This window comes from Acidimicrobiales bacterium (genome assembly GCA_035630295.1).
Lineage (GTDB): Bacteria > Actinomycetota > Acidimicrobiia > Acidimicrobiales > Iamiaceae > Iamia.
The window spans coordinates 1-57,671 of sequence record DASQKY010000053.1 but is presented as its reverse complement, the minus strand read 5'-3'; the positions used below and the strand labels follow the sequence as shown (position 1 = coordinate 57,671).

Here is a 57,671-nt window from a genome sequence, read left to right as displayed (position 1 = left end):
TCGAACTCCGAAGGGGCCAGGCCGTGCTCGCCGATCTGGCCGGCCAGCAGGTCCCCCAGCCCGGTGGCCGCTTCGAACAGGAGGCCGACGGCGGTCAGGCGGGGGTCGTCGACCAGCGCCGGGGTGGCGTCGGCGTCGGGGGGGGCGGCGGGCGACATGGCGCCCACGGTACCGACGGGGTCGCGCCGGTGGGCGGCGGGTGGCGGGGGAATACCGGGGCAGGGGCGACGTTGTCCCTCACTGGTAGTTGCGCACGCAACAAACTCTGACCCTGACCCCGGAGGTCCCCCCATGTCCGACGCCCCGACCCTGCCCGCCCGCCAGTTCCACGGCCTGGCCATCCCCGAGCCCGGCCCCTATGTGGTCGACACCAGCCACTCCGAGCTCACCTTCTCGGTGCGCCACATGATGGTGTCCAAGGTGCGGGGCCGCTTCTCCGACGTCGAGGGGACCATCACCTTCGCCGAGGACCCGCTGGACAGCTCGGTGGAGATCACCATCGCGGTGGCCTCCATCGACACCGGCACCCCCGACCGTGACGCCCACCTGACCAGCCCCGACTTCTTCGACGCGGCCACCTTCCCGGCCCTCACCTTCCGCTCCACCGGGGTGCGCGACCTGAAGGAGGACAGCTTCACGCTGGAGGGCGACCTGACCGTCCGCGACGTGACCCGGCCGGTGAGCTTCACCGCCACCTACAACGGCATGGGCCGCAACCCGTGGGGCGCACCGGTGGTCGGCTTCGAGGGTCGCCTCGAGCTCGACCGCGAGGAGTTCGGCCTGACCTGGAACCAGGCCCTGGAGACCGGCGGCGTGCTGGTCGGCAAGGTGGCCACCATCGACATCGCCCTGGAGGCCACCCCCCGGGCCTGACCGGAGGGCCCCCCGGGGGCCGCGGTCGTCCCCAGGGCTGTGGACGAACGGTGGGGAAATCCCACGGGAATCCACAGCGTCTTCCCCTTCCGTTCCACAAGGTGACATCCCTAGGGTGCCCCCCGTGTCGACGGAGGTCGCAGCGCCTCCCGGAACGGGAGGGTGTGGGTGTCTCCGTCCCGCTGGAGACGACGTCCTTTGGGGGCGATCGCGAACCCGTTTGCGGGAGATTTCGCGAGCGCCCCCTGACCTGGGAGTTCGCGCCGCGGCCTCCGTTGACACAGCTGTAATTACCCTGGTGTAATGAGCGTCCCGCGTCCACATCTTGTGGTCCTGGCCCGGCTCGGTCCGCCCCAGGCACAACAGGTTGTGGTTCCCCCCAGGAGACGAACACATGGCTCTCGCCCCCGAGCAGACCGGCATCGGCATCCGCCGGCACTTCACCCGGCCCGACGTGCACCCCTACGACGAGCTGGCTTGGGATCGGCGCGACGCCCGGATCACCAACTGGGCCGACGGGTCGGTGGCCTTCGAGCAGCTGGGGGTGGAGTTCCCCACCGGCTGGTCGGTCAACGCCACCAACATCGTGGCCCAGAAGTACTTCCGGGGCACCCTGGGCACCCCGGAGCGGGAGAGCTCGCTGCGCCAGGTCATCGACCGGGTGGCCGACACCATCACGACCTGGGGGGTCGAGGGCGGCTACTTCACCGATGACGACGAGGCCGAGGCCTTCCGGGCCGAGCTGAAGCACCTGCTCGTCACCCAGAAGGCGGCGTTCAACTCGCCGGTGTGGTTCAACATCGGCGTGCCCGGCGTCCCGCAGCAGGCCAGCGCCTGCTTCATCCTCTCCGTGGACGACGCCATGGACTCCATCCTGAACTGGTACCGGGAGGAGGGCGTGATCTTCAAGGGCGGCTCGGGGGCCGGGGTCAACCTGTCCAGGATCCGCTCCTCGGTCGAGCACCTGAAGGGCGGGGGCACGGCCTCGGGCCCGGTCAGCTTCATGCGGGGGGCCGACGCCTCGGCCGGCACCATCAAGTCGGGTGGCAAGACCCGCCGGGCCGCCAAGATGGTCATCCTCGACGTCACCCACCCCGACGTGGAGGACTTCATCTGGGTCAAGGCCCGCGAGGAGAAGAAGATCCGGGTCCTCGAGGAGGCCGGCTTCGACATGAGCCTCGACGGCCGGGACATGGCCTCGGTCCAGTACCAGAACGCCAACAACTCGGTCCGGGTCACCGACGAGTTCATGCAGGCCGTGGTGGACGACGCCGACTGGCACCTGCGGGCCGTCACCTCCGGCGAGGTGGTCCGCACCGTCCGGGCCCGCGACCTCATGCGCCAGTTCGCCACCGCGGCCTGGGAGTGCGCCGATCCCGGCATGCAGTTCGACACCACCATCAACCGCTGGCACACCGCGGCGGCCACCGGCCGCATCAACGGCTCCAACCCGTGCAGCGAGTACATGCACATCGACAACTCGGCCTGCAACCTGGCCTCGGTCAACCTGCTGGCCTTCCTCGGGACCGACGGCGCCTTCGACGTGGACGGGTTCAAGCAGGCCTGCGCGGTCATGTTCACCGGCCAGGAGATCCTGGTGGGCCGGGCCGACTACCCGACCGACCCCATCGGCGAGAACAGCCGCAAGTTCCGGCAGCTGGGCCTGGGCTACGCCAACCTGGGCGCCCTGCTCATGGCCACCGGCGCCCCGTACGACTCCGAGGAGGGCCGGGCCTGGGCCGCGGCCATCACCGCTCTCATGACCGGCCACGCGTACGAGGTCTCGGCCCGCACCGCGGCCCGCATGGGCCCCTTCGCCGGCTACGAGGAGAACCGCGAGCACATGCTGCGGGTGCTGGACATGCACCGCACGGCCACCGCCGGCATCGACGAGGAGCTGGTGCCGTCCGAGCTGTTGGGCGCGGCCCAGCAGTCCTGGGACGAGGCCTGCGAGATGGCCGAGCAGTTCGGCGTCCGCAACTCCCAGGCCTCGGTGCTGGCCCCCACCGGGACCATCGGCCTGATGATGGACTGCGACACCACCGGCATCGAGCCCGACCTGGGGCTGGTCAAGACGAAGAAGCTGGTGGGCGGGGGCACCATGTCCATCGTCAACCAGACCGTGCCCCGCGCCCTGCGCAACCTGGGCTACGACGAGGGCGCCATCGCGGAGGTCGTGGCCTACGTCGACGAGAACAAGACCATCGTGGGCGCCCCCCACCTGGCCGCCGAGCACATGGCCGTCTTCGCCTGCTCCATGGGCGACAACGTGATCCACTACCTGGGCCACGTGAAGATGATGGCCGCGGTCCAGCCTTTCATCTCCGGGGCCATCTCCAAGACCGTCAACATGCCCACCGAGGCCTCGGTCGAGGACGTGGAGCAGCTCCACGTCGACGCCTGGCAGATGGGCGTCAAGGCCATCGCCATCTACCGCGACGGCTGCAAGGTGTCCCAGCCCCTGTCCATGACCAAGAAGGCGGGCGCCGAGGACACGCCCACCGCCGGCCAGGTGGTCGAGCGGGTCGTGGAGCGGGTGGTCGAGAAGGTCGTGACCGTCAAGGAGCCGGTGCGGCGCAAGCTGCCCCGCACCCGCACGTCCAAGACCTTCGAGTTCCGGGTGGCCGACTGCAAGGGCTTCGTCAGCGTCGGCGAGTACGAGGACGGCCGGCCCGGCGAGATCTTCATCCGCATCTCCAAGCAGGGCTCGACCCTGGCCGGGATCATGGACGCCTTCGCGGTGTCGATCAGCTACGGCCTCCAGTACGGCGTGCCCCTGCGGGCCTACGTGGAGACCTTCACCAACACCCGCTTCGAGCCGGCCGGCATGACCGACGACCCCGAGCTGCGCATCGCCTCGTCGCTGGTCGACTACATGTTCCGTCGCCTGGCCGTCCAGTACCTCACCTACGAGGAGCGGGCCGAGCTGGGCATCCTCACCGTGTCGGAGCGGACCCAGCCCACCCTCCCCGGGGTGGAGGAGACGGTCACCCAGACCCGCCAGGGCTCCGAGATCCCGGCCGACCCCAAGTCGGTCCCCTCGGCCTCCGAGCTGGCCCGGGAGATGGAGGAGCAGGACGAGGGCGGGCAGCGCAGCCTGCTGGAGCGGGCCGGCGTGCTCGACGATACCCCCGCCCCCCAGGTGCCCCAGGCCCGCCCCGAGGCTCGCCACTCCGACGCCCCGTACTGCATGCAGTGCGGTGTCCAGATGATGCGGGCCGGCTCCTGCCACGCCTGCCCCAGCTGCGGCAGCACCAGCGGCTGCAGCTGATGTGAACGGTCGACTGGCCGGCCCGCCGGGCCGATCGGCCGCCGACGTTCCCGGGCGTTGGCCAGGCCTCCCCGTCCAGATCCCGATCGATGTCCACCCGAGGACGGTGTGGCGCTCGGTCTGCGAGGGTGACGTGCTCCCCGTGACCGTCGCACGCGATGGCACCCCCTGGACGCGCTGAGCGCCGAGGCCCGGCGGCGTCGGAGCGGGGACCGCGTGTCGGCGATGGTCGGGGAGCAGCTGGCCGTCGGCGCAGGTGGGGCCTACGTCCCGGCGTCGATGTCGGCGATGATGGCCTCGGCCGCGGCCAGGTCGGCGCCCCGGACCAGCATGCGCTGATCGGAGCCGAGGAACGGGTACGCGTGGCTGACGTGGGGCTCGAGCTCCACCACCAGCCCCTCGGACCGGCAGGTCTCGACGATGAGCTGGGTGCGAGGCAGGTCCGAGCCGAGGGAGACGGGCACGATCTGGTCGGGCCCGACGGGGCTGTCGGCGCGGAGCCACGCCCCGAGTCGACGCAGCAGGCGGGCCATGCCAGGGAGCCTCGCACGTGGGGCCATGGCTGCGGGGGCCGGCCGCCTTCAGCTCTGCTTGCGAAGGCGGGTGATGGTGCCGGGGGTGTGGACGGTCAGGGTCTCCCCGTCCTCGCTCAGGGACATCTGGACGGTCGCCGGCAGGTCGATCGGAGGGTTGCACCGCCCAGCGACGTCGAAGGTGACATCGGCATCGTCGAAGTCCGAGTTGTGGTAGCGGCCCGAGCACTCCAGGCCCGTCGACCGTGACGTGAAGGTGCCCTCCATCGCCAGGCCGCTGGCGGTCGGCTCGAGCGCCACGGTCAGGGTCACGCCGGCGCCGGTGCCTTCCCATCGGCCCCGGTAGCGGCTGGTGGTGTCGCGGAGCTCGAAGAGGCTGCTGAGCAAGAAGATGAGGGGCACCACCAGCATGGCTGCCGACCACGCGTAGGCGACGGCGACGGCCAGCCGGCCCTTCGGTCGGGGTCGGCGCAGGCCGCCACCGACCCTGATCAACCGGAGGTGGGCCTGGATGGCGTACCCCAGCCCGATGGGGGCGCAGCAGAACGTGGCGGCCAGGAGGGAGCGCCACATCGACGACCTCACCTCGGGCCGGGGGCCGTCGTGCCAGGGGACGGGGCCGCCGTACGCCGGCACCGGGACCGGAGCCGGTCGGTGCACGGGAACGGGGACGGGAACCGGGAAGGTGCGGTCGTGGGTGGTCTGGCGGTGGGCGAAGGGCGCCCCGTACGGGTCCGGCTCGGTCGGCCTCGGCGGGGCCGGGTCGACAGCTCCCGGTGGCGGGGGGAGGGAGGCCAGGCGTTCCGACTCCTGCGCCGAGGACAGGACCGGCCCGGTGGGCGGAGGGGGGAAGGTCGGGGGCGGGGGAGGCGCGGGCGTCGCTGCCGCGGGAGGCGCCGGAGGGGCGGGGGGTGCGGGCGTGGCGTCCTCGACCGAGCCGGGGGGCTCGGTCGGTTCGACCACCGGGGGCGGGGCCACCGGTCCGGGCGCCGGTAGGCCCGGCCGGTAGGCGATGGTGGCTGGGGCCCCGCCCTCGGGTGCTTCCGCCGCCGCGCCGCCGGCCAGGGCGGCGGCGGCCTCCCGGAGCTCGGCCTGCAGCTCCTCGGCCGAGGCGGGCCGCCCCTCCGGCTCCCGGGCCATGGCCCGCTCGATGACCGACGCCAGCGGGCGCGGCACGTCGGGGGGGAGCGGCGGTGGCTGGGCCGACAGCACCCGGTGGATGACGGCCGCCGGGGATTCGTCGTCCTCCTCGGAGGCGTGGGCCGCTCGGCCCCGGGCCAACGTGTAGAGGGTGGCGCCGACGGCGTAGATGTCCGAGCCCGGGTCGGCCCTGGTGCCTTCCAGCAGCTCCGGAGCGGCGTAGAGCAACGTGCCGACGAACGACCCGCTGACCGAGCCGGTGCCGTCGGTCAGCGTGGCCACGCCGAAGTCGGCCAGCAGGGCCTCGCCCCGCCGTCCGACGAGGACGTTCTCGGGCTTGACGTCCCGGTGCACGATGCCGGCGTCGTGGGCGGCGGCCAGGGCGTCGGCCACCTGGAGGCCCACGGCCAGCACCGTGTCGGGAGGACAGGGGCCATCCTGGTCGACGCGGTCACCCCACGATCCTCCGGCGACGAGCTCCATGGCCAGGAAGGGGACCCCGGCCGGGGTGATGCCCCCATCGTGCAGGGCCACCACGTGGGGGTGCCAGGACAGGGTGCCGATGGTGCGGAGCTCGCTCCGGAAGCGCCGGGTCACGTCCGGGCTCAGCCCCGAGGTGGCCACCACCTTGAGCGCCACCCGCCGGTCGACGGACAGCTGCTGGGCCTCGTACACGGTGGCGAAGCCCCCCCGACCCAGCTCCCGGACGATCTCGTAGCCGGGGACCTCTGGGCGTCCCGCCTCGTCGCCGCTCACCGGGCGCTGCTCAGGATCGTGCGGGCCCGGGCCGTCTCGTCCCGGGCCAGGGCGGTGGCCAGGGACGAGCGGTTGGCGGCGCCGTCGGCCTCGGCACAGGCGGCCTGGGCCCGCTCTGCGCTGTCCCCTAGCTCCTGCAGCCAGGCCGCGGTGTCCCCCGCCCGGGCCGCCGCCACTTGAGCCTGAGCTTCGGCCTCGAGCTGGGCCCGGTGGGCGACGGCTAGGCCATCGGCCTGGTGGCGCGAGGCGGCGACGAACTGGCCGGCGAGGTCGTCATGGGGGTCGAGCCAGCGAGCGGAGACCTCCCGGGCGGCCGAGTCCCGCCAGACCGACGTCCCCTCGGATCGGAGGGCGCGCAGTCGCTCGGTCTGGCGGTCGGCGCTCCAGAGCTCGTCGTCCACGTCGGCCTCAGAGGTCGGGGGTGTCGTAGGCCCGGAGGGCGTCCATGCGGTCGCGCAGCTCGGAGCCCGCCCCCCGGAGGCGGTCGATGGCGCGACGCTGGGCCTCCCGCCCGCGGCGACCCTCGACCTCGGCGTCCTCGACGGCCTCGGTGGCGGCGGCGGCCTGGAGGGAGAGCGCAGCCACGGCCGCTCGCTCGCCCTCCAGTGCCTCCGAGGCGTGGCGGGCGCACCGGCTGGCCGACTCGGCCTCCTGGTGGGCGGTGTGGGCCCAGGAGGTGGCCTCCCCGGCCAGGACGACCGCCCGGCAGGCGGTGGCCACGCTGTCGCGGGCCACGTCGACGGCCCCGACCACCTCGGCGAGGACCCGTTCCAGGTGGGCCACCTGCTGCTGGGCTCGCTCCACCCGGGCCACGGCGCGGGCCAGCGCCCCGTGGGCCTGGGCCACCTCGTCCTCGGCCGTGGCCGCCCGGCGGGCGGGACCGGAGCAGTTGGGCAACTGCCCCTGGGGTCCCCGGGGGCCCCGCAGGCAGGCATTGAGCGCGGCCTGGGCCGCGGCCAGGTCGACCTGCGCTCGGCCCAGCCAGGCCTGGGCGGCACCATGCTCGACCCACGCCGCCTGCAGCTCCGCTCGGGCGTGGTTCAGCTGCTGCTCGACCTGCGCTCGTCGGGCCTCGGCCTCGCTCTCGGCCCGCTCGGCGTCGGCCAGGGCGGCAGCGGCCTCCACGGCCCCGCGGGCGGCGTGCTGGCTGGCGGTGGCCGCCCCCGCTTCGACCGAGGCGGCCGTGGCCACCCCTTGGCCCACGGCGTCGGCATCCTCCTCCAGGCGGTCCCCCCAGGATCGGGCTTGGGCGCGGGTGACGGCCACCCCCTCGGCGGTGTGGAGCTGGTCCCGCTCCGCGGCCGCCACCAGCTGGTGGGAGGTCCGGGCCCACTGCTGCATCTCCCCCTCCAGGCTCTCGAGGAAGCGCAGGACGTGGGCCGGGTCGAGCGCCACGGTCAGGCTCCCTGCAGGGCGGCGATGCGATCGCTCAGCACCAGGGTGATGGCGCGCACCGCCTCGTCGTAGGCCCCGAAGGCCTCGCGGCTGCGCCGTGACCGCTGGAGGAGCTCGTCGGCGGCCCGCCCGGCCACCGCCTCCCCCAGCATCGAGTAGGCCCGTTCCATCCCGTCCACCTGGCCGGCGAGCCGGAGGCGGTGGCGAGCGAGATCGTCGCGGAACTCGACCAGCACCCGCAGCAGGTGCTCCTCGTCAACGGCCATGGAGGTACCTGTGGAGGCGCCTGATGCGCTCGGTGATGAACCGCTCGAACGCCTCTGCGTCGTGGCGCAGGTAGTGGTCCACCGGGCCACGAGCCTCCTCGATGCGGGCGCCGAGGGTCCGGCGCACGGAGTCGTCCCACACCGTCACGGTCCCCTGGTAGCGGCGGTCGAGGTCGGCCAGGGCCCGCCGCAGCTCATCGTTGAAGTCCCGGAGCTCGTGGTCGAAGCGGCGCAGCGCCTCCAACTGGTCGTCCACGTCAGGCCGTCCCCCACCGGGCGAGCTGCTCGGTCACGGCGGTGACGTCGTCGACGATCGAGCCCGTCCCGTCGACGGCGAAGGCGGTGTAGGGCTTGAAGGGCATGGCCACGTTGGACTGCCGATCGAGGTACAGGGCGGTCACCGCCTGGCGGGCCCCGATCTCGCCGGCCGCCGAGGGCAGCTTGCTGGCTGCGCTGGACCGCAGCAGCTCGAAGGACTCGTCGTCGGACATCTGCAGGGCGACGCGATGGCGGAAGGCCTGGTTGAGGCCGGAGGTGCCGACCACCGCGGTCACCGCGCCCACGTAGGCGAAGCTGCACAGCGAGTGCACGCCCACCGGCGGGCCCTTGCCGAACACGAGCGAGAGCCGAGCCCCGAGCTCGCTCTCCGACGAGCCGTAGGCGTCCTCGACCTGGCGCAGGGCGTCGCAGCGGTCGAGGTCGTGGCCGACGAACACCAGGCTGGGGAGCTGGGCCACCTCGACCTCCGGCAACGCCCGCCGGCGCTCGACCTCGGCCGCCACCGACTCGACCAAGGCGGCCTGGGCCGCGGCGCTGTCTTCGATGGGGTCCCCGGGTGCCCCGCCCCCGGTGGGCCCCACCACCCGGGTCGGGTGACGGCCGTGGGCCAGGCGGGCCACCACATCGGTCAGCAGGGAGCTGTGGTCCGAGCCGGGGAAGCTCCGATCGAGCACGGCCAGCTCCAACCGCGAGGGGGGGTGGACCATGGCCATGACCGTGAGGGCGCCCAGCAGCATGCCGACGCGCTCCGGTTCGCTCGACCCCACCAGCAGCACGTTCTCGGCCGCGGCCCGGCGCAGCATGGCGCTGGTCTGCCCGTGGACGTCGAGGGCCCGGCCCAGGGCGGCCAGGACCGGTCGCTCGCCGGCCTGCCAGCGGTCGTGCCCGAGGCCCCCGGCCGAGCAGGGGCGCCGGGCCATGGTGGTGAGCTGCTCCTCGCTCGGCCACGTCGTCGCACCCTGGGCGCGCACCGCCATCGGGTGGTCACGCAGGCTCGGTGCCTGCCCACCGTGGAACACCACCGGCGGGCGGTACCGCCCGCCGTCCTCGGCCCGTTGGGCCAGGGTGGCGACCAGGGCGGTGACCTCGTCGTCGGTGATGAAGGCCACGCGCCCGGGGCGGTTGTGGCTGCCGCGGCCGCTCCGATCGTTGATCACCACCCGGCCACCGGTGGTGCAGGTGTCGATGACCAGCTTGCGCCCGGCGGCACCGCCGAAGAGGTCCACGGCCTCCAGCTCGGCCCGGTCGAGGGGCAGGGCCATGCGCAGGGCCACGTTGCCGTAGAACTTCCCCGGGTTGCGCAGGCCCGACGGCTGGAAGCTCTGCGACGCCACCAGGAGGTGGATGCCGTAGGCCCGGCCCTGGGCGGTGATGAGGCTGAGGAGGCGCATGCCCTCGTCCTCGCCGCCCTCCTGGAACACCTCCTGGAACTCGTCGATGGCGCACAGGATCCGGGGCAGGCGCCGCTCCGGACCTCCCCCGGCCCGGTAGTTGGCGAGGTCGTTGACGCCGGCGTCGGTGAAGAGCTTGGCCCGCCGGCCCATCTCCACCTCCAGCTCCGAGAGCACGCTGCGGGCCAGAGCCGGAGCGGTGTGGAGGGACACCACGCGGGCGTGGGGCAGGCCGCGGTAGGCCTCGAACTCCAGGCCGCTCTTGCCGTCGATGAGGTAGAAGCCCACCTCCTCGGGCGAGTAGCGGACGGCGAGGCCGCAGAGGAGGGCGTGGAGGAGGCGCGACTTGCCCTTGCCGGTCTGGCCGGCCACCACGCCGTGGCTGACTGCTTCGCCGTCGGCGTCCGTGCCGAAGGTGACGGAGATGGTGTCGTCGCCCGCGCCCCCCACGGCCAGGGGCGTGGTGATGCCACGGCTGGCGTCACCGGCCCAGATCTGGTCGGCCTGGACCCCGACCGCCTCGCCCCAGGTGACGGCCCGGGAGGCCGGCGCCGTCCGCTCGATCCCGTGGAGGTGCGCCTCGACCTCGGCGCCCACCGCGTCGAACCGGGTGGTGGTCTCGGCCGCCCCGGCGAGGGTGCCCTGCCGGGCCCCGACGTCGATGCGCGTCGAGGCGGTGAACGGGGCCCGGCGCACCGTGATGGGCAGCTCCTCGTCGAGGTGCCAGTGGACGATGACGTAGGTGCCCTTCTCGGGCCCGTCGTTGGCCGCCACGTCCAGGGCCTCGATCTCCCGCTCGCTGAGGCGGCTGGGGAACTCGCTGGCCACCACGAACTGCAGGCCGATGTCGAGCTGCTCCCGTTCGGGCAGGTCCTCGAAGGTGGGCCGGGTCGACGAGAGGTGCTCGGTGCCGATGCGCTCGATGCGGGCGGTGACCTCCTCCAGGGCGACCCGCACCTGGTCCCGGCTGCTGGCCGTCTTGGCCGTCAGGAGGGCCTTGGCCATGCGCACCAGGGGCCCGCCGCTGTGGGCCGGCTCGAGGAGCACGAAGGAGGCGCCTTCGCGAAAGGCGAGCGCCAGGCGGGCCACCAGGGACTGGAGCAGGGCCTCGGCCTGAGCCGCCTGCTCGGGGCCGCGGCTGGTGATGAGCAGGGAGCGGCCCGATCCCACCAGGCCCACGGTGTCGGCCACGTGGAGGTCATGGCCCGAGCGCCGGTCGAGGTGGGCGCCGACCCGGAGGCGGCCGCGGTCGCCTTCGCCCTGGGACCGGTCCCACCGGGACCAGGCCTCGTGGTCCCAGGCCAGGGCGTGGGGGGGCGAGAGCGCGCTCTCGAGGTGGGCCAGGTGCCGGTCCGCCTCCTCGACGGCGCTCCGGGCGGCACCGACCACCGCGGCCTGGGCCTCGGTGGCCACCGCCACCAGGCCCCCGAGGTGGCGGCGCTGCGCCACCAGGCGGTCCTCGATCGAGGCCAGGTCGGCGCGGAGGTGGTCGGCCTTGCCCATGGGCGGTGCTCCTAGGGGGTCGGGGCGGTGAGCGGCGCCGGTGGCGCCCCGCCGATCAGGCGAGGAGGGCGAGGAGGATGAGGAGGAGCAGGACCAGGGCGGCACCGGCCAGGATCAACTTGATCTGTAGCGCCAGTGCGGCCCGGCCGGCGTCGGCGAGGCGCGCCGCCACCGCATCCCGGTGGGAGGTGAGGGAGAGGAGGGTGCTCTCCCCGGATCGGAGTTCCTCGAGCGCCCGGTGCAGCTCGGTGGCGGGATCGGCCCCAGGCCGGCGGAGCGGGGCCGCGGCCGCGGCCCCGCTCCCGTGGGTGGCGGCGAAGCGGGCCAGCGGTTCGGCCACCGAGCTGGCCCAGTCGAGGACGGCCACCGCCGTGGCTCGGGCCACCAGGGTGCGACCGGTGGGGCTGCCGGGGTCCACGACGTCCTCAGCCGGGGGTGGCGGGTCTTGCGGGATGAGGGGGGAGCGGCCCGTTGAGGTGGCTGCGGTCGGGCGGGAGGCCTCCGTGGTGTCGGAGGGCGGGTGGCCGGAGAACGCCGCGGGCGGGTACCAGCGGCCGTCGGAGGCCTGCCACCACCCGGCGGAGGCGTCCGGGGGGTACCAGTTGCCATCCGAGGCCTGCCACCACCCGGCACCGGAGGACATGTAGCTCATGGACCCCTCCCATCGGCCACTGTGAGGGCCTTCCGTGCCTGGGCACCGACCCCTGCCCGGGACCCTAGCCGAGCCCCTGTCAACGTCACGACCGCTCTGCGTAGGCCGGTCGGCACATCTTCACGCGCGGTGCTCATGTCGGCCTGACCACGGCCGATGGGGGTCCAGCCGGGATCCGATCTGGTGGAAGGGCTGCTGATGGGAGGGCGATCACACCTCCGCGACACGACGAGGGGGCGGCCGGGTCGTTCGGCGCGCCACCGGCGGGACGTGGCCCTCGACGACGCCGCCCGATCCCTCGAGTCGGCCCGCACCCGCATCCTCGACGAGACGCAGGGCATCCAGGTCACCCCCTCGATGGCGGTGCGGGGGGCCCTGGCCCTGGTCCTCATGGCCGTCCTCCTGCGCTGGAGCACCGGCCGCGACCTCCGGGACGTGGCCCAGGTGCTGGTGGCCCTGGCCGCCGGGGTGGCCTGCGTGGTGGCCGCCCGGCGTCACACCGGGCGGGCCCGCCTGGCCTGGTGGCTGCTGGCCCTGGGCGCCGGCCTGTGGGCCGCGGGTCGGGCCGGCTGGTCGTTCCAGGGGACGCCCCGTCCCGAGGTCGGGGCCGGAGCCTCCTCCGCCGACGTCGGGAGCCTGGCCGCCGCCCTGGGCACCCTGGCCGGCGTGCTGCTCCTGGTGGACGGGCCGACCCGTCCCGTGACCCGGGTCCGGGCCCTCCTCGAGGGCATCATGATCGGGTCCTGCACCTTGTTCGTCAGCTGGATGCTGGTGTTCCGGGCCACGTTCGAGTCCTCGGCCCTGACCCCGCCGCTGGAGCGCACCGTCCTGCTGGCCCAGCCCCTGCTCCACATCGCGGTGGTCTCGGTGCTGCTGGCCTCCTCGACCCGGGTGCCCCGGAGCCGGTCGCAGTGGTGGGTCCCGCTGGCCCTGGGGCTGGGGGCCGTGGTCGTGGCCGACGCCGCCTTCGCCCACATCAGCCCGCTCAGCCCCTTCGCCGAGATCCGCTACGACGACGTGGGCCGGGTGGGCGGCTTCGCCCTGGTCATCGTGGCCGCGGCCCGGTCCCTGGCCCCCGGGCCCGACACGGCCCCCACCGGCCGTCGCAACCGCCTGCTCACCGCCGTGCCCAGCGTCTCGGCGGTGGCCGTGCTGGCCGGCGCCGGGGCCTACCGGCTCACCGGCCAGCAGCTCGACCCCGCCCTGGTGTGGATCGCCCTGGGGGTGCTGTGCCTCAGCGTGGCCCTCCACCTGGTGGTGATCCTGGAGAGCGACCAGCTCAGCGCCGAGCTGTCCACCGCCCACGACGAGGCCATCCAGGCCTCCATCACCAAGTCGCACTTCCTGGCCACCGTGAGCCACGAGATCCGCACCCCGATGAACGCGGTGATCGGCCTCACCGGCCTGCTCCTCGACTCCGACCTCGACGCCGAGCAGCGGGAGATGGCCATCGGCGTGTCCATCTCGGCCGAGGGGCTCCTGGGCCTCATCAACGACCTGCTGGACTTCTCCAAGATCGAGGCCGAGAAGCTGGAGCTGGAGGAGATCGACCTCGACCTCGAGGACCTGGTGGGCGAGGTGGCCATGATCGTGGCCGAGAGCGCCCACCGGAAGGGCCTGGAGGTCATCGCCTACTGCGACCCCGACCTCAACAGCCGCCGCCGGGGCGACCCGTTGCGGCTCCGCCAGATCCTGTTGAACCTGGCCTCCAACGCGGTGAAGTTCACCGACCGGGGCACGGTGGTGATCCGGGCCCGGCGGGGCGAGGCCGATCCCGACTCGGTGGCCTTCGAGGTCACCGACACCGGCTGCGGCATCCCCGAGGGCGAGCGCAGCCGCCTGTTCGAGCCGTTCTCCCAGCTCGACGGCTCGACCACCCGCACCCACGGGGGCACCGGCCTGGGCCTGGCCATCGTCAAGCGCCTCACCGTCCTGCTGGGCGGGACCATCCACGTCGAGAGCGAGGAGGGGGCCGGCACCACCTTCCGGGTCACCTTCCCGCTGCCGGGGGGCCTGCAGCCCGACGTCGAGGCCCGGCTGTCGGACCTCGTCGGCCTGCGGGCCCTGGTGGTCGAGGGCAACGCCGTCACCCGCACCGTGCTGGCCCACACCCTCCACTCGTGGGGGTTCGTGGTCGACCAGGCCGCCACCGGCGAGGACGCCCTGGAGCTCTACGGGCGCACGACCGGCCGCTACGCCCTGGCCCTGATCGAGTACCAGCTCGACGGCATGGACGGCGTCCGCCTGGGCCAGGTCCTGCGGGCCCAGGACCCGCGGGCCGAGACCGTCGTCCTGCTCCTCACCTCGGACCCCAACGTGTCGCGCCGTGCCGCCCACGAGGCCGGCATCCACTCGGTGCTGGTCAAGCCTGTCCGCAACACCTACCTGCTCCGTCGGATCATCGACACCCTGGTCGACCCCAAGGGTGCCGATCCGCGGAGCGCCACCGACGTCACCGGAGTCCTGGTGGACGCCGGCCCACCGAAAGGACCCTTCTGATGCCGACCGTGTTGCTCGTCGATGACAACCGGCTCAACCAGCTCGTCGCGGCCGGGACGCTCAAGCGCCTGAACTACGCGACCGAGATCGTGAGCTCGGGGGCCAAGGCGGTGGAGGCCTGCTCCCAGCGCACCTACGACGCCGTGCTCATGGACATCATGATGCCCGGCATGGACGGCTTCGAGGCCACGGCCCGCATCCGGGCCCTGGACCAGAGCCGCAGCGACCGCTACCACACGCCGGTCATCGGGGTCAGCGCCCGGGCCCTCGACGGCGACCGGGAGCACGCCCTGGCCGCCGGCCTCGACGACTACCTGACCAAGCCCATCCGGGAGGACGAGCTCAAGGCCACCCTGCAGCGGTGGATCTTCCCCATGCCGGTGGCCGAGGCCTGAGCGCGCCCTCCTAGCCTCGGGGGGATGGCTGCGTCCCCCGAGCCCGAGCCGGGAACCCTGTACGAGGCGGTGGGCGGCCGCCCGTTCTTCGACCGGCTGGCCCGCCGCTTCTACGAGGGTGTCGAGAGCGACCCCGTGCTGCGGCCCCTGTACCCCGAGGACCTCAGCGGGCCCCGCGAGCACACGGCGGGGTTCCTGGCCCAGTACTGGGGGGGCGGGACGGCCCACTACTCCGACACCAGGGGCCACCCCCGCCTGCGGATGCGCCACGCCCCCTTCGCCATCGGGGCGGCCGAGGCCCGGGCCTGGTACGGGCACATGGAGGCCGCGGTGCGGGCCGAGGCCCTGCCCGCCGAGCGGGAGGACGCCCTGCTGTCCTACTTCGCCTCGGCCGCCGCCCACCTGGTGAACGTGCCCTGATGGCCGGTCTGGCACGCTGTCCGGCCATGGCTCCCCAACCCGGCACCCCCGCCCCCCCGATCGCCCTCCTGGACCAGCGGGGGGAGCAGGTCGCGTTGGCCGACCACGCCGGCCACCCGGTCCTCGTGTACTTCTACCCGAAGGCCGACACCCCGGGCTGCACCACCCAGTCCTGTGGCCTGCGCGACGTGGCCGGCGAGATCGGCGACACGGCCGTCATCGGGATCAGCCCCGACCTGCCGGCCAAGCTGGCCCGCTTCGACGAGAAGTACGGGCTGGGCTTCACCCTCCTCTCCGACCCCGACCACGAGGTGGCCGAGAGCTACGGCGTGTGGGGCGAGAAGAAGCTCTACGGCAAGGCCTACATGGGGATCATCCGCTCCGCCTTCCTGATCGGGGCGGACGGGGCCGTGCTGGCGGCCTGGCCCAAGATCTCCCCCAAGGACACGCCCACCAAGCTCCTGCGGGCCCTGAAGGATCTCCCGGCCTGACCGCCCGGCCTCAGCCGCCGCCCAGGCCCAGGCGCTCGCCGTCGCGCCGCTCGACGTCGTTGATGACCCGGTCCCGGGCCAGGGCCACCGCGGCCAGGGCCGCGCCCAGGAGCACCACGCGCCGGAGCCGGCGCACGACGGGCGTCGTCAGGGCGGCGGGACCGGGCATGGGGCCGAATCTACGGGACCCGGGCCCCGGCCCGGCAGCGGGTTCCGGTGGGACCGGCCCCCGCGGCCGGTCCCCGTGCCCGGAGCGGGGATCGAACCCGCATGTCCTCGCGGACAGAGGATTTTGAGTCCTCCGCGTCAGCCAATTGCGCCATCCGGGCCAGCGGGCCGAGCGTAGCCCTGGGGCGGGCGGTGCCGGGCGGTGCAAGGCCGGGACGGGGACGACCGGCGACCGGCCGGCTAGCCGTGGGCCGGCCCGCGGTCGACGTGGTCGGCGGTGAAGCGCCGGAGGGTGGCCACGTCCACCTCGGGGCAGGACTGCTTGGTGACCCAGGCCGTGGCCACCACCACCGCCCCTTCGGGTAGATCCGGGGCGGGGGCGACGACCACGCCCTCGCCGGCCAGGGCCTCCACCGCGTCCCGGGCCGTGGCGTCCAGGCCCGTGTGCTGGAGCAGGACGCCGCCCTCCTCCAGCAGGCCCACCTGAACCTCGGGGGCCAGCGGGGTGTCGCGCACGTCGGTGGTCGAGGGGGTGGCCAGGTGGGGGCCGGAGGTGGGGGGATCGGTCCGGTACTCGACGGCCCCCGCCCCCGGCAGCACGTGCACCGACCGGCGATCCAGCGGCTCCCTCCGCACCGGCCCGCAGGCGGTGTCGCCGTCGCTCCCTCCGGCCCCGCAGCCGGCCAGGGCCGTGGTCGCGGCCAGGGCCAGGACCACCCCGGTCCCCAGGGCCCGGCGCCGGGCCGGGGGGACCGGCCCCGCCGGCGGGGGAGGGGCCGCGTCGGGCAGGGGGAGCGGCGCCGACCGGCCCGAGGGCGGCCCGGTGGGGTCGGCGGGTGGCTGGCGGGCCCGGGTGACCAGGGCCACCGAGGCGGCGATGACCGCCCCTCCGACCAGCGTCCGCACGCCGACCCGCTCGTCGAGCACCACCGCCCCGACGCCCAGGGCCACCACCGGGATGACGTAGGTGCACAGCGAGGCCACCGTCGCCCCCAGCTCGGCGATGATCCGGAAGCTGAGGACGTAGGCCACCCCCGTGCCCACCAGCCCCAGCATCACCAGGGAGCCGATCTGGCGGGGTCCGGGCATGGTGCCGTGGCTCACCGAGGTGGCCACCGCCACCGGGGCCAGCAGGACGGTGGCCCCCAGGACCTGGCCGGTCGCCGCCACCACGGCCGGCAGGCCCATGAGGTGGCGGGCGGCCCAGCAGAAGGTCAACCCGTAGAAGAGGCCGGCCACCACCGGGGCGGCGACGGCCAGGGCCTCGGTGCCGGCCAGGTCGGAGCGGCCGACGCCGGCCACCACGCCCACCCCGACCAGGCCCACGGCCAGGCCGGCCACCACTTGGGGCCGCAGCCGCTCGCGCAGCAGGGGGACGGCCAGGCCGGCGGTGAACAGGGGCGTGCTGGCGTTGAGCACGGCGGTCAGGCCGGAGGCGATGTGCTGCTCGCCCCAGGCCAGCAGGCTGAAGGGCACGGCCGAGCCCGTCGCCCCCACCACCAGGAAGTGCCCCAGGGACCGGCGGTCGCGCGGCAGCGTCAGGCCCTGGAGGCGCACCACGGCCAGCAGGGCCGCGGCCCCCAGGAGGCACCGGCCCCAGGCCACCGCGGTGGGCGTCAGGTCCTGGCCCGCCACCTTGATGAACAGGAACGACCACCCCCAGATGAAGCTGAGGGCCAGGAGGCGGGGCACCCCGGCATCCTGCCGTCCCGGGGCCGTGGCCGGCACCTCTAGACTCCGCCGGCATGGCCCGGGTCCTCGTCGAACGTCGTCTGCGCGACGTGGCGACCCGGCTGAAGCGCCTGCGGCAGGAGCTGGTCGTCACCGACGAGCAGCTCCTGCAGCTGGCCGACGAGGCCGACGACGCCCGCATCCGGGCCCTGGTGTCGGAGACCCCCATGGCCGAGCACGACCACCACGAGTCGGAGGGCCACGCCGCGGCCATGCGTCGCCACCGGGCCGCGGTGGCCGAGGAGATCACCCGCCTGGAGCAGGTGCAGGACGAGCTGCTCGACCGGTTCCAGGCCGGCCGGTCCTCGTGACCGGACCCCCCGGCCCCGGCGCCGCCCCGGCCCACCCCACCCGCCCGACCGACGACCAGGGGAGCCGACGATGCCGACCCGTGTGGTGATCGCCGAGGACGAGGCCATCATCCGCCTCGACCTGTCCGAGACCCTCCGCGAGGAGGGCTACGAGGTGGTGGCCGAGACCGGGCGGGGCGACGACGCGGTGCGCCTCGTCCGCGAGCACCGGCCCGACATCGCCATCCTGGACATCAAGATGCCGGGCCTGGACGGGCTCTCGGCGGCCCGGGAGATCGCCGGCGAGCGCATCGCCGCCGTCCTCATCCTCACCGCCTTCAGCCAGCGCGACCTGATCGAGCGGGCCCGCGACGCCGGGGCCCTCGGCTACCTGGTCAAGCCGTTCCAGAAGGCCGAGCTGCTCCCGGCCATCGAGGTGGCCCTGGGCCGCTTCCGGGAGATGAAGGCCCTCCACGACCAGGCCACCTCCCTGGAGGAGCAGCTGGAGAGCCGCAAGGCCGTCGACCGGGCCAAGGGCCGGCTCATGGACGACCACGGCCTGACCGAGGGGGCGGCCTTCTCCTTCATCCAGAAGACGGCGATGCGGGAGCGGCGCACCATGCGGGCCGTGGCCGACGACGTGCTGGCCGGGGCCCTCGCCCCCCAGGCCTGAGCGCCCACCCCGGGCGTCCCACCCCTCCCGCCGGCCTCCTAGGGTGAGGCCCGCATGGCCCTGATGCTGATCGACGGGAACTCACTGATCTACCGCGCCTTCTTCGCGCTCCCGCCCGACCTCACCACCGTCTCCGGCCAGGTCACCAACGCCGTGTTCGGCTTCACCTCCATGCTGGTGAACCTGCTGCGCGACCACCGCCCCGACGGCATCGTGGTGGCCTTCGACCGCCCCGAGCCCACGTTCCGCCACGAGATGGTCCCCAGCTACAAGGCGGGTCGCTCCGAGGCCCCGGACATCCTGCGCCAGCAGTTCCCGCTGGTCCGCCAGGTCATCGACACCCTCGAGCTCCCCACCCTGGAGCAGGCCGGGGTCGAGGCCGACGACATCATCGCCACCCTGGCCACCCGGGCCCGCGACGCCGGGCGCGACGTCCTCATCGTCACCGGCGACCGCGACGCCTACCAGCTGGTCGAGGACCCCCACGTCAAGGTGCTCTACAACCGCCGGGGGGTGTCGGACTACGTCCTCTACGACGAGGCCGGCATCGAGGAGCGCACCGGGGTCCGGCCCGAGCTCTACGTGCTGTACGCCGCCCTGCGGGGCGACCCGTCGGACAACCTGCCCGGCGTGCCCGGGGTGGGGGAGAAGCGGGCCGCCGGCCTCATCAACGCCCACCCGGACCTGGACGAGCTGTTCGCCCACGTCGGCGACCAGACCCCCAAGCTGCGCGAGAACCTGGCGGCCCACGAGGCCCAGGTCCGCTCCAACGCCGAGATGATCGTGCTCCGGCGCGACGTCCAGCTCGACGTGGAGCTGGACGACCTGGTCATGGGCGACCCCGACACCGACGAGGTCAAGCGGCTGTTCGAGTTCCTGGAGTTCCGCTCGCTGTGGGACCGCCTGGTCGAGGCCCTGGGCTCGGACCTGGGGAGCCTGGGCAGCGAGTCCACGGTGCTGGAGGCCCACGTCGAGGAGGTCGACGGCGAGGAGGCCGCGGTGGGCCGGCTGGCCGAGCTGGCCGCGGTGGGCGACCGGCCGCTGGCCGCCGCCGCTGCCTTCGCCGCCGCCCCGACCTGGTCCTCCGACCCGGTCGGCCTGGCCCTGGTGGTCGACGCCGAGGCCCACGAGGTGCTGTGGCTGCCGGCCCCCCTGCTGCGGGCCGAGCGGGTGCGGGCCGCCCTGGCCGACACCCTCAGCACCCGGCCGGTGGCCGGGCACGACGCCAAGCCCCTGCTGCGGTGGCTGGCCCGCACCGACCCGGCCCAGCGCCTGGCCACCGAGGTCACCCACCTGGCCCTGGACACCGCCCTGGCCGCCTACCTGCTCGACCCGGCCGAGGGCCGCTACGACCTCGACCCCCTCCTGGCCCGCTACGCCCACGCCAGCCTGGCCCGGGACGACGACGAGGTGCCCGACGGCCAGCTGGCCTTCGGCCACGAGGAGGTCGACCTCGACGCCCAGGCGGCCCGGGCCGCCTGCCGCACCGCCCTGGGGGTGGCCCACCTGGTCGAGCCCCTGATGGAGGTCCTCGACGCCCAGCGCCTGCGGATGCTCCACGACGGCATCGAGGCCCCCATGGTCGGGGTGCTGGCCGACATGGAGATCGTCGGCGTGGGCGTCGACCGCGACGGCCTGACCGCCATCAGCGCCCGCATGCGGGCCGAGGTGGAGCGGCTCCAGGAGGCCATCTGGGCCGATGCCGGCATGGAGTTCAAGGTCAACTCCACCCCCCAGCTGCGCGAGGTGCTGTTCGACAAGCTGGGCCTGGCCCCCCAGCGCAAGACCAAGACGGGCTACAGCACCGCGGCCCAGAGCCTGGAGAAGCTGCGGGGTCAGCACCCCATCATCGACAACCTCCTGGCCTACCGGGAGGTGGAGAAGCTGCGCTCCACCTACGGCGAGGGCCTGCTGGCCGAGATCGGCCCCGACGGGCGCATCCACGCCACCTTCAACCAGACCGTGGCCCGCACCGGACGGCTCTCCTCCGACGCCCCCAACCTGCACAACATCCCGGTCCGCTCCGAGCAGGGCCGGGCCTTTCGCACCGTGTTCGTGCCGGCCCCGGGCTGCCAGCTCCTGGTGGCCGACTACAACCAGATCGAGTTGCGCTGCATCGCCCACCTGGCCGACGACCCCGGCCTGATCGCCGCCTTCACAGGGGGCGAGGACATCCACACCTCCACCGCGGCCCGGATCTTCTCGGTCGATCCCGACGCCGTGACCTCCACCCAGCGGGCCAAGGCCAAGATGGTCAGCTACGGCCTGGCCTACGGCATGGAGGCCTACGGGCTCTCGCAGCGCCTGTCCATCTCGGTGGAGGAGGCCCGGGCCTTCCTGAACGCCTACTTCGAGGCCTTCCCGGCGGTGAAGGACTACATGGACCGGACGGTGGCCGAGGCCCGGGGGCGGGGCTACACCGAGACCCTGTTCGGCCGGCGCCGGCCCATCCCCGAGCTGCTCTCCGGCAACCGGGGGATCCGCATGGCCGGCGAGCGCCAGGCCATGAACGCCGGCATCCAGGGCCTGGCCGCCGACATCTTCAAGGTGGCCCTGGTGCGGCTGGACGCCGCCCTGGCCGCCCGCGAGGCCGAGAGCCGGCTCATCCTCCAGGTCCACGACGAGGTCATCCTCGAGGTGCCGCCCGAGGAGCAGGACGACATCGGCCCGCTCACCACCGAGGTCATGCGCACCGCCGCCGACCTGCGGGTGCCGCTGGAGGTCAACCTGGCCTTCGGCGCCAGCTGGGCCGAGGCCAAGTAGGACACCGGCGCCCCGCGCCGCCACCCAGGGAGGACCGATGCCCGCACGCCGACGCCGCCGACCCGGAGGGGTCGAGCCGACCCCCGACCTCGCCACACGCCAGGGCCGTCGCACGGCCCAGCACTCGGCGGCCAGGGTGTTCGCCGACCGCCAGCAGGCGGAGCGGGACGAGCAGAGCCGCCGGGCCCGGGAGCGCAACGAGGCCCGCCTCCGGGAGCGGCGCCACGAGGAGCTGGTCGAGGCCAAGGAGCGGGCCGCGGCCCGGCTGAAGGACGTGCGGCGCCGGGGCCTGCCCGGGGCGGTGCGGATCGAGGCCGAGGAGGCCTACCGGGCCGCCCTCGACGCCCTGCTGCGCGACGAGCAGGGCCTGCCCCCGGTCGACGAGGCCGAGGCCCCGGACGACGGGGCGGCGGCGGCCGAGCCCGCCGGGGAGCCGGAGGCCGAGCCCGCCGAGGACCAGCCGGCCGAGGGCGAGCCGCCGGCCTGACCTACTGGTCCAGGCCGTCCAGGATCGGGGTGTCCTCCAACCGTCGGAGGACCAGCGCGGCCCCGTCGGTGTCGATGGTGACCTCGTCACCGGCACAGGCCACCTCGGCCTCGCCCTCGGGTGAGAACAGGTCGGCCAGCTCGTCCAGCGGCACCGGCCCGAAGTTCCCCCCCTCCACGGTGGCCGTGGCCGTCCCGTCGGCCTCGTCCACCTCGAAGCGGACCTCGTCCTCGTCGCTCTCGGTGTAGCTGCCGATCAGGGCCCCGGCCACGGCCAGGGTCCCGGTGACACCCGGCGCGACCTCGATGTCGAGCTTGCCCCCCTCGGTCCCGCCCATGACCCAGGTGCCCTCCTCGGGGACGGCCAGGTGCAGCGAGGTGCCGGTGGCGGTGATGGTCTCGCTGCCGGACAGGCCGGGGATGTCGCCCTGGCTCTCCACCGTGACCACCTCCATCTCGCCCTCCAGGCAGGCCACGCCGACGGCCTCCTCGTCGGGGCCCGGTCCGCCGGGCTCGTCCTCGCCGGTGGAGGTCGGCCCCTCGGTGGTGGTGGATCCGGTCGTGGTGGTCGGCCCGGTGGTCGTGGTGGACCCGGTGGTGGTGGTCGTGGCCTCGGCGCCGTCCCCGTCGTCGCCGCAGGCGGCCGCGGCGGCCAGCAGGAGCAGGACGGTGGCGGTGACGGTCAGCGTGCGGCGCATGGGCTGACTGTCTAGCGCCGGAGCGGTCCCGGGGGGGCCCGGAGGCCACCATGGTCGGATGAGCCACGATCACTGGTTCGAGGACCTGGCCGAGCACATGGGGGCCACCTACCTGCGGTACTCCTTCACCAAGGGCACCGAGCAGGAGGTGGGGTTCCTGGCCGGGGCCCTGGCGCTGGAGCCGGGCATGCGGGTGCTGGACGTGGGCTGCGGGCCCGGGCGCCACGCCCACGCCCTGGGCCGGCAGGGCATCGAGGTGCACGGCGTCGACATCAGCGAGCGGTTCGTGGAGGTGGCCCGCCGGGATGCCCCGCCGGGGGTCACCTTCAGCCGCCAGGATGCCCGTGACCTGCGCTTCGAGGCCGACTTCGACGCCGCCATCTCGCTGTGCCAGGGGGCCTTCGGCCTCCAGGGCGGCCCGGCCGGGGAGGGGGCCGCGGCCCTGGGGGAGCCCACCAGCGACGCCCCCGTGCTGGCCGGGATGGCCCGGGCCCTGCGCCCCGGGGGCCGGTTGGCGGTGTCGGCCTTCTCGTCGTACTTCCAGGTCCGCCACCTGGGGGAGAGCACCTTCGACGCCGATGCCGGGGTGGCCCACGAGCGCACCGCCATCCGCGACGACGCCGGCGTCGAGGCCGAGGTCGACCTGTGGACCACCTGCTTCACCCCCCGGGAGCTGCGCCTGCTGGCCCGCGGGGCCGGCCTCGAGCCCCTGCACGTGTGGTCGGTGGAGCCGGGCCGCTACGCCGCCCGCCCCCCCGATCTGGAGCACCCCGAGCACCTGCTGGTGGCCCGGCGTCCCTGAGGGCCGGCCATTTCGGGGCGGCCGGCCGGCCGGGTAGCCTGACGCCCCTGTGCGCCCGCCGGGCGCCCGGCCCCGCGTGCGTTGGCACCGGTGCCGCCCCCGACTCCCTGCCCGACGAGAAGAGCCTCCGTGTCCGACCAGACCACCCTCACCGCCGATCCCACCGACGCCGTCGAGGAGTACGTGCCCCGCACGATCGCCTTCGACGACCTGGAGATCGACTTCGACGCCGCCGTCGACGCCTCGATGGTCAGCGTGGAGGACGGGCAGATCGTCGAGGGCAAGATCGTCAAGGTCGACAAGGACGAGGTCCTGCTGGACATCGGCTACAAGACCGAGGGCGTCATCCCCAGCCGTGAGCTGTCGATCCGCAACGACGTGGATCCCTCCGAGATCGTCTCCTACGGCGACCGGATCGAGGCCCTGGTCCTGACCAAGGAGGACAAGGACGGCCGCCTGGTCCTGTCCAAGAAGCGGGCCCAGTACGAGCGGGCCTGGGGCGACATCGAGGCCACCAAGGAGCGCGACGGCGTGGTCACCGGCCCGGTCATCGAGGTGGTCAAGGGCGGCCTGATCCTCGACATCGGCCTCCGGGGCTTCCTGCCCGCCTCCCTGGTGGAGCTGCGCCGGGTCCGGGACCTGCAGCCGTACGTGGGCAAGGAGCTCACGGCCAAGATCATCGAGCTGGACAAGAACCGCAACAACGTGGTGCTGTCCCGCCGGGCCTGGCTGGAGGAGACCCAGAAGGAGCAGCGCGAGGAGTTCCTCGACAACCTGAAGCCGGGCGAGGTCCGCAAGGGCGTCGTGTCCAGCGTGGTCAACTTCGGTGCCTTCGTGGACCTGGGCGGCATGGACGGCCTGATCCACGTCTCCGAGCTGTCGTGGAAGCACGTCGACCACCCCGGCTCGGTGGTGGCCGTGGGCGACGAGGTCAGCGTGCAGGTGCTCGACGTCGATCGTGACCGCGAGCGCATCAGCCTGTCGCTCAAGGCCACCCAGCAGGATCCGTGGCAGGAGTTCGCCACCTCCCACCGGGTGGGCGAGCTGGTCTACGGGCGGGTCACCAAGCTGGTGCCGTTCGGGGCGTTCGTCCAGGTCGGCGACGGCATCGAGGGCCTGGTCCACATCTCGGAGATGTCGGCCCACCACGTCGACCTGCCCGAGCAGGTGGTCACCCCGGGCGAGGAGCTGTGGGTCAAGATCATCGACCTCGACCTCCAGCGCCGGCGGATCAGCCTGTCGATCAAGCAGGCCGCCGAGGGCGGCGTGGTCTCGGCCGAGTACCAGGAGCACTTCGGCGAGCACGCCTACGACAACGAGGGCAACTACATCGGCGCCGAGTGGGCCGAGGACCCGGCGGTGGAGGAGGCCTGGGCCGAGTACGAGGCCGAGCAGGGCTTCGCCACCGGTGAGGCCCCGGTGGCCGAGGGCGAGCCGCCCGCCGTCGTGGCCGACGCCGCCTCCGAGGAGGCCCCGGCCGCCACCGACGCTCCCGCCGAGGAGGCTCCGGCCGCCGCCGACGATGCACCGGCCGGTGCCGATGCTGTCGCCGAGGAGGCTCCGGTCGCCGCCGACGCTCCCGCCGAGGAGGCGCCCGGCGACCCGGCGGAGACCCCGGCTGACCAGCCCGAGGGCTGAGCCCCCGGCAAGTTCTCCGCCGAAACCCTTGTTCCCCCGGCCGTTCGCGCCGACAGGGGAGGGCACGGATGAGGAGCGGCGCCCGCCGCTCCCGCCAGGACCGTCTCTCACCACAAGGGGAACCCAGTGGGCTCTCGACGCACCCTCATCACCATCGCCGCCGTGGCGGTCGGGGCCATCGCCGTCTTCCTGATCTACGGCTACGTCGGCTCCGTGAAGGACGAGGCCTTCGGGGACGCCGAGCGGGTCAAGGTCTTCGTGGTCAAGCAGCAGGTGCCCAAGGGCACCTACGGCGAGGAGACGGCGGTGGGGCTCATCGTCGAGGACGAGATCCCCAAGAAGTTCTTCCCGCCCAACGCGGTGCGCAGCCTCGACGACATCGGGGGCAAGGTGGCCATCGCCGACCTGGCCGTCAACCAGATCGTCACCACCGACATGTTCGCCGACCCGGCCGTGGTCCAGGCCACCTTCGCCGACCGGTTGGAGAAGATCAACGACGAGGACCAGGTGGCCATCACCATCAGCGTGGACCAGGTCCGGGGCGTGGCCAACCTGCTCCAGCCCGGCGACTACGTGAACGTCATGTCCGCCCCGCCCTGCGAGAGCGCCGGTGGTGAGGGCGACGCGCCCGTGGCCGAGAACGAGGGCGCAGCCGGGGCCGGCGAGGGCGGCTCCTGCACCGGCGCCCTCTCGGCCGACCCCCGCTACGTGTACCAGAAGGCCCAGATCCTGGCCATCGGCCAGACGCCGGTGGCGGCCCCCGGCGAGGTGGCGGCCGCCTCCGAGGAGGAGGGCGCGGTGCCCGCCGAGACCAGCAACGCCGGGCTGATCACCCTCATCGTCCCGACCCGGGCGGCCCAGTACATCGCGGCCATCGCCCCCGAGAACATCTACCTCAACCTGGTGTCCCGGGACTACGAGCCCGTGCCCCAGGAACCGCTGGACGCCGCCGACCCGCTGCCCGCCGAGGACGGCGAGCAGCTGACGCCCTACGGCCCCAGCGGTCCTGACGGGGAGTGAACCAGCGGTGACGAGTTACCTTGTCGACGACAGCATGCGCGACCCGAGGTCGCCGATGGCCCCGGAGGCATCCAGCCAGGTGAGCTCGTCAGCCCCCACCCCCGTCAACGTCGCCGTGGTCGAGGCCGACTCCGCGGCCCGGTCGCGCCTGGCGATGCAGCTGGGATCCGGGGTGTTCGACTTCGAGCACTTCGAGGACTTCGCGGCCCAGCTCGACTCCTCGCCCACCGTCGTCGTGCTCGGTCCCTCCTGCGGCGACCCGTACAACCTGGCCACGCTGGCCGCCGTGCTCCAGCCCCGGCCCGAGGTCGGGGCGGTGCTGGTGGCCGACGAGCTCTCGACCGAGCTGTTCCAGCAGGCCATCCGCTCCGGCGTGAAGGACGTGCTGGCGGCGCCGGTCGACACCGCCCAGCTGCAGGAGGCCTGCCGCCGGGTGGCCGAGTCGGTGGGCGTGCACGGCCGTCCCGCCAGTCTCGGCCTGGACGACGGCGAGCCCAGTGAGGGCGGCCGGGTCATCACCGTGTTCTCCACCAAGGGCGGCGCCGGCAAGTCGGTGGTGGCCACCAACCTGGCCGTGGCCCTGGCCCAGCGCACCGACGAGACCGTGGTGCTGATCGACTGCGACCTCCAGTTCGGCGACGTGGCCGTCATGCTCAAGCTGGCCCCCCAGCACACCATCGTCGACGCCGTGAACTCCATCGACCGGCTCGACAGCGGCTTCCTCAACAACCTGCTGGTGACCCACCCGCCGTCGGGCCTGAAGGTCATGCCCGCCCCGTTGGAGCCGGCCTACGCCGACCAGATCTCCGCCGAGCACGTGCGGACCATCGTGGCCCAGCTCCGCAAGGTGGCCAAGTACGTCATCGTGGACACGCCGTCCTACTTCGACGACAAGGTGCTGACCCTCATCGAGGACTCCGACGACATCCTCCTGGTGGCGGGGATGGACATCCCCAACATCAAGAACGTGAAGATCGGGCTGCAGACCATGCGCATGCTCGACACGCCGAACTCGAAGATCCACCTGGTGCTGAACCGGGCCAACACCAAGGTCCGCCTGGACGTCAGCGAGGTCGAGCGGACCCTGCAGATCAAGGCCGAGACCCAGCTGCCCAGTGACATCGTCGTGCCCCAGTCGATCAACAAGAGCACGCCGGTCGTCATCGACGCCCCCCGCAGCTCGATCGCCCGGGCCTTCGAGACCCTGGCCGACCGGTACATCCCGGCCGGCGCCGGCAAGAAGAAGAAGCGCTGATCAAACGCTGAGAGTCGCCTTTCGATGACGGAAGGTGAACCTCGGGAGGGGCTCTCACAGTCGGCCGGGCGGCGCCGATGGAGGCTCGATGTCCCTCTACAAGCGCCTCCACGAAGCCAACCCGCAGCAGGCGGGTCTCGCCGCCGTCAAGCGCCGGGACCCGGTGATCGACGAGCTCCGGCAGAAGATCCACCACCACCTCATCGACGAGCTGGGGCCGATCCTCTACGACAAGCGGCTCACCGAGGACGACCTCCGCCGCCGGGTCCACGAGCAGCTCCACTCGGCCCTGGCCCAGGAGCGGGCCCCGCTCTCGGCCGCCGACAAGGCCCAGCTCATCCAGGACGTGTCCGACGACATCCTGGGCTACGGGCCCATCGACCGCCTGCTGCGCAGCGACGAGATCACCGAGGTCATGGTCAACGGCCCCGAGAACGTCTTCGTGGAGCGGGCCGGCAAGGTCGAGAAGACCAACGCCACCTTCGTGGACGAGCAGCACCTGCGGCGCATCATCGACAAGATCGTGGCCCAGGTGGGCCGGCGCATCGACGAGGCCACCCCCCTGTGCGACGCCCGCCTCCCCGACGGCTCCCGGGTCAACGCGGTGATCCACCCGCTGGCCGTGGGCGGGCCGTTCCTCACCATCCGGAAGTTCTCCAAGGACCCCTTCCAGATCGACGACCTGATCCGCTTCGGCACCCTCAACGCGGCGTCGGCCCGGTTCCTCCAGGCCATGGTGGTGGGCAAGCTGAACATCATCGTCTCGGGCGGCACCGGCACCGGCAAGACGACCATGCTCAACGTGCTGTCGTCGTTCATCCCGGGCGACGAGCGCATCGTCACCGTCGAGGACGCCAAGGAGCTGCAGCTCCACCAGGAGCACGTGCTGGCCCTGGAGGCCCGGCCCCCCAACATCGAGGGCAAGGGCGCCATCGCCATCCGCGACCTGGTCAAGAACACCCTCCGCATGCGGCCCGACCGCATCGTGGTGGGCGAGTGCCGTGGCGGCGAGGCCCTGGACATGCTCCAGGCCATGAACACCGGCCACGACGGGTCGCTCACCACCATCCACGCCAACACCGCCCGCGACTGCATGGCCCGCCTGGAGACCCTGGTGCTGATGGCCGGCTACGACCTGCCGCTGGCCGCCATCCGCCACCAGATCTCCTCGGCCGTCGACGCCGTGGTGCAGATCGGGCGCCTCCGGGACGGCTCCCGCCGGGTCATCAACATCTCCGAGGTCCAGGGCATGGAGGGCGACACCATCACCATGCAGGACATCTTCATGTTCGACTACGGGATGGGCGTCGACGAGCACGGCCGGTTCCGGGGCCACCTGAAGGCCACCGGCACCCGGCCCAAGTTCGCCGAGAAGCTGCAGGACCTCGGCATCCGCCTCGGCCCCGAGGTCTTCACCCCCGAGCAGTTCGCCCGCCGGGGCGTGGCCCGATGAGCGCCGGGTCCGCCGACCGCCGGCCCCGGACCCGGCTCCTGGCCGGGCTGGCGGCCTCGTTCCTGGCCTGCCTGGTGGTGGCGGCCGGCCCCGCGGTGCTGGGCCAGGAGTCCGACGGCCAGCTCGCCCGCCTGTCCGTCCGCAAGGTCGACGCCAGCGACCCCGAGGCGGTGCGCACCTCGTTCATCTGGAACGGCGAGCGCCGGGCCCTCGAGGACCTCGTGGTGCGCCAGGGCGGTCGCGAGGTCGAGCACAGCCCGCCGGTGCCCCTGGCCACGGCCGGGGTGGAGACGGCCATCGTGGTGGCCGTGGACACGTCGCGCTCCATGGCCCGCAACGGCGGCGTGGCCGCCGTCCAGGACACCCTGCGCACCCTGGTCGACGACCTGGAGGGCAACGAGGCCATGGGCCTCGTCACCTTCGAGACCGAGGTCCGGGTGCTCAGCCCCATCACCACCGACAAGGAGGACCTGGGCGACGCCATCGGCCGGATCTCCGCCCCCGCCGACGGCGACACCGCCCTGTGGGGCGGGCTGCGCCGGGCCGCCTCCCTCTTCGAGCCCGACAGCGAGCTCCAGCCCAACATCGTCCTCGTCACCGACGGCTACAACGACCAGGACACCACCGAGGCCCAGGCCACCTCGGCGGTGACCACGTCGGGGGCCGCGGTCTTCGCCCTGGCCTACGACGCCCAGCAGCACGTCGACTCCGACGCCATCGCCTCGGTGGTGGCCTCCGCCGGCGGTGCCATCATCCCCGCCCCCGGCCCCGAGGACCTGCAGGCCGGCCTGGAGCAGGTGAAGCAGGCCCTGGCCAACCAGTACGTCGTGACCTTCGCCGGCGGGGGCGAGCAGGGCGCCACCGACCTGGAGATCTCGGTCGGCAACGAGAGCGTGCGCACCACCTACGTGCCCGGGGCGGTGTCGCAGGGCCAGGCCAACCTGGCCCCGCCCACCGTGTCCCGCTCGCTCATGCCGGACATCCTGCGGGGCGACGTGGGGCTCATCATCGTGGTGGCGGCCGGCGGCCTGGCCGTCGCCCTGGCCGTGGTGGCCGTGGCCGCCCTCACGTCCAAGGACGAGTCCAGCCTCGACACCATGCTCCAGCAGTACACCGAGCCCGGCCCCGCCGCCCTGGAGGGCGACGAGGGCTACGCCCAGACCGCCTTCATCCAGCGGGCCGTGGAGCTCACCGGGGAGATCGCCGACAAGCAGGGGATCCTGGTCAAGGTGGAGGCCAAGCTGGAGCAGGCCGACCTGCCCCTCCGGGCCGCCGAGGCCCTGTTCTTCTACGGGGCCGGCGCCCTGGTCGTCACCCTCCTGGGCTTCCCCGTCATGGGCCTCATCGGCCTCCTGGTCTTCGGCGGCATCGGCTTCCTGGTGCCCCTGGCCGTGCTCAGCTTCCTGGGCCGGCGCCGCCACAAGAAGTTCAACTCCCAGCTCCCCGACATGCTCCAGCTCCTGTCCGGCTCCCTGCGGGCCGGCTACTCGCTGGTGCAGGGCGTCGACGCCGTGGCCAACGAGTCCGACGGGCCCATGGGCCGCGAGCTGCGCCGGGCCATGACCGAGGCCCGGCTGGGTCGGGAGCTGGAGGACGCCCTCCAGGCCGCGGCCATGCGGGTCCAGAGCAAGGACTTCGAGTGGGCCATCATGGCCATCGGCATCCAGCGCGAGGTGGGCGGCAACCTCTCCGAGCTGCTGATGACCGTGTCGGACACCATGATCGGGCGCGAGCGGCTGCGCCGGGACGTGGCCTCCCTCACCGCCGAGGGGAAGATGAGCGCCATCATCCTCGGCATCATGCCCATCGCCCTGGGCCTGATCATGTACGTGATGAACCCCTCGTACATGGAGCCCCTGTTCTCGCAGTCCCTGGGCCACATCCTCCTGGGGGTGGCCGCCCTGACCATGGGCATCGGCTTCGTGTGGATGAAGAAGTGCATCACCATCGAGATCTGACCGTGTGCCCCCACCTGCCCGCCCACCCCTGCTCCGAGAGCTGAGGACACATGCTCATCCTGGGACTCGCCCTCGTCTTCGCGGCCATCGTGGTCGCCCTCGTCACCGTGCTGGGCCAGGCCGACGAGCGGGCCACCATCCGGGCCTCGCTGCGCCAGCTCGACGGCTACGAGGTCACCAACGTCCGTGACCAGGAGCTGCTCAAGCCGGTCACCGAGCGGGCCGTGGCCCCCGTGTTCCAGGGCCTCCTGTCCCTGGGCAAGCGCTTCACGCCCATCGGCTCGGTCCAGAAGATCCGCCAGCAGTTCCTGGCCCTGGGCCACCTGGGCTCCAAGACCTTCGAGCGCTTCATGGTGGCCCGCACCCTCCTGCAGATCATGGTCGTGCCCTGGGTCATCTTCGTGCTCGGGGTCATGAAGATGTCGGGGATGATGGGCATCGCCCTGGCCGGCGTGGGCGGGCTCCTCCTGTTCAAGGGGCCCGACGTGCTGCTGGGCCGCCGGGTCGAGGAGCGCCGCACGGCCATCCGCACCAAGCTGCCCGACGTCCTCGACCTGCTGGTCATCTCGGTCGAGGCCGGCCTCGGGTTCGAGCAGGCCCTCGACCGCACCGTCAACGCCGTGCCCGGGCCCCTCACCGACGAGTTCATCCGCATGCTGGGCGAGGTCCGGGCCGGGGCCAGCCGGGGCGACGCCATGCGCAACATGGAGCGCCGGTGCAACGTGCCCGAGCTGCGGTCCTTCGTGCTGGCCATCATCCAGGCCGACACCTTCGGCGTGTCCATCGGCCGGGTCCTGCGGGCCCAGGCCGAGGAGATGCGCATCAAGCGCAAGCAGCGGGCCCAGGAGAAGGCCCAGAAGGCGCCGGTCAAGATGCTGATCCCCATGGTGTTCTGCGTGTTCCCGGCCCTGTTCATCGTGGTCCTGGGCCCGGCCGTGCTGAACATCATGGAGGGCTTCGCCAAGTGACGGCCCCGGTCGTGGACGGCCCGGCGACGCTGCGCCCTCCCGGCCCCCGGCCGGCGCCCGCCCCCGCCCCCGACGGCTCCGGCCCCCGCCCGGGTGCGGGCCTGGGCCTGGGCCCGGTGCTGGCCGCCCTGGCCGGCACCTGGGGCCTGCTGGTGGGCGTGACCCGCCTGCACGACAACAGCTTCCTGACCCACCTGGCCACCGGGCGCCTGATCCTGGAGCGGGGGGGCGTGCCCCGGGTCGACCCCTACTCCTTCACCGCCGCCGGCGACCCCTGGGTGGTCCAGAGCTGGCTGGCCTCGCTGGTCTACGCCGGGACCGAGGAGCTCGGGGGCCTGGGCGCCGTCCGCCTGCTCAACGGCGCCCTGTGCGCCGCCCTCGGCGTGCTGGTCTGGGCCCTGACCGCCCGGTCCCGCTCGGTGGCGGTGCGGGTGGCGGTCACCGCCGCCGTCCTGGCCGCCGCCCCCGACCTGTGGTCCGGGCGCCCGCTGCTGTTCGGCCTGATCGGCCTGGCCCTGGTGCTGCTGGCCGCGGAGGGGCGCCTCGACCCCCGCTGGCTCGTCCCCGCCGGCTGGGTGTGGGTCAACACCCACGGCTCGTTCCCCCTGGCCCTGGCGCTGCTCGTCCTGCTGGCCGTGGGCACCCGCCTCGACACCGGCGCCTGGGGCGGCGAGCGGCGAGTGCTGGGCTGGGCCGCGGCCGGGCTGGCCCTGGGGGCCGTCAACCCCCTCGGGCCCCGCCTGCTGCTCTTCCCGGCCCTCGTCGGGGGCAAGTCCGAGGCCTTCCGGTCGGTGGCCGAGTGGCAGCCCCCGGGCTACGACACCCTGGCCCAGTCCCTGGTCCTGGCCGTGCTGCTGGCCGGTGCGCTGGGGCTGGCCCGCCGGCCGAGCTGGCGAGCCGCCCTGCCCCTGGTGGCCTTCGGGGGCCTGGCCCTCACCGCCACCCGCAACGGGGCGCCGTTCCTGCTGGTGGCCGCCCCGGTGCTGGCCGGCGCCGTGCCCGACCTGGGGCCGGCCGTGGCCGGGGTCCGCCGGGCCGTCCTGCGCCCGGCCGCGGTGGCCGTGGCCGTCCTGGCCCTCGTGTTCGGGGTGGCCGCCCTCCAGGGCCCCCACACCGCCCTCGGCGCCTACCCGGTCGACGCCGTGGCCTGGATGGAGGACGAGGGCCTGTGGGGCCCCGAGGCCCGGGTGGTGGCCCCCGACTACGTGGGCAACTACCGCGAGGCCCTGCGGGGCGAGGAGGCCGGCGCCTTCATCGACGACCGGGTCGACATGTACCCGCTGGCGCTGATCCAGGACTACCGCACCCTGCTCGACGCCGGGCCCGGCTGGCCCGCGGTGCTGGCCCGGTACCGGGCCACCGCCGTGCTGTGGCCGGCCGAGAGCCCCCTGGGCGGGGCCCTGGCCCGTGACGCGGGCTGGCGGGTGGTGCACCGCGACGAGCGCTGGCAGGTGGTCGTGCCGGCCTGACCGGCCCGGCCCCGATTTGGGCCATCCGACCCATCAGGGTCGCCGGCCCGCGGCCGATGGATGCCCCACACCCGCCAGGGAAGGACCGGACATGCTGGACGCCGTGCGCCACCTCCGCCGCCGCCTCCGCCACGACGAGCGGGGCGCCGGGCTGGTCGAGTACTGCCTCCTGGTCGCCCTCATCGCCCTGGTCTGCATCGGGGCCCTGGCCTTCTACGGCTCGTCCAACAGCGGCGGCCTGAACCGCTCGTCGAGCTGCATCCGGGCCGCCCACGACGGGGAACCCCTCCCCGACAGCTGCTGAGGCGGCCTCAGCCCAGCCGCACGATCCCCTTGCGGACGGCCTGGAGCACGGCCTGGGTCCGGTCCCGGGCGTCGAGCTTCTGGTAGATCGACGCCAGGTGGTTCTTGACCGTCTTCTGGCTGATGAACAGACGCTCGGCCACCTCGGTGGTGCTGCACCCGTCGGCGATGAGCTGGAGCACCTCGACCTCCCGCTTGGTGACGAGCTGGTCGTCGGGGGCGCCGTCGGCCCGGCCCCCGCCCGCGGTGTCGTCGAGGCGCCGGACCTCGGCCAGCATGGAGGCGGCGATGGCGGGAGAGACGTTGCTCTCGTCGTCCACGGCCATGCGGACCGTCTCGGCGATCTCGTCGATGGAGCAGTCCTTGACCAGGTAGCCGGCCGCCCCCGCGGCCAGGGCGGCCTGGAGCACCTCACGATCGGCGTGCATGGTCAGCATCACCACCCGCACCTCGGGCTGGGCGGCCCGGATGCGGCGGGTGGCCTCCACGCCGTCGCAGTGGGGCATGGTCACGTCCATCAGCACCACGTCGGGCTGCAGGCGGGCGGCCAGGTCCACCGCCTCCAACCCGTCGGAGGCCTCGCCCAGGACCTCGAAGCCCTCGTCCTCCAGGGAGCGGCGCAGGCCGTCCCGCAGCATGGTGTGGTCATCGGCGAGCACCAGGCGTATGGACATCGGGGCGACAGTACCGCCCTCAGCCGGCGCCGGGCTGGAGGTAGCAGCGGATGGTCGAGCCCACCCCTTCGACGCTGTCCACGTCGAGGGTGGCGCCGATGCTGGCCGCCCGCTCCCGCATGCCCAGGAGGCCGTAGCTGTCGAGGCGCCCGGCCCGGCCGGCGGCGAAGCCGCGCCCGTCGTCCCGCACCTCCAGCAGCGCCGCGCCCTCCTCGCACCACCAGCGCACCAGGCAGCGGCGGGCCCCGCTGTGGCGCTCCACGTTGGCCAGCGCCTCCTGGGCGATGCGGAACAGCTCCCGCTCCTGGCGGATGGGCAGCCGGAGCTGGACCCGCAGGTCGAGGTGGACGTCCACCTTGCTCCGGCCCCGCAGCCGCTCCACGTACTCGGTCAGGGTGGACGGCAGGTCCGAGGCCTCGGACACGTCGGTGCGCAGGTCGTAGAGCGTGTCCCGCACCTCGCCGATCACGCCCCGGACGTCGTCGCGGAGCCGCTCCAGCGGCGCCCCCACGGCGTCGCCCCGGGTGTCGGCCTTGACGATGCGGTCCAGCTCGAAGGCCAGGTAGGCCAGGGACTGGCCGATGCGGTCGTGCAGGTCGCGGGCGATGCGGGTGCGCTCCTCGTCGGCCCCCACGGTCCGCAGCCGGCTGAACCACAGGGCGTTGTCCACGGCCAGGGCGGCGGGGGCCACGAACCCGTCCAGCAGCTCGGCGTCGCGCTCGGAGAACTGCTGGGCCTCGGTGCGCTCCACCACCACCAGGCCGATGACCCGCTCCCGGCCCACCAGCGGCGCGTAGAGGCCGCACCGGCTCTCCAGCCCCAGGCCCGGCCCGTCGCCCCGGGCCAGGTCGGGCTCGTTGACCAGGGTCCGGGTCCGCACCGCCCGCTCGGCCGGCGTCGGCAGCTCGCCCTCGGCCCACGAGGGGGGCAGCCGGTTGCCCAGGGTGCGGACCGTCCGCCACCCGCCGCCGGTGTCGTCGAAGAGCAGCACGGCGGCGGCGTCGTAGGAGAACAGGTCCTCGACCCGGCGGTTGGTGGAGTCCAGCACCTCGTCCAGGTCGAGCGAGCTGGGCAGGCTCTGGGCCACCCGGTGCAGGGCGAACAGCAGGGCGTTGGCGTCCGACAGGCGCCCCAGCCGGTCGAGGGCCAGGGAGTGGGAGCGCTCGGCCTCGACGTTGATGTGGCGGGCGTAGCCGGCCACCGCGGCCACCAGGAACAGCAGGGTGGCCCACTGGAGGGCGGTCTGCAGCTCCTCCCGGGCCGTCCCCTCCGAGACCAGGTAGGGGAGGGCGACGGCCAGCACCGAGGCGGCGCCGATCCGCACCGCGAAGCCGAAGCCCCGGGCGAAGCCGGCCACCATGATGGCGGTGAGCAGGGAGAACGTGAACGGCGAGGTCCAGTAGCCGGTGGCGATGACGGCGATGAGGTGGATGCCCACCTCGATCAGGACCCAGACCAGGCTGGCCGTGTCCTGCTGGATGCGCAGGGGGCGGAACAGGCGCAGCACGTTGTAGGCCACCACCACCGTGCCCCAACCGATGGCCGTCCAGTTGGCCGAGGCCAGCGCGCTGCTGCACAGCACGATGGACACCGCGGTGGTGGCCACCCGGACGCTCAGGATGGCGGGCCGGAAGGCCGAGGTCTCGTCGATGAGCGGGGGCCGGGGAGCGGTGCGGGCGGCGCCCCCGGCCGGATCGAGGACCGGCGGCTCGCCGGCGGGGGCCGCGCCCGGCGCGGCGACGTCCCGGGCCATGGCCTGCAGGCTACGCCCCCCGCCCCGACCGGTCGGCCACGCCCCGGTGCTACCGTCGCCGCGGCGTGATCCTCGTGGGCCTCACCGGCGGCATCGGCAGCGGCAAGTCGACCGTCTCGTCCCTGCTGGCGGCCCGGGGCGCCACCGTGATCGACGCCGATGCCATCACCCGCGAGCTGCAGGCCCCGGGCCAGCCCGTCCTGGCCGCCATCGCCGCCCGGTTCGGGCCCATCGTGGTGGCCGAGGACGGCAGCCTGGACCGCCAGGCCCTGGCCGACCTGGTCTTCGCCCCCGACGGCGCCGAGGCCCTGGCCGACCTGAACGCCCTCGTCCACCCGGCGGTGGGGGCCGAGATCGCCCGCCGGCTGGAGGAGGCGGCCCGGGGCGACGACGTGGTCGTCCTGGACGTGCCCCTGCTGGTGGAGTCGGGCCGGGACGACCTGGCCGCCCTGGTGGTGGTGGACGTCGACCCGGAGGTGGCGGTGGCCCGGCTGGTCGAGCAGCGGGGCATGCGGGAGGCCGACGCCCGGGCCCGCATGGCCCGCCAGGCGTCGCGAGAGGAGCGCCGGGCCCGGGCCGACCTGGTGGTGGACAACTCCGGCGACCGGGCCGCCCTGGAGGCCCAGGTCGAGGCCCTGTGGCCCCGGCTCCTGGCCCTGCCCCCGGCCGGCCCCACCGTCGCACCCCCTCGGTAGCCTCGGGGGATGGCCGACGTCGTCCCGGTGACCACCTCGCAGTCCCGCCCCTTCGAGGTGGTGTCGGAGTTCTCGCCGGCCGGGCACCAGCCCCAGGCCATCGCCGGCCTGGCCGACGGCATCCTGGGCGGCGAGCGGTTCCAGACCCTCCTGGGCATCACCGGCTCGGGCAAGTCGGCCACCATCGCCTGGACCATCGAGCAGGTCCAGCGCCCCACCCTGGTCCTGGCGCCCAACAAGTCGTTGGCCGCCCAGCTGGCCAACGAGTTCAAGGAGTTCTTCCCCAACAACGCGGTGGAGTACTTCGTCAGCTACTACGACTACTACCAGCCCGAGGCCTACATCGCCTCCAGCGACACCTACATCGAGAAGGACAGCTCGGTCAACGACGAGATCGAGCGCCTCCGGCACTCCACCACCGCCTCGCTGCTGACCCGGCGCGACGTCATCGTGGTGGCCTCGGTGTCGTGCATCTACGGCCTGGGCTCCCCCGAGGAGTACCGCGAGAGCATGTTGGTGCTGCGCAAGGGCGAGAGCCTCGACCAGCGCCTGCTGCTCCGCCGCTTCGTCGACATGCAGTACGACCGCAACGACATGAACCTGACCCGGGGCACGTTCCGGGTCCGGGGCGACACCATCGAGATCCACCCCGCCTACGACGAGACGGCCCTGCGCATCGAGCTGTTCGGCGACGAGATCGAGTCCATGGCCACCTTCGACCCGGTCACCGGCGAGAAGGTCCGCACCCACGACGACTTCGTGCTCCTGCCGGCCACCCACTACGTGGCCGGCGAGGAGCGCCTGCAACGGGCCATCGTCCGCATCGAGCACGAGCTGCAGGAGCGCCTGGCCCACTTCGAGGCCGAGGGCAAGCTGCTGGAGGCCCAGCGCCTCCGCATGCGCACCCAGTACGACCTGGAGATGATGGCCGAGGTCGGCTTCTGCAACGGGATCGAGAACTACTCGGCCCCCATCGACGGGCGGGGCCCGGGGGAGACCCCCAACACCCTGCTCGACTACTTCCCCCGCGACTTCTTGATGGTCATCGACGAGAGCCACCAGGCCGTGCCCCAGCTCCACGGCCAGTACGAGGGCGACCACAGCCGCAAGGTCCAGCTCATCGACCACGGGTTCCGGCTGCCCTCGGCGGCCGACAACCGGCCCCTCCGCTTCGACGAGTTCATGGAGCGCATCGGCCAGGTGGTGTTCCTGTCGGCCACCCCCGGGCCCTTCGAGCTGGAGAAGAGCACCCGGGTGGTCGAGCAGGTCATCCGGCCCACCGGCCTGGTCGACCCCGAGGTGGTGGTCAAGCCGACCAAGGGCCAGATCGACGACCTCATGGAGCAGATCGAGGGCCGGGTGGCCCGGGGGGCCCGGGTGCTGGTCACCACCCTGACCAAGAAGATGGCCGAGGACCTCACCGACTACCTGCTGGAGCTGGGGGTCAAGGTCCGCTACCTCCACAGCGAGGTCGACACCATCCAGCGCATCGAGATCCTGCGCGACCTGCGGCTGGGCGAGTTCGACGTGCTGGTCGGCATCAACCTCCTGCGGGAGGGCCTCGACCTGCCCGAGGTGTCGCTGGTGGCCATCCTCGACGCCGACAAGGAGGGCTTCCTGCGCAGCGAGACCTCCCTCATCCAGACCATCGGCCGGGCCGCCCGCAACGTCGACGGCCAGGTCATCATGTACGCCGACAAGGTCACCAACTCGATGCAGCAGGCCATCAGCGAGACCAACCGGCGCCGCGGCCTCCAGCAGGCCTACAACGTCGAGCACGGCATCGACCCCCAGACCATCCGCAAGGCGGTCACCGACATCCTGGCCCTCATGCGCCCGGCCGAGGAGCGGGCCCCGCTGCCCGGCGACGGCGCCCGGCGTGACCGGGCCGCCGACAAGGCCCGGCGGGAGGAGCTGGCCAACCTGCCCGGTGAGGACCTGGCCCGGCTCATCTCCACCCTGGAGGAGGAGATGCGGGAGGCGTCGGCCGACCTGCGCTTCGAGTACGCCGCCCGCCTCCGAGACGAGATCAGGGAGCTGCGGCGCGAGCTCCGTCAGGTGGGCTGACCCGGCGACTCCCCGGCAGGGCGACGGGCCGGACCGGCGGGGCGGCCGGGGTGGCCAGGGCCAGCAGGGCCAGGGTGGCCAGGGCCAGGGTGGTCCGGGTGCCGCCGAAGTTGGTGCCCAGCGGGTTGGGCCCGGAGACGACCAGGAAGGCCAGGTGGAGGGCCACCGCCGCCCCCAGGGGGTGGCGCAGCCCCCGCCGGGCCAGGGCCAGGCCCCCGAGGGCCAGGGTGCCCAGGGTGCTGGCCAGGCCGATGAGCTCCCGGCCCTCGAACCAGATGCCGGTGGCGGCCCGGGCCAGGCCCACCAGGGGCAGGCCGATGTCCCCGTTGAGGCCCTCGGCCCCGGGCACCAGCAACCGGAGGGCCACCATCCACCCGGCGGCCACCGCGGCCGGCACCGCGGCCACCACCGTGCTCCGCGCCGTGCGTTGGCCCAGGGCCCAGCCCACCAGGATCAGCAGGGCCGGCTCCTTGGCCAGCACCGCGGCCACGCCCAGGGCCACGGCCAGCGCGGTCCGGCCCCGGGAGGCCAGGTGGACGGCCAGGAGGGCCAGGCCCACGGCCAGCACGTCGGGGGTGGAGACCCGCAGCGCCCACCACGCCCCGGGCAGGAGGGGGACCAGGGCCGCCACCCACGGCGGCCCGCCCCACCCCACGCTCAGGCGCCCGGCGGCCACCGCCCCGGCGGCCACGCCGGCCAGGCCCACCGCGAAAAGGGCCCACACCAGGCCGGTGCCGCCCCCGCCGGGGTGCAGGAGCGACGCCGTCCAGGGCAGGAGGGGGCGCTGGAGCCGGTAGCGGGGGCGGTCCAGGTGCGGGGCCGAGGCGTCCACCGGCCACGGGTCGCGGGCGGTGGCGTAGACCATCTGGCCGTCCAGTCCCACGCCGTCGGGCAGCTCCAGGTCGGGGAAGTCGGCCCGGAAGGCGGCCACCGCCGGGCCCCGGGCCCCGGCCTGGACCAGGCCCACGGGGTGGCCGCCGGTGCGGGCCAGGTCCACCAGGACCAGGGCCACCAGGACCAGGAGCCCCAGGGCGGCCCAGCGGGCCACCTCCCGTCCGGGCGAGGCGGCCCCGGGGGCCCGGGCCGGGCCGGGGCGCGGTGGGGCGGGCCGGGTCAGGGTCACGGCCCTCCATCGGCCCCGCCGGGGGCGGTGTGAGCGGGGCGGGGCTCAGGTCCCGGCCCCGCCGTCCGATGGGTCCCCATGACCGGAGGCGACGGCGGGCCGGGGACCGGTCCCGGCCGGCCCGGCCGACCGGTGCTGGTGGTGGCCCTGGTCGGCCTGGCCGCCGGGGCCCTGTGGGCCGGGATCTGGTTCGGGACGTCGGGGGCCATGCCCGAGGGCCCGGGCGACCCGCTGGTCAGCAGCCTCTACGAGCCGCCGTCCCGCCCCGTCGAGGTGGTCCTCAACGCCCGCGACGGGCAGGTCTTCGCCACCCAGGCCGTCGACCCGTTGGGCCTGCGGTCCGAGCGCATCCGGGGCGGGCCGGCCGAGGAGGCTTACCGGTACCAGCGGCCGGCCTACGGGTGGATCGGGTGGGCGGCCTCGGGGGGCCGGGCCGGGGCCGTGCCCTGGGCCCTGGTGGCGGTGACCGTGGCCTCGGTGGGGGCGCTGGTGGGTGCCCTGGCCTGGGCCCTGGCCCGTTCGGGGGTGGCCCCCGGCTGGGCCCTGGTGGTGCTGGTCCTCCCCGGGGTGACCGCCAACCTGACCTTCGTGGGCCCCGAGTCGCTGGGCGCCGCCCTGGCCGTGCTGGCCGTGGCCCGGGCCCGCCGCACCGAGGGGATCCCGTGGGACGCGGTGGCCCTGGCCGCGGCGGCCGGGCTGTGTCGGGAGACCTTGCTCCTGGTGCCCGCGGCCCTGGCCCTGGTGGCCCTGGCCCGGCGCCGGCCGGCCCGGGCCGGGGCCCTGGCCGCCAGCGCCCTGCCCTACGGGGTGTGGGTGGTGGCGCTGCGGGTGGGCATCGGGGCCTGGCCCCGGGGCAGCGTGGGCGGGCGCCTGTCGCCGGTGCCCTTCGGGGGGCTGTGGGACCGGGCGGGGGAGTGGACGGCGGCCGACGGCGCCGTCATCGCCTCGGTGCTGGTCCTGGGCGGGGTGGGCCTGGCCCGGGCCGCGGAGGCCGACCTGCGGGCCGTGCTGGGGGTCCACATGGCGCTGGCTGCGGTGCTGGGCCCGGCGGTGTGGGCCCGCCCCGAGGACGTGGGCCGGGTGCTCCTGCCCCTGGCCGTGGTCGGGCTGTGGGCCCTGCTGGCCGCCCGGGCCCGACCGGCTCCGGTGGACCCCGACGGCGTCCCCGAGGGCAGGGAACGGACGTTCGGGCGCCAATTGGACGACGCCGATAGGCTCGCCCCGTGTCCGACTCTCTCGTCATCCGTGGGGCCCGCGAGCACAACCTCCGGGGTGTCGACCTAGACCTCCCTCGCGACAAGCTGATCGTCTTCACCGGGCTGTCGGGCTCGGGCAAGTCCTCCCTGGCCTTCGACACCATCTACGCCGAGGGCCAGCGCCGCTACGTCGAGTCGCTGTCGTCGTACGCCCGGCAGTTCCTGGGCCAGATGGACAAGCCCGACGTGGACTTCATCGAGGGCCTGTCGCCGGCCATCTCCATCGACCAGAAGTCGGCGTCGCGGAACCCCCGCTCGACGGTGGGGACCATCACCGAGATCTACGACTACCTGCGGCTGCTGTTCGCCCGCATCGGCGTGCCCCACTGCCCCGAGCACGACACCCCCATCACCCGCCAGACCCCCCAGCAGATCGTGGACCGCATCCTGGAGCTGCCCGAGGGCACCCGCTTCCAGGTCCTGGCCCCGGTGGTCCGGGGCCGGAAGGGCAACTACGAGACCCTCCTGGCCGACCTGGCCCAGCAGGGCTACTCCCGGGCCCGCATCGACGGCGAGCTCCACGAGCTGGGCGACGAGCTGGACCTGGCCCGTTACGAGACCCACACCATCGAGGTGGTCGTCGACCGGCTGGTGAAGAAGCCGGGCATCGCCCACCGCCTCACCGAGTCGCTGGAGACGGCCCTGCGGCTGGCCGAGGGGGTGGCCGAGATCCAGGTCGTGCCCCGGGGCGACGAGGACGAGCCCGAGAGCATGACCTTCAGCCAGCACCTGGCCTGCCCGGTGGACGGCCAGAGCTTCGACGAGTTGGCCCCCCGCAGCTTCTCGTTCAACTCGCCCTACGGCGCCTGCCCCCGTTGCGACGGGCTGGGCACCCGCTTCGAGGTCGACCCCGAGCTGGTGGTGCCCGACCCCGACCTGTCGCTGTCCGAGGGGGCCATCCACCCGTGGGCCAGCGGCCACGCCACCTGGTTCCACCGCATCATCGAGGCGGTGGGGGCCGAGCACGACATCCCCCTGGACGTGCCCTGGGCCAAGCTGAAGGCGGCCCAGCAGAAGAAGCTCCTCCACGGCAAGGGCATCGGCCGGGTCGAGGTCCGCTACAAGAACCGCTACGGCCGCACCCGCGTCTACCAGGCCGCCTACGAGGGCGTCATCCCCTGGCTCCAGCGCCGCCACGCCGACACCGAGAGCGACAGCCAGCGCGAGCAGTTCGAGGGCTACATGCGGGAGGTGCCGTGCCCCGAGTGCGGCGGTGCCCGCCTCAAGCCCTTCACCCTGGCCGTGCGCGTCGACGGGCGCAACATCGCCGAGCTGTGCGCCATGTCCATCCGGGAGGTGGCCGGGGTGCTGGGGGCCGTCACCCTGTCCGAGCGGGACCGGATGATCGCCGAGGCCGTGCTCAAGGAGGTCAACGCTCGGCTGGGCTTCCTGCTCGACGTGGGCCTGGACTACCTGTCGCTGTCGCGCTCGGCCGCCACCCTGGCCGGGGGCGAGGCCCAGCGCATCCGCCTGGCCAGCCAGATCGGCTCGGGCCTGGTCGGCGTGCTCTACGTGCTGGACGAGCCGTCCATCGGCCTCCACCAACGCGACAACCGCCGCCTCATCGAGACCCTCATCCGCCTGCGGGACCTGGGCAACACGGTGCTGGTGGTCGAGCACGACGAGGACACCATCGCGGTGGCGGACCACGTGGTCGACATCGGCCCCGGGGCCGGCGAGCACGGGGGAGGGGTGGTCTACAGCGGGGGGTACAAGGGCCTGCTGAAGTCGTCCCGGTCCATCACCGGCCAGTACCTGTCGGGCAAGCGCTCCATCCCCGTGCCCGAGCAGCGCCGCCAGCCCGGGGAGGAGTGGCTGTCGATCAAGGGCGCCCGCGAGCACAACCTCGTCGGCATCGACGTCGACATCCCCCTGGGCTGCTTCGTGGCCGTCACCGGGGTGTCCGGCTCGGGCAAGTCCACCCTGGTCAACGACATCCTGCTCCGGTCGCTGATGCAGAAGATCTACCGGGCCAAGGTGCCGCCCGGCCGCCACAAGCGCATCGAGGGCATCGAGCTGTTGGACAAGGTCATCAACATCGACCAGTCGCCCATCGGCCGCACCCCCCGCTCCAACCCGGCCACCTACACCGGCGTGTGGGACCACGTGCGCAAGCTGTTCGCCCAGACCCAAGAGGCCAAGGTCCGGGGCTACCAGCCCGGCCGCTTCTCCTTCAACGTGAAGGGCGGCCGCTGCGAGGCCTGCGCCGGCGACGGCACCATCAAGATCGAGATGCACTTCCTGCCCGACGTGTACGTGCCGTGCGAGGTGTGCAAGGGGGCCCGCTACAACCGCGACACCCTCGACATCACGTTCAAGGGCAAGAACGTGGCCGAGGTGCTGGCCATGCCGTGCGAGGAGGCGCTGGAGTTCTTCGCCAACCAGCCGCCCATCGCCCGCCACATGCAGACCCTGGTCGACGTGGGCCTGGGCTACATCCGCCTGGGCCAGCCGGCGCCCACCCTCTCCGGCGGCGAGGCCCAGCGCATCAAGCTGGCCTCCGAGCTGTCCAAGCGCTCCACCGGCCACACCATCTACCTGCTCGACGAGCCCACCACCGGGCTCCACTTCGAGGACATCCGCCGCCTGCTGGCCGTCCTGTCCCGCCTGGTCGACCAGGGCAACACCGTGCTGGTCATCGAGCACAACCTGGACGTCATCAAGACGGCCGACTGGCTCATCGACCTGGGCCCCGAGGGGGGCAGCGGGGGCGGCAGGGTGGTGGCCACCGGGGCGCCCGAGGACGTGATCGAGGTGGAGGCCAGCCACACCGCCCGGTTCCTGGCCCCGCTCCTGCCCCCCGGGTGAGCGGCGGCCGGCGGCGGCCGGTCAGCGTCGCTCGAGCAGCAGCACCTGGATGCCGCCCCGGACCAGCTCCCGCCGGGCCACCCGGTAGCCGTGGCGCAGCTCGGGCCAGGCCAGCACGTCCTCCAGGGCGGCGTCGCCCACCCCGCCGCCCCGGATCTTGTGGACGATCCACAGCCGCTGGTGGCCCGGCAGCTCGGGGGCCACGTCGGCCCGCTCGGGCATGGGGTAGAAGCGCCGGACGGTGCCCAGGGGCACGCCGGTGGCCACCGGGTCGGGGGCCCGGTCGGCCCGGCCGGCGTCGCGCCACGCCGCCTCGAACGGGGTTCGCACGCTGAACGGGATGGTGCCCGAGGACGGGGTGAAGAGGATGCCGTCGCCGGCCCGGGACCCGTCCGCCACCACCTCCGCGGCACCGTCCCAGTCCTCGGTGTTGATCTGGGCCGCGGTGAGCCGGCCCAGCAGGACGGCGGAGGCCACCAGCACGACCACCAGGGCGCCGGCCAGCCGCCGGCGCCGGCGCTCGTCGGCCGGCGCCGCCGCCTCGACCACGGCCACCGCCCCCACCGCGGCCAGCATGCCCAGGGCCGGGACCGAGGCCAGCAGGTACCGGCCCACCAGGTAGGGCCGGACCACGGAGACGGCGACCAGGATGGCGGCCGGGGCCAGGGCCCACCACACCGGGACCAGGGCCCGCCAGCGCTGGGCCGGGCCGTCGCCCCGGCGGGCCAGCAGGCGGGCCGCCCCCCGGGCGCCGAGCAGGCCGAGGACGCAGGCGGTGATGAGGTTGGGGCCGAAGACGGTGGCGGCCACGTCGATGGCGTGCTGGCGCGACAGGGGGAGGATCCAGTCGGCCACGCCGCCGGCGCCGGCCACGAACAGGGCACCCGCGGTGGCCAGGGCGGCGCCGGCCGGCAGGGCCATCCAGGCCAGCAGCGGGCGCCGGCGGGGCAGGACGGTGCAGCTGAGCACGAGGGCGGCCACCTGGACCACGAACAGGCCGTGGGCCAGCACCCCGGCCACCGCCACCGGGACCAGGGCCAGCAGGGCGGTGCGGGCCCGGCGGTCGAGGTGGGCCGCGGTGCCGGCCCCGGCGTCGACGGCCCGGGCCAGGCACAGCCACCCCACGGTGGCCAGCAGCATGGTCAGGGCGTAGGACCGGGCCTCCTGGCCGGTGCGGGCCAGGGCGGGCAGGGCCGCCACCAGCACCACCGCGGCCACCGCCTCCACCGGGCGCAGCAGCCGTCGGGCCAGGACCCCCGCCCCCAGCACCGAGGCGACCACGAAGACGACCGACAGGGCGCGGACCGCCACCACCGAGGTGCCGGCCACCCCGCTCCAGGCGTCGAGGAGGACGTAGTACAGGGCCATGGTGCCGGCCGTGTCCCGCAGGGTGGCGCCCAGCTGGTTGACGGCGCCGATGGAGATGGCCTCGTCGGTCCACAGCGGGCGGCTCGACAGGCCCCACAGGGTGAGCCCGGCGGCCAGGGCGGTGGCGGCCGCCACCCAGGTCCGGACCCGCACCCCGGCCACGGCCACGGCCGCGGGCGCGGGCCGGGGTGCGGGCTCCGGCCGGGGCGCGGCGGGCGGGGCCACCGGGTCACCGGCCGCCGCCCCGTCGGGCTCGGCCCGGGCCGTGGGGCCGGCCACCGCGGTCACGACCCGGCCCCGCGGGCGGCCAGGAGGGTCACGGTGATGTCGGCGCCCAGGTCCCACGAGCGCACCCGGCGGTAGCGGGCCACCACCGCGGGGTCGCTGGCCAGGTCGGGGTTGGCCACGTGCAGGTAGAGCTGGGTCACGACCCAGACCCGGGGGGCGCCGTCCAGCTCGCCGAGCAGCTCCTCCAGCGGGGGCGGGTCGAGCACCCGGCGCACCGCGCCCAGGGGCTCGGACGAGCCGGCCACCTCGGGGCTGGTGGGGTGGGCCCCCTCGCGCCACTCGGCGTCGAAGGGCAGGCGGGCATCGGCGGTGGGGAACACGACCACGTCCCCGGGCCGGGCCCCGGTGGAGACCACGGCCACCGCCGAGTCCCAGCGGTCGCCATCGGCGCTCAGGGCCACCAGCGACCCCAGGCCCAGCAGGGCCACCACCACGACGGTGGCCAGCGGCACCCGGGCCAGGCCGCCGGGGCCCCGGCGGCGCCGGTCGACCTCGCGGGCGGCCAGCACCAGCACCAGGGCCACCCCGAAGGCGCTGGCCACGGCGTAGCGGGCCAGGTAGGCGGGGCGGACCAGGCTGACGGCCAGGATCACGGCGATGGCGGCCGGCCCCCAGGCCACCGGCATCACCAGCCGGAACCGCGCCAGGCCGGCCGGGGCCTCCGCCGCCCGCCGGGCCAGGAGGGCCGAGGCGGCCAGCACCAGGGCGACGGCCACCATCCCCAGCGGGTCCAGGGGCACGGTCAGGGCCTCGACCAGGTTCCGGGCCGCGGCCAGGGTCAGGGGCGGCACCCAGTCGCCGGACCGGCCCGAGCCCACGGCCAGGGCCGCGCCCAGCACGACCAGGCCGCCACCCAGGCCGACGGCGGCCTGGCGCAGGCTCCGGCCCCGGACCCCGGCCACGACCAGGGCGCCGGCCTGGACCAGGAGCTGGACCGTGCCCAGCCCGTGGAGGAGGGGCAGGGCCAGGCAGCAGAGGCGGTGGAGGTGCCAGGCCCGCCGGTCGTCAGGGTCGGCCAGGCCCCGGTCCAGGGCCGACCACGACCCGACCACGGCCAGGCACACCAGGGCGTAGGAGCGGGCCTCGGGGGCGTAGCGGACCACGGCGTAGGACACGGCCACGGCCAGCCCGGCCCCGGCCGCGGTCGCTCGGCCGTGCTGTCGGCCGACCAGGCGGGCGAAGAGGGCCACGGCCACGCCCATGGCCACCTGGGACGGCAGCCGCAGCCACAGCGCCCCGTCGGCCACCTGGCCCCAGAGCCAGACGGCGGCGTAGTAGAGGCCCATCGAGCCCCGGGCCGCCTCCAGGGCCACGTCCAGGTCGCGGGTGGCGGCCAGCGAGTAGGCCTCGTCGAGCCACAGGGGCCGGCCCTGGGCGCCGGCCGCGCCCAGGACGGTGGCCAACAACCCGGCCATCAGCCCCAGGGGCAGGGCCCGCCGGGGGGCGCCGGTGGGGGTGGTCGGTCCGGCCTCGGGCCCGGCCTGGGGCCGGTCGCCGTCCACGGGGAGGGCGGGGGCGGTCACGGCCGGGTCCCCGGGTCGAGGGCCAGCAGGTGGACCGCCACGCCGGCCTCGACGTCCCAGGTCGCCACCCGGTGGTGGCGCCCGTCGGTGGCCAGGGCGGCCAGGGCGCCGGCCAGGGCCGCGGTGCCGACCTCGCCCACCAGCCAGAGGCGCGGGGCGTCGGCGGCCGCGGCCCACGACGCCTCGTCGGACAGGCGGGGGTCGACCCGCAGCACCCGGCCCAGGGGCCGGGCGCCGTTGGCCACCGGCAGGGCGGGGGCCTCGGGCACGTCCCGCCAGGCCGCCTCGAAGACGGGGCGGATGGCCGACTCGGCCAGCAGGAGCTCGTCACCGGGCTCGCTGCGGGTGGCCACGGTGCGGGCCGCGGCCCGCCAGTCGACGGCGGGCGGGGTGGTGTGGAAGGCCACCTGCCCGGCCAGCAGGGCGGCGACCACCACCGCGGTGGCCAGGGGCAGCCCGAGCCGCAGCCGGGCCTCGATGCGGGGGCAGGCCAGGGCCAGGAGGAGGGCCACGCCGGGGGCGCTGGCCGCGACGTAGCGGGGCACCAGCGACGGCCGCACCACCGACACCGCCACCAGGGCCAGGGGGGGCAGGACGGCCCAGGCCAGGGGCATGGCGGCCCGGACCCGGTCCAGGCCGGGCGCCGCGTCGCGGACCCGGCCGGCGGCCACGGCCCCGCCCACGCCGGCCACGGCCAGGAGCAGGACGGCCAGGACCGGCGCGTCGGCGGTGAGGGCGGTGGCCAGGGTGCGGACCTGGTCGGTGCTCAGGGGCACCACCCAGTCGCCCACCTCGGAGGCGCCCACCGCGGCCAGGCCGGCGGTGACGGCCACCGCGGCCCCGGTGCCGGGCAGCAGGCCCCGCCAGGCCCGGCGGTCGGCCCGGCCGACGAGGAGGGCGGCCGGCTGGGCCAGGAGCTGGAGCACGGCCAGCCCGTGGGCCAGGGGCAGCAGGGCGCCCAGGAGCGTGTGGAGGGCCCACCACGGCGTGGCCCGGCCACCGGCCTCGGTCCGGGCCAGGGCCTGGTCCAGGGCCAGCCACGAGCCGGCCACCATGGCCATCACCAGGGCGTAGGAGCGAGCCTCCTGGGCGTAGCGCACCCACAGCGGCGAGAGGGCCAGGAGCACGCCGGCCCACCGGGCCGCCCTCGGGCCCACCAGCCGGGTGGCCAGGACCACCACCAGGGCCAGGGCCACGGTGGCCAGCGCCACGGACAGGGCCCGCATCCACCACACCGACTCCGAGACGGTGGTCCAGGCCCGCAGGACGGCGTAGTAGAGGGCCATGGTCCCGCTGGTGGATCGCAGCGTGGGCCCGAGCTGGTGGACGGCGCCCAGGGAGTAGGCCTCGTCCCGCCACAGCGGGGCCCGGTCGAGGCCGACGAGGGCGCCGGCCACGCCGACCACGAGGCCGGGCGCCACCAGGCCGGCCAGGCCCCGGGGGCGGGCTCCGAGGCCGGGGCCCCCGCTGAGCTCCACCGTCGAGGTCACCGGCACCAATCGGTCCCGGGGCGGGCGAGTTGAGGCCGGTCCGGGGGCCCGGCGCCCTCGGCCCGGCCCCTGGTCAGGCCCTGATCACGCTGGTGCGGTGGCCTCGGTGATGTCGAGCATGCGCTGGAGGGCGACGCGGGCCTGGCCGGCGGTGTCGGCGTCGACGGTGATGCGGTTGACGACCCGGCCCTCGACCAGGTTCTCCAGCACCCAGCACAGGTGGGCGGCGTCGATGCGGAACATGGTCGAGCAGGGGCAGATCAGCGGGTCGAGGGAGACCACGGTCTTGTCGGGGTTCTCGTCGGCCAGGCGCTGCACCAGGTGGATCTCGGTGCCGATGGCCAGGGCCGCGCCGGGGGGAGCGGCGGCCACCGCCTTGATGATGAAGTCGGTGGAGCCGACCTGGTCGGCCAGGGAGCAGAGCTCGTGGCTGCACTCGGGGTGGGCGACCACGATGCCGTCGGGGTGCTGGGCCCGGAAGGAGGCGACGTGCTCGGGCCGGAACCGCTGGTGCACCGAGCAGTGGCCCTTCCACAGCAGGAAGGTGGCCTCCTTGCAGTCGGCCTCGGTCAGGCCCCCCAGGTCCAGGCGGGGGTTCCAGACCCGCATGTCGGCGTGGTCGAAGCCCATGGCCAGGCCGGTGTTGCGGCCCAGGTGCTGGTCGGGGAAGAACAGGACCTTCCGCCCCCGGTCGAGGGCCCACTCCAGGACCTGGCGGGCGTTGGTCGAGGTGCACACCGCCCCGCCGTGGGCGCCGACGAAGGCCTTGAGGGCGGCCGAGCTGTTCATGTAGGTGATGGGCACCAGCTCGGCCACGTCGGTGACGGTGGCCAGCTCCTCCCAGGCCTCCTCCACCTCGTCCAGGTCGGCCATGTCGGCCATGGAGCACCCGGCGTTCAGGTCGGGCAGGACGACCTGCTGGTGGTCGCCGGTGAGGACGTCGGCCGACTCGGCCATGAAGTGGACGCCGCAGAACACGATGAACTCGGCCTCGGGTCGCTGCTGGGCCAGGACCGACAGGCGGTAGGAGTCGCCCCGGGCATCGGCCCAGCGCATGACCTCGTCGCGCTGGTAGTGGTGGCCGAGGATGAACAGGCGGTCGCCGAGGGTGGCCTTGGCGGCCTGGATGCGGGAGGCCAGGTCGTTGTCGGCCGCGCCCGTGTAGCGGTCGGGGAGCGGGGGCTGGAGCCGGATCATGGGACGGGGACCTCCGGGGAGGGGCTCCGATGTGACCGGTGGGGACAGCCTGGTCGCCTCGCCACGGGGATGTCGGTCTCGGAGCCGATATGGAGCCGGATACCAGGCCGGCCGTGTGAGCGGAGTGTACGCCGCTCATGGACCTGCAACCGCGGTGGCCGGGGCCGGCATTCCCGGGCGGAGGCCCGGCGGTGCCCTCACGGCCGGCCGGGCCCGGCCGATGGGGCCCGGTGACGTCCGCGACCCGCGCCCCGGAGGCCGTGGCCCCGTGGCGACGGGCCGACCGGCCGGTCCTGCCCGGCGGCACGTTCGAGGACCCGACCCGCCGGGGCGCGGCCTTCGCCGGGGTGCTGGTGGCCGCGGCCGGGCTGGCCCTCTACGGATCCTCGGCCACCACGGCCGCCAGCGTGCTGAGCCTGAGCGTGGTCTCGGGCCTGGCCCTGCCCCTGTGGCTGGTGGCCCTCCGGCCCCGCCGGGCCGCCCTGGTGGGCGTGGCCCTCTTGGCCCTCCTGGTGCCGCTGGCCGTGCGCACCGCGGACCTGGCCGCCCACCCCGGGCCCCAGGAGTCGGCCCACGACGGCGGGGTCCACGTGACCCGGGCCGGGGCCGAGGACCTGCTGGCCGGCCGGAACCCCTATGCGCAGCCCTTCGCCGATGACCTGCCCCCGGCGTGGGCCCGGATCAACGTGGTCCCGGGCCAGGTCACGCCCAACCCGGTGGTGGACCACCTGCCCTACCTGCCGGGGGCGGTGCTGGTGGCCGTGCCCGGCGTCCTCCTGGAGCGCGCCCTCGGGGTGGGGGGCGACCCGCGGTGGGTGATGGGCCTGTTCGTGCTGGCCGCGGTGGTGGCCCTGGCCCGCCGGCCCGAGGAGGCCTGGGCCCGGGCCGCGGCCATCGTGGCCTTCGGCTCGGCGTCGGTGGTGGTCTACGCAGCCTGGGGCACCAACGACGCCGCCGCCGCCGCCCTGGTGGTGCTGGCCGCGCTGGGCGCCCGCCGCCACCCCGGCTGGGCCGGCGCGGCCCTGGCCCTGGCCGTGTCCTACAAGGCGCCCCTGGCCCTGGGCCTGGTGCCCTGGGCGGTCTGGGTCGTCCGCCGGGACGGGTGGGCCGGGCTGCGGCCCTGGGGGACGGCGCCGGCGCTGCTGGCCGCCACCACCCTGCCCTTCCTGGCCTGGTCTCCCGGCGACCTGGTCACCGACACCCTGCGGTTCTGGACCGGCACCACCGGCACCCCGTTCCCGGCCTCGGGCCTGGGCCTGGGCTACCGGGCGCCCGACCTGATGGAGAGCCCCCTGGGGCCGGTGGTCACCGTGGCCCTGGCCGCCGCCGGCCTGGCCGGGGCGGTGGCCCTGGCCCGCCGGGTGGCGCACCCGGCCGTGCTCCCGGTGGCCTCGGCCCTGGTGCTGCTGGGCCTGCTGGTCCCGGCCCGCACGTTCCAGCCCAACTACCTGGGCCTCCTGTCGGGCTGCCTGGCCTGCGGCTGGCTCCTGGCCCCCGGCGCCCGCCTGCACGATGGCGCGCCCGCTCCGGTAGAGATGGGGCGTGGTCCAACGTCCGCCGGCCGGCACCATCCCCGACGCGCCGGGTAGCTACCAGTTCAAGGACGCCGCCGGGCGGGTCATCTACGTGGGCAAGGCCAAGTCGCTGCGGTCCCGCCTGTCGAACTACTTCCAGAACCCCAAGGGCATGCACCCCCGCACGGCCCAGATGGTGGCCTCGGCCGAGACCGTCGAGTGGATCCAGGTCCGCAACGACGTCGAGGCCTTCATGCTGGAGTACTCGCTCATCAAGCAGCACCGGCCCCGGTTCAACATACGGCTGGTCGACGACAAGAGCTACCCGTTCCTGGCCGTCACCGTGTCCGACGAGTGGCCCCGGCCCACGGTCATGCGGGGCAAGCGGCGCAAGGGGGTGCGGTACTTCGGGCCCTTCGCCCACGCCTACGCCATCCGCGACACGCTGGACCTGCTGGTGCGGACGTTCCCCCTCCGGACCTGCTCGGACAACAAGCTGGAGCGGCACCGCAAGCTGGGCAAGCCGTGCCTGCTGTTCCACATCGAGAAGTGCTCGGGGCCGTGCGTGGGGGAGGTCAGCCGGGAGGACTACGACAGCTACGTGGCCGACCTCCTCCGGTTCCTGGAGGGCGACACCGAGCCGATCGTGCGCCGCCTGGAGCGGGAGATGGGCGAGGCCGCCGACGAGCTGGAGTTCGAGCGGGCGGCCCGGCTGCGGGACCGGCTGGTGGCGGTGCGCAAGGCCATCGAGCGCCAGCAGATGGTGGTCGACCAGGGCGAGGACCTGGACGTGATCGGCCTGGCCGAGGACGAGCTGGAGGCCGCGGTGCAGGTCTTCTTCGTGCGCAAGGGGCGGGTGCTGGGCCGCAAGGGCTTCGTGGTCGACAAGGTCGAGGACCTGGCGCCCGGGGAGCTCATCGGCCGGGTGCTGGGCGAGCTGTACCAGGAGCCGCCGCCGCTGGGCGTCCCCCGCACCGTGCTGGTGCCCGAGGACCCCGACGACCTGGCCCTCTACGAGGACTTCCTGCAGGCCCAGCGGGGCACCCGGGTGGCCATCCGGGTCCCCCAGCGGGGCGACAAGCGGGCCCTGGCCGAGACCGTGACCCGCAACGCCACCGAGGAGCTGGTCCGCCACCGGCTCAAGCGGGCCAGCGACCACAACAGCCGGGCCCGGGCCCTCAACGAGCTGCAGGAGGCGCTGGAGCTGCCCATCTCGCCCCTGCGCATCGAGTGCTACGACATGAGCCACCTGCAGGGCACCGACTACGTGGGCTCCATGGTGGTGGTGGAGGACGCCCTGCCCAAGAAGTCCGAGTACCGGCGGTTCAAGATCAAGGGCGTCCCCGGCAACGACGACTTCGCGGCCATGGAGGAGGTGCTGACCCGCCGCCTCACCGCCTACCTGGCCGAGCGCCGGAAGCCGGTGGCCGAGCGGGAGGGCCGGTTCTCCTACCCGCCTCAGCTCCTGCTGGTGGACGGGGGCAAGGGCCAGCTGGGCGTGGCCGTGCGGGTCCTCCAGGACCTGGGCCTGGACGAGGAGATCCCGGTGGCGTCGCTGGCCAAGCGGCTGGAGGAGGTGTTCCTGCCCGGCCAGGCCGACGCCGTGCGCCTGCCCCGCCAGTCCGAGGCCCTGTACCTGCTGCAGCGCATCCGGGACGAGTCGCACCGCTTCGCCATCGCCTTCCACCGAGAGCTGCGGGGCAAGCGCATGACCACCTCCGTGCTGGACGGCATCCCCGGGCTGGGCGAGACCCGGCGCAAGCGCCTGGCCAAGGAGCTGGGGGGCGTGCGGGCCGTGCAGGCCGCCTCCCTGGACGAGCTGAGGGCCCTGCCCTGGCTGCCCGACGCGGTGGCCGAAGCGGTCCACGCCAAGCTCCACACCCCCTGACCCGAGCGCCCCGGTTCCCCGCCGCCAGGGCTGGGCCGGCCGTGGGCGGCGGGTAGCGTCGCCGCCCGTGAGCGCCCCCTCCCACCGAGAGCTGCCCCCCATGCCCGAGGGGCTGTGGGAGGACCAGGCCCGCTGGTGGCAGGAGGGCTTCACCGAGGGGGCCGACGAGGAGTACGTCGAGCAGATCATGCCCCTGGCCGCCCAGTGGCTGGACGGGGCCGACCGGGTGCTGGACGTGGGCACCGGCGAGGGGCAGGTGGCCCGCCAGGCCGTGGCCCGGGGGGCGGCCACCGTGGTCGGCCTCGACCCCACCGTGAACCAGCTCACCGAGGCGGTGCGCCGGGGCGGCGGCCCGGCCTACGTCCAGGGCGGGGCCCACGCCCTGCCCTTCGCCTCCGGGGCCTTCGACGCGGTGGTGGCCTGCCTGGTGTTCGAGCACGTGGTGGCGGTGGACGAGGCCCTGGCCGAGGTGGCCCGGGTGCTGCGGCCCGGCGGGCGCTTCGCCTTCTTCCTGAACCACCCCCTGCTGCAGACGCCCAACAGCGGGTGGATCGACGACCACGTCCTCGACCCGCCGGAGCAGTACTGGCGCATCGGCCCCTACCTGCGCGAGGACCTGACCCTGGAGGAGGTCGAGCCCGGCATCCGCATCCCCTTCGTGCACCGGCCCCTGAGTCGCTACGTCAACGCCCTGGCCGCCTGCGGCCTGCTCCTGCGGCACATGGACGAGCCGTCGCCGCCGCCCGGGTTCCTGGCCCGCTCGCCCGAGTACCCGCAGGGGGGCGACTACCCCCGCCTGCTGGTGCTGGTGGCCGAGAAGGTCGCCGGCCTGGCCCCGCTGTGACCGGGCCCGACGAGGAGCGGGGCGACGCGCCCGATCCCCTGGACCCGGCCACCCCGTACGTGCCCCTGGCCGCCGAGGGCCCGGTGGCCGACACGCCCATGTGGCTGAGCCACCACTGGCCCGACGGCTACGACCGGTGCGCGGTGGTGGCCGGGCGCCACGTGTGCCGGCGGTGCCTGGTCATGTACCCGGTGGCCGTCGCCGTGGCCCTGCTGTGGGGCGCCTTCGGGCCCTGGTGGCCCCGGTCCCTGGACGAGTGGCTGATCCCGCTGCTGCCCCTGCCCGCGGTGCTCGACTTCGTGGCCGACAACCTCGACCCGGCCTCCCACTCGCCCCGCCGCCAGGCCGTCCTGACCGCGGTGGGGGCGGTGGCCGCCGGGGCCGGCTACGTCCGCTACCTGGACCGCCCCACCGACCCGCTGGTGTGGGGCACGGTGCTCACCTACGGGGCGGTGTGCCTGGCCTCGTCGCTGGCCGGGGCCCGCCGCCGGCGCTCGCCGCGCCCCTGACCGGCCGGCGCCCGGCGGGCCCGGCCGTACACTCGGCCGTCGTGACCGACTTCGTCGTGATCACCGGGATGTCGGGAGCGGGTCGCTCCACCGTCGCCGGCGTGCTGGAGGACCGGGGCTGGTTCGTGATCGACAACCTGCCCACGTCGCTGATGGGCAAGGTGGTGGAGCTGGCCAGCGCCCCCGGCTCGACCATCGACCAGGTGGCCCTGGCCATCGGGCCCGGCGCCCTGTTCGAGGACCCGTCGGCCTTCCTCGGCCCGCTGCGGGCCGCGGGGGAGGGCACGGTGCGGGTGGTGTTCCTCGATGCCTCCACCGACGTCCTGGTCCGCCGGTACGAGAGCACCAAGCGCCGCCACCCGGTGGGGGGTGACTCCCTGGCGTCGTCCATCGAGCGGGAGCGGCGCCTGGCCGACGGGCTGCGGATGCACGCCGACCTGGTCATCGACACCACCGAGCTGTCGGTGCACGACCTGCGCCACCGGATCGAGGAGCTGGTGGGGGCCGGCCTCCCGGGCGGCATGACCGTGTCGGTGACCAGCTTCGGCTACAAGCACGGCCTGCCGGCCGACGCCGACCTGGTGTTCGACTGCCGCTTCCTGCCCAACCCGCACTGGGTCGACGCCCTGCGGCCCCGCACCGGCCGCGACCCCGAGGTCCGGGCCCACGCCCTGGACCACCCGCTGGCCGGCACCTTCCTGGACCACGTGACCGAGATGCTCACGCTGCTCCTGCCCGAGTACGAGGCCGAGGGCAAGGCCTACCTGAGCATCGCCTTCGGGTGCACGGGCGGGCACCACCGGTCGGTGGCCGTGGCCGAGGAGATCGCCGCCCGCCTCCGGGCCACCGGGGTGGAGCCCACCGTCAGCCACCGGGACGTGGACAAGTGACGGCCGGGCCGTCGGTGGTGTGCGTGGGGGGCGGCCACGGCCTGGCCGCCACCCTGCGGGCCGTGGTGCCCTGGGCCGGTGCCGTCACCGCGGTGGTGTCGGTGGCCGACGACGGGGGCTCCAGCGGGCGCCTCCGCCACGAGCTGGGGGTCCTGCCCCCCGGGGACCTGCGCCGGTGCCTGGGGGCCCTGGCCGATCCGGCCTCGGTGCTGGGCCGGGCGCTGGAGTACCGCTTCCCGGACGGCGACCTGAAGGAGCACGCCCTGGGCAACCTGCTGATCGCCGGGCTGGTGGGGGAGGGGAGCACCATCGAGGAGGCCCTGGACGAGGTGGGCCGCCTGGTCGGCGCCCGGGGCCGGGTCCTGCCCGCGGCCACCGTGCCGGTCACCCTCACCGGCGAGCTGGACGAAGGCGGCCACGGTGACGGCGGCGGCCACGGTCCGGCGTCGATCTCGGGCCAGGTGCGGGTGCAGGGCACGGCCGGGCTGCGCCGGGTGGGCGTCCGCCCGGCCGACCCGCCCACGCCGCCCACCGTGGCCGAGGCCCTGGCCGATGCCGACCTGGTGGTGCTGGGCCCCGGGTCCCTGTTCACCAGCGTCCTGGCCGCCGCCGTGGTGCCGGGGGTGGCCGCCGCCCTGCGCGCCACCCCGGCCCAGCGGGTGCTGGTGGTCAACCTCGGGCCCCAGATGGGCGAGACCGAGGAGCTGGGCCCCGACGACCACGTCCGCCTGGCCCGCGAGCACGGGGTGCCGGTCGACGTGGTGCTGGCCGACCCCCGCTTCGCCCCCGGGGCCGGGCCGGAGGTCGTGGTGCGCCCCCTCGGCGTCGAGGACCGGCCCGTGCACGACCCGGTCCGCCTGGGCGAGGCCCTGCGCGACCTGGCCCGGCCCCGGGCCTGACCCGCCCGGGGGAGGGCGGTCCGGGCGAGGGCGGGCCGGGCCCCCTCGGCTACGGTCGCCGGGACCCCTCGGGGCCGGCGGGCGCGCCGCCGGATCCCCCTCCTCGACCCCCAGGAAAGGGCCCGCACCACCATGAGCATCCGCGTCGGCATCAACGGGTTCGGCCGCATCGGCCGCAACTTCTTCCGGGCGGTGAAGGCCTCCGGCGCCGACATCGACTTCGTGGCGGCCAACGACCTCGGGTCGGTCGACACCATGGCCCACCTGCTGGCCAACGACTCGATCGCCGGGCGCTACCCCGGCGAGGTGAAGGTCGTGGACGGGGGCATCGAGGTCGACGGCGACCTGGTGCGGATCCTGGCCGAGCGCGACCCGGGCCAGCTGCCCTGGGGCGACCTCGGCGTCGACGTGGTGATCGAGTCCACCGGCTTCTTCACCAGCCGCGACAAGGCCGCGGCCCACGTCGAGGCCGGCGCCCCCCGGGTCATCGTCTCGGCCCCGGCCACCGGCGCCGATGCCACCTTCGTGGTGGGCGTCAACGACGACACCTTCGACGCCGAGAACCACATCGTGGTGTCGAACGCCTCGTGCACCACCAACTGCTTCGTGCCCATGGTCAAGGTCCTCGACGACGCCTTCGGCGTGGAGAAGGGCCTCATGACGACCGTCCACGCCTACACGAACGACCAGAACCTCCTCGACCTCGCCCACAAGGACCTGCGCCGGGCCCGCGCCTCCGCCGTCAACATCGTGCCCGCCTCCACGGGTGCGGCCCGGGCCTCGCGAAGGTCCTTCGACGGGCCGTCGACCAGCGACTGGGTGCCGGTGTAGGCGTGCACCGTGGTCATGAGGCCGTTCTCGACGCCGAAGGCGTCGTCGAGCACCTTGATCATCGGCACGAAGCAGTTGGTGGTGCACGAGGCGTTGGACACGACCTTGTGCTGCTCAGGGTCGAACGTGTCGTCGTTGACCCCGACCACGAAGGTGGCGTCGGCGCCCGCGGACGGGGCCGAGACGATGACGAAGGGGGCACCGGCGTCGATGTGCATCGCGGCCTGCTCCCTGCTGGAGAAGAACCCGGTGCTCTCGATGACCATGTCGACCCCGAGGTCGCCCCACGGCAGCGCCTTCGGATCGCGCTCGGCGAGGATCTGCAGCTCGTCGCCGTCGACCTCGATGCCGCTGTCGGTGGCCCGCACCTGCGAGTCCCAGGTGCCGAGGATCGAGTCGTAGCGCAGGAGGTGCGCCATGAGCTCCTTGGAGCCGAGGTCGTTGGCCGCCACGAAGTCGATGTCGGCGCCCCGCTGCTTGGCGGCGCGGTAGAAGTTCCGCCCGATGCGGCCGAA

At 74.3% G+C, this 57,671-nt stretch carries 49 protein-coding genes, 1 tRNA gene and 1 pseudogene (1 of these 51 running past the window's edge); 30 read left to right on the top strand and 21 right to left on the bottom strand.

Going from position 1 to position 57,671, the window contains the following annotated elements:
* Nucleotides 1-158 carry the 5' portion of a MarR family transcriptional regulator gene (locus tag VEW93_15550; protein ID HYI63205.1) on the bottom strand. Its footprint begins 358 nt before the window's first position, so the window shows 158 of its 516 coding nt (coding positions 1-158); it begins with the start codon at nt 156-158; its stop codon lies beyond the left edge, outside the window.
* A 133-nt stretch (nt 159-291) separates the two neighbouring features.
* On the opposite strand from VEW93_15550, the gene VEW93_15545 reads away from it, so the two are divergent.
* Nucleotides 292-873 (top strand): YceI family protein, encoded by a 582-nt coding sequence (locus tag VEW93_15545; protein HYI63204.1) that lies wholly within the window; start codon nt 292-294, stop codon nt 871-873.
* A 394-nt stretch (nt 874-1,267) separates the two neighbouring features.
* Complete coding sequence (locus VEW93_15540) at nt 1,268-4,144, top strand: vitamin B12-dependent ribonucleotide reductase (GenBank protein ID HYI63203.1); 2,877 nt, start codon at nt 1,268-1,270, stop codon at nt 4,142-4,144.
* A gap of 263 nt (nt 4,145-4,407) precedes the next feature.
* On the opposite strand, the gene VEW93_15535 is transcribed toward VEW93_15540, so the two are convergent.
* Genes VEW93_15535 through VEW93_15500 form a run of 8 tightly spaced genes read right to left on the bottom strand, consistent with a single transcriptional unit; the run spans nt 4,408 to nt 12,059 of the window.
* On the bottom strand, nt 4,408-4,677 hold the full coding sequence (locus VEW93_15535) for a hypothetical protein (GenBank protein ID HYI63202.1): 270 nt from the start codon (nt 4,675-4,677) through the stop codon (nt 4,408-4,410).
* Nucleotides 4,678-4,725: 48 nt separating this feature from the next.
* Entirely contained in the window at nt 4,726-6,573 is a 1,848-nt protein-coding gene (locus VEW93_15530) for a serine/threonine-protein kinase (GenBank protein HYI63201.1), read from the bottom strand.
* Nucleotides 6,570-6,974: a hypothetical protein gene (locus tag VEW93_15525; GenBank protein ID HYI63200.1), complete on the bottom strand. Its 405-nt coding sequence runs from the start codon at nt 6,972-6,974 to the stop codon at nt 6,570-6,572. The genes VEW93_15530 and VEW93_15525 overlap by 4 nt, the downstream gene beginning before the upstream one ends.
* 7 nt (nt 6,975-6,981) lie before the next feature.
* The gene (locus tag VEW93_15520; protein ID HYI63199.1) at nt 6,982-7,968 is read right to left on the bottom strand and encodes a hypothetical protein; all 987 of its coding nucleotides are present in this window, start codon (nt 7,966-7,968) and stop codon (nt 6,982-6,984) included.
* Between the two features lie 2 nt (nt 7,969-7,970).
* Nucleotides 7,971-8,234 (bottom strand): hypothetical protein, encoded by a 264-nt coding sequence (locus VEW93_15515; GenBank protein ID HYI63198.1) that lies wholly within the window; start codon nt 8,232-8,234, stop codon nt 7,971-7,973.
* A complete protein-coding gene (locus VEW93_15510; protein HYI63197.1) occupies nt 8,224-8,490 on the bottom strand; it encodes a hypothetical protein in 267 nt (88 codons plus the stop codon). The genes VEW93_15515 and VEW93_15510 overlap by 11 nt, the downstream gene beginning before the upstream one ends.
* 1 nt (nt 8,491) lies before the next feature.
* Nucleotides 8,492-11,407 (bottom strand): FtsK/SpoIIIE domain-containing protein, encoded by a 2,916-nt coding sequence (locus VEW93_15505; protein ID HYI63196.1) that lies wholly within the window; start codon nt 11,405-11,407, stop codon nt 8,492-8,494.
* A 55-nt stretch (nt 11,408-11,462) separates the two neighbouring features.
* Nucleotides 11,463-12,059, bottom strand: a complete 597-nt coding sequence (locus VEW93_15500; protein ID HYI63195.1) for a hypothetical protein — start codon at nt 12,057-12,059, stop codon at nt 11,463-11,465.
* Between the two features lie 270 nt (nt 12,060-12,329).
* Between VEW93_15500 and VEW93_15495 the strand changes: the two genes are divergently transcribed.
* The 4 genes from VEW93_15495 to bcp are packed head-to-tail and all read left to right on the top strand — an operon-like array spanning nt 12,330 to nt 15,864.
* A complete protein-coding gene (locus VEW93_15495) occupies nt 12,330-14,558 on the top strand; it encodes an ATP-binding protein (GenBank protein ID HYI63194.1) in 2,229 nt (742 codons plus the stop codon).
* 8 nt (nt 14,559-14,566) lie between these two features.
* Complete coding sequence (locus VEW93_15490; GenBank protein HYI63193.1) at nt 14,567-14,953, top strand: response regulator; 387 nt, start codon at nt 14,567-14,569, stop codon at nt 14,951-14,953.
* 24 nt (nt 14,954-14,977) lie between these two features.
* Complete coding sequence (locus tag VEW93_15485) at nt 14,978-15,373, top strand: globin (protein HYI63192.1); 396 nt, start codon at nt 14,978-14,980, stop codon at nt 15,371-15,373.
* 26 nt (nt 15,374-15,399) lie between these two features.
* Nucleotides 15,400-15,864 carry a thioredoxin-dependent thiol peroxidase gene (bcp, locus tag VEW93_15480; GenBank protein ID HYI63191.1) on the top strand — a complete coding sequence of 155 codons (465 nt, stop codon included), beginning with the start codon at nt 15,400-15,402 and terminating at the stop codon, nt 15,862-15,864.
* A 10-nt stretch (nt 15,865-15,874) separates the two neighbouring features.
* Here the strand turns inward: bcp and VEW93_15475 are convergent, their stop codons facing one another.
* The 3 genes from VEW93_15475 to VEW93_15465 all read right to left on the bottom strand — a co-directional run bounded on the left by VEW93_15475 (nt 15,875) and on the right by VEW93_15465 (nt 17,724).
* Nucleotides 15,875-16,033 (bottom strand): hypothetical protein, encoded by a 159-nt coding sequence (locus tag VEW93_15475; GenBank protein ID HYI63190.1) that lies wholly within the window; start codon nt 16,031-16,033, stop codon nt 15,875-15,877.
* 76 nt (nt 16,034-16,109) lie between these two features.
* A tRNA-Leu gene (locus VEW93_15470) sits at nt 16,110-16,193 on the bottom strand.
* A gap of 79 nt (nt 16,194-16,272) precedes the next feature.
* Nucleotides 16,273-17,724: an EamA family transporter gene (locus VEW93_15465; GenBank protein HYI63189.1), complete on the bottom strand. Its 1,452-nt coding sequence runs from the start codon at nt 17,722-17,724 to the stop codon at nt 16,273-16,275.
* 53 nt (nt 17,725-17,777) lie between these two features.
* Between VEW93_15465 and VEW93_15460 the strand changes: the two genes are divergently transcribed.
* The 4 genes from VEW93_15460 to VEW93_15445 all read left to right on the top strand — a co-directional run bounded on the left by VEW93_15460 (nt 17,778) and on the right by VEW93_15445 (nt 21,976).
* Complete coding sequence (locus VEW93_15460) at nt 17,778-18,074, top strand: hypothetical protein (GenBank protein ID HYI63188.1); 297 nt, start codon at nt 17,778-17,780, stop codon at nt 18,072-18,074.
* A 70-nt stretch (nt 18,075-18,144) separates the two neighbouring features.
* Nucleotides 18,145-18,726, top strand: a complete 582-nt coding sequence (locus VEW93_15455; protein ID HYI63187.1) for a response regulator — start codon at nt 18,145-18,147, stop codon at nt 18,724-18,726.
* A 54-nt stretch (nt 18,727-18,780) separates the two neighbouring features.
* Nucleotides 18,781-21,489, top strand: coding sequence for a DNA polymerase I (polA, locus tag VEW93_15450; protein HYI63186.1), 2,709 nt, complete (start codon nt 18,781-18,783; stop codon nt 21,487-21,489).
* Between the two features lie 136 nt (nt 21,490-21,625).
* Complete coding sequence (locus tag VEW93_15445) at nt 21,626-21,976, top strand: hypothetical protein (GenBank protein ID HYI63185.1); 351 nt, start codon at nt 21,626-21,628, stop codon at nt 21,974-21,976.
* Between the two features lies 1 nt (nt 21,977).
* Here VEW93_15445 and VEW93_15440 read toward each other — a convergent pair whose 3' ends face one another.
* The gene (locus VEW93_15440; GenBank protein ID HYI63184.1) at nt 21,978-22,673 is read right to left on the bottom strand and encodes a hypothetical protein; all 696 of its coding nucleotides are present in this window, start codon (nt 22,671-22,673) and stop codon (nt 21,978-21,980) included.
* Between the two features lie 58 nt (nt 22,674-22,731).
* On the opposite strand from VEW93_15440, the gene VEW93_15435 reads away from it, so the two are divergent.
* The 9 genes from VEW93_15435 (at nt 22,732) to VEW93_15395 (ending at nt 33,540) form a co-directional block, all read left to right on the top strand.
* Entirely contained in the window at nt 22,732-23,475 is a 744-nt protein-coding gene (locus VEW93_15435; GenBank protein ID HYI63183.1) for a class I SAM-dependent methyltransferase, read from the top strand.
* Between the two features lie 129 nt (nt 23,476-23,604).
* Nucleotides 23,605-25,113, top strand: a complete 1,509-nt coding sequence (gene rpsA, locus VEW93_15430) for a 30S ribosomal protein S1 (GenBank protein ID HYI63182.1) — start codon at nt 23,605-23,607, stop codon at nt 25,111-25,113.
* A gap of 126 nt (nt 25,114-25,239) precedes the next feature.
* Entirely contained in the window at nt 25,240-26,133 is an 894-nt protein-coding gene (locus VEW93_15425; protein HYI63181.1) for an RcpC/CpaB family pilus assembly protein, read from the top strand.
* 79 nt (nt 26,134-26,212) lie between these two features.
* Nucleotides 26,213-27,388 (top strand): P-loop NTPase, encoded by a 1,176-nt coding sequence (locus tag VEW93_15420; GenBank protein ID HYI63180.1) that lies wholly within the window; start codon nt 26,213-26,215, stop codon nt 27,386-27,388.
* Between the two features lie 88 nt (nt 27,389-27,476).
* On the top strand, nt 27,477-28,841 hold the full coding sequence (locus tag VEW93_15415) for a CpaF family protein (GenBank protein ID HYI63179.1): 1,365 nt from the start codon (nt 27,477-27,479) through the stop codon (nt 28,839-28,841).
* Nucleotides 28,838-30,799, top strand: coding sequence for a type II secretion system F family protein (locus VEW93_15410; GenBank protein HYI63178.1), 1,962 nt, complete (start codon nt 28,838-28,840; stop codon nt 30,797-30,799). The genes VEW93_15415 and VEW93_15410 overlap by 4 nt, the downstream gene beginning before the upstream one ends.
* Nucleotides 30,800-30,849: 50 nt before the next feature.
* Complete coding sequence (locus VEW93_15405) at nt 30,850-31,767, top strand: type II secretion system F family protein (protein ID HYI63177.1); 918 nt, start codon at nt 30,850-30,852, stop codon at nt 31,765-31,767.
* A complete protein-coding gene (locus VEW93_15400) occupies nt 31,764-33,236 on the top strand; it encodes a hypothetical protein (protein HYI63176.1) in 1,473 nt (490 codons plus the stop codon). Before VEW93_15405 ends, VEW93_15400 begins: the two co-directional genes overlap by 4 nt.
* A gap of 91 nt (nt 33,237-33,327) precedes the next feature.
* Nucleotides 33,328-33,540, top strand: a complete 213-nt coding sequence (locus VEW93_15395) for a Flp family type IVb pilin (GenBank protein HYI63175.1) — start codon at nt 33,328-33,330, stop codon at nt 33,538-33,540.
* 7 nt (nt 33,541-33,547) lie between these two features.
* Here the strand turns inward: VEW93_15395 and VEW93_15390 are convergent, their stop codons facing one another.
* Both VEW93_15390 and VEW93_15385 read right to left on the bottom strand, forming a co-directional pair.
* Nucleotides 33,548-34,213 carry a response regulator transcription factor gene (locus tag VEW93_15390; protein ID HYI63174.1) on the bottom strand — a complete coding sequence of 222 codons (666 nt, stop codon included), beginning with the start codon at nt 34,211-34,213 and terminating at the stop codon, nt 33,548-33,550.
* A gap of 19 nt (nt 34,214-34,232) precedes the next feature.
* Nucleotides 34,233-35,966 (bottom strand): histidine kinase, encoded by a 1,734-nt coding sequence (locus VEW93_15385; GenBank protein HYI63173.1) that lies wholly within the window; start codon nt 35,964-35,966, stop codon nt 34,233-34,235.
* Nucleotides 35,967-36,031: 65 nt separating this feature from the next.
* On the opposite strand from VEW93_15385, the gene coaE reads away from it, so the two are divergent.
* Together coaE and uvrB are read left to right on the top strand one after the other, a co-directional pair.
* Nucleotides 36,032-36,661: a dephospho-CoA kinase gene (gene coaE, locus VEW93_15380; GenBank protein ID HYI63172.1), complete on the top strand. Its 630-nt coding sequence runs from the start codon at nt 36,032-36,034 to the stop codon at nt 36,659-36,661.
* A 9-nt stretch (nt 36,662-36,670) separates the two neighbouring features.
* Nucleotides 36,671-38,728 carry an excinuclease ABC subunit UvrB gene (uvrB, locus tag VEW93_15375; protein ID HYI63171.1) on the top strand — a complete coding sequence of 686 codons (2,058 nt, stop codon included), beginning with the start codon at nt 36,671-36,673 and terminating at the stop codon, nt 38,726-38,728.
* Here uvrB and VEW93_15370 read toward each other — a convergent pair.
* The gene (locus tag VEW93_15370) at nt 38,691-39,851 is read right to left on the bottom strand and encodes a hypothetical protein (protein ID HYI63170.1); all 1,161 of its coding nucleotides are present in this window, start codon (nt 39,849-39,851) and stop codon (nt 38,691-38,693) included. The two genes, uvrB and VEW93_15370, sit on opposite strands and share 38 nt — an antisense overlap.
* A 78-nt stretch (nt 39,852-39,929) precedes the next feature.
* Here VEW93_15370 and VEW93_15365 point away from each other — a divergent pair, with 78 nt between their 5' ends.
* On the top strand, nt 39,930-41,135 hold the full coding sequence (locus VEW93_15365; protein HYI63169.1) for a hypothetical protein: 1,206 nt from the start codon (nt 39,930-39,932) through the stop codon (nt 41,133-41,135).
* The gene (gene uvrA / locus VEW93_15360) at nt 41,075-43,915 is read left to right on the top strand and encodes an excinuclease ABC subunit UvrA (GenBank protein ID HYI63168.1); all 2,841 of its coding nucleotides are present in this window, start codon (nt 41,075-41,077) and stop codon (nt 43,913-43,915) included. The genes VEW93_15365 and uvrA overlap by 61 nt, the downstream gene beginning before the upstream one ends.
* A 21-nt stretch (nt 43,916-43,936) precedes the next feature.
* Here uvrA and VEW93_15355 read toward each other — a convergent pair whose 3' ends face one another.
* From VEW93_15355 to nadA, 4 genes are all read right to left on the bottom strand, one after another.
* Nucleotides 43,937-45,571, bottom strand: a complete 1,635-nt coding sequence (locus VEW93_15355; protein HYI63167.1) for a hypothetical protein — start codon at nt 45,569-45,571, stop codon at nt 43,937-43,939.
* Nucleotides 45,568-47,094, bottom strand: coding sequence for a hypothetical protein (locus VEW93_15350; protein ID HYI63166.1), 1,527 nt, complete (start codon nt 47,092-47,094; stop codon nt 45,568-45,570). Before VEW93_15350 ends, VEW93_15355 begins: the two co-directional genes overlap by 4 nt.
* Nucleotides 47,091-48,584 (bottom strand): hypothetical protein, encoded by a 1,494-nt coding sequence (locus VEW93_15345; protein ID HYI63165.1) that lies wholly within the window; start codon nt 48,582-48,584, stop codon nt 47,091-47,093. Before VEW93_15345 ends, VEW93_15350 begins: the two co-directional genes overlap by 4 nt.
* An 84-nt stretch (nt 48,585-48,668) precedes the next feature.
* The gene (gene nadA / locus VEW93_15340; GenBank protein HYI63164.1) at nt 48,669-49,781 is read right to left on the bottom strand and encodes a quinolinate synthase NadA; all 1,113 of its coding nucleotides are present in this window, start codon (nt 49,779-49,781) and stop codon (nt 48,669-48,671) included.
* 230 nt (nt 49,782-50,011) lie between these two features.
* On the opposite strand from nadA, the gene VEW93_15335 reads away from it, so the two are divergent.
* The 7 genes and pseudogenes from VEW93_15335 (at nt 50,012) to VEW93_15305 (ending at nt 57,045) form a co-directional block, all read left to right on the top strand.
* Nucleotides 50,012-51,370, top strand: coding sequence for a hypothetical protein (locus VEW93_15335; GenBank protein ID HYI63163.1), 1,359 nt, complete (start codon nt 50,012-50,014; stop codon nt 51,368-51,370).
* A complete protein-coding gene (uvrC, locus tag VEW93_15330) occupies nt 51,324-53,183 on the top strand; it encodes an excinuclease ABC subunit UvrC (protein HYI63162.1) in 1,860 nt (619 codons plus the stop codon). The genes VEW93_15335 and uvrC overlap by 47 nt, the downstream gene beginning before the upstream one ends.
* Before the next feature lie 67 nt (nt 53,184-53,250).
* Nucleotides 53,251-54,027 (top strand): class I SAM-dependent methyltransferase, encoded by a 777-nt coding sequence (locus VEW93_15325; GenBank protein ID HYI63161.1) that lies wholly within the window; start codon nt 53,251-53,253, stop codon nt 54,025-54,027.
* Nucleotides 54,024-54,536, top strand: coding sequence for a hypothetical protein (locus tag VEW93_15320; protein HYI63160.1), 513 nt, complete (start codon nt 54,024-54,026; stop codon nt 54,534-54,536). Before VEW93_15325 ends, VEW93_15320 begins: the two co-directional genes overlap by 4 nt.
* 41 nt (nt 54,537-54,577) lie before the next feature.
* A complete protein-coding gene (rapZ, locus tag VEW93_15315; GenBank protein ID HYI63159.1) occupies nt 54,578-55,426 on the top strand; it encodes an RNase adapter RapZ in 849 nt (282 codons plus the stop codon).
* A complete protein-coding gene (gene yvcK / locus VEW93_15310) occupies nt 55,423-56,325 on the top strand; it encodes a uridine diphosphate-N-acetylglucosamine-binding protein YvcK (protein HYI63158.1) in 903 nt (300 codons plus the stop codon). Before rapZ ends, yvcK begins: the two co-directional genes overlap by 4 nt.
* 132 nt (nt 56,326-56,457) lie before the next feature.
* A pseudogene (locus VEW93_15305) lies at nt 56,458-57,045 on the top strand (type I glyceraldehyde-3-phosphate dehydrogenase).
* Here the strand turns inward: VEW93_15305 and VEW93_15300 are convergent.
* Entirely contained in the window at nt 57,000-57,662 is a 663-nt protein-coding gene (locus VEW93_15300; GenBank protein HYI63157.1) for a glyceraldehyde 3-phosphate dehydrogenase NAD-binding domain-containing protein, read from the bottom strand. The pseudogene VEW93_15305 and the gene VEW93_15300 overlap by 46 nt on opposite strands.
* Nucleotides 57,663-57,671 lie beyond the last annotated feature (9 nt).

Excerpts from the sequence above, each read along its gene's own strand:
- VEW93_15485 (HYI63192.1), top strand. The coding sequence starts at position 14,978 with ATGGCTGCGTCCCCCGAGCCCGAGCCGGGAACCCTGTACGAGGCGGTG.
- VEW93_15505 (HYI63196.1), bottom strand. The coding sequence starts at position 11,407 with ATGGGCAAGGCCGACCACCTCCGCGCCGACCTGGCCTCGATCGAGGAC.
- VEW93_15500 (HYI63195.1), bottom strand. The coding sequence starts at position 12,059 with ATGAGCTACATGTCCTCCGGTGCCGGGTGGTGGCAGGCCTCGGATGGC.
- VEW93_15415 (HYI63179.1), top strand. The coding sequence starts at position 27,477 with ATGTCCCTCTACAAGCGCCTCCACGAAGCCAACCCGCAGCAGGCGGGT.
- bcp (HYI63191.1), top strand. The coding sequence starts at position 15,400 with ATGGCTCCCCAACCCGGCACCCCCGCCCCCCCGATCGCCCTCCTGGAC.
- nadA (HYI63164.1), bottom strand. The coding sequence starts at position 49,781 with ATGATCCGGCTCCAGCCCCCGCTCCCCGACCGCTACACGGGCGCGGCC.
- VEW93_15390 (HYI63174.1), bottom strand. The coding sequence starts at position 34,213 with ATGTCCATACGCCTGGTGCTCGCCGATGACCACACCATGCTGCGGGAC.
- VEW93_15365 (HYI63169.1), top strand. The coding sequence starts at position 39,930 with ATGACCGGAGGCGACGGCGGGCCGGGGACCGGTCCCGGCCGGCCCGGC.
- VEW93_15460 (HYI63188.1), top strand. The coding sequence starts at position 17,778 with ATGGCCCGGGTCCTCGTCGAACGTCGTCTGCGCGACGTGGCGACCCGG.
- VEW93_15515 (HYI63198.1), bottom strand. The coding sequence starts at position 8,234 with ATGGCCGTTGACGAGGAGCACCTGCTGCGGGTGCTGGTCGAGTTCCGC.
- VEW93_15395 (HYI63175.1), top strand. The coding sequence starts at position 33,328 with ATGCTGGACGCCGTGCGCCACCTCCGCCGCCGCCTCCGCCACGACGAG.
- polA (HYI63186.1), top strand. The coding sequence starts at position 18,781 with ATGGCCCTGATGCTGATCGACGGGAACTCACTGATCTACCGCGCCTTC.
- uvrB (HYI63171.1), top strand. The coding sequence starts at position 36,671 with ATGGCCGACGTCGTCCCGGTGACCACCTCGCAGTCCCGCCCCTTCGAG.
- VEW93_15440 (HYI63184.1), bottom strand. The coding sequence starts at position 22,673 with ATGCGCCGCACGCTGACCGTCACCGCCACCGTCCTGCTCCTGCTGGCC.
- VEW93_15540 (HYI63203.1), top strand. The coding sequence starts at position 1,268 with ATGGCTCTCGCCCCCGAGCAGACCGGCATCGGCATCCGCCGGCACTTC.
- VEW93_15410 (HYI63178.1), top strand. The coding sequence starts at position 28,838 with ATGAGCGCCGGGTCCGCCGACCGCCGGCCCCGGACCCGGCTCCTGGCC.
- VEW93_15435 (HYI63183.1), top strand. The coding sequence starts at position 22,732 with ATGAGCCACGATCACTGGTTCGAGGACCTGGCCGAGCACATGGGGGCC.
- VEW93_15475 (HYI63190.1), bottom strand. The coding sequence starts at position 16,033 with ATGCCCGGTCCCGCCGCCCTGACGACGCCCGTCGTGCGCCGGCTCCGG.
- VEW93_15405 (HYI63177.1), top strand. The coding sequence starts at position 30,850 with ATGCTCATCCTGGGACTCGCCCTCGTCTTCGCGGCCATCGTGGTCGCC.
- VEW93_15455 (HYI63187.1), top strand. The coding sequence starts at position 18,145 with ATGCCGACCCGTGTGGTGATCGCCGAGGACGAGGCCATCATCCGCCTC.
- VEW93_15545 (HYI63204.1), top strand. The coding sequence starts at position 292 with ATGTCCGACGCCCCGACCCTGCCCGCCCGCCAGTTCCACGGCCTGGCC.
- VEW93_15385 (HYI63173.1), bottom strand. The coding sequence starts at position 35,966 with ATGGCCCGGGACGTCGCCGCGCCGGGCGCGGCCCCCGCCGGCGAGCCG.
- VEW93_15535 (HYI63202.1), bottom strand. The coding sequence starts at position 4,677 with ATGGCCCGCCTGCTGCGTCGACTCGGGGCGTGGCTCCGCGCCGACAGC.